Raw genomic sequence first — 57,183 nt, 5'->3', positions numbered from 1 at the left:
CGCCGTGGGGCCCCGGCGGCGCGGAGGTCGTGGTCGTCATCGGTTCCGTTCCGGACGTGGCCCGCGCCCCGTGGGGGCGGCGGCGCGGGCCCGGAGAACTGCGGGGTCCTCGAATTAGTAGTAGATGTAGGGGCGGGTCAGCCGGGCGCCGTCGATGATCCGCAGTTTGGCGGCGATGCGGTAGGCGGCTCTCTTCATCGGGCACTTCCTTCTACTCGTTTCCGGTTCCCCAACGGTTCCGGAGATCGCGGTGAACGCTACGCAACTCCTGGTCATGGGGGAAAGGGATGTCCGAGTGAGGTTTGCGTGGAGGGCCGGTAACCAAAGTCTGGCTCTGTGGGGATGGATTTCCATTACTGGTTTGTCCTCAGAACATCAAAGCCTGAACTTCAATGGGCGGCGGTAGGAACGCAGAACTCACCGGGAAGGTCCCAGAGGTCGGGAAGGACCACGGACCCCTCGACCAGGGCGACAGGCGGCGCCACGGACGCACCTGCGTTCCCCCGGCGCACGGGTGGAGAAGGTGGAAGGCGTGGCGCCTGATCGAACCGCCCCGTGGGGCGCGGTCCCGTCCTGCGCCGCGTCGAGGGCTGCCACCGGAGTCCTGTCCTCCGACGAACAGGTGCGGGTGCGGTCCGTCCTAGGAGGGTGGTCCGGAGCCCTCCGCGCGCTCCCGCGTCGACGGGACGCGGGCGGTGAGGAGAGTGACGGTGCCGCTGGGTGCCCCCGCGGACCGCACGTCCTCGAAACCGCACTCGGACAGTCTGCGTGAGAGCTCTCCAGGTCCCCACGGCGCTATACCCGCCCGGCTCATCCGCCAGCGGGCGACAGCGGTGTGCAGGTCCCTCTCCCCGGTGTCGGGTCCGGCTCCCTGATCGGAGGTCAACACCGTCGCGGCCACCAGCAGACCTCCGGGGCGAAGGGCGGCGCGCAGCCGCGGCAGCGCCGCCTCAGCGGTCTCGGGGCCCAGCACCGACAAAGGGAACCAGACCAGGTCGTAGGCGTCGGACTCCGATAGGTCAGCGACGTCCTGAAGACGTGTCTCGACCCGGTCGTGCAGTCCGAGGCCGGCCAGGTACTCCCCGGCCAGCCGCAGGGCTCGCGGGTCCACGTCCAGTCCCACCGCCCGAGCGCCCGGAGAGCGCTCCACGACCACGGCTGAGATCGCTCCGACACCCGTTCCGACGTCCAGGAACCGCGGGGATCCGTGCTCCAGCAACTCGGCGAAACCAGGTGTCCGGTCGGACAGCGCATCGAGGAAGAGCCGCATGTGCTGCCCCGACGAGTGGCCGTCGGCGAGGTAGGCGGCGTCATCGGACCGGTCTGGCGCGGTGACGCCCTCGGCGGCGTCCGCGGCCTGGCGCAGCAGTTCCGCGATCCGGCGCGGGAAGGCAGCCGGGTCCGTCTGTCCCGTGAGCACGGCGTCGTAGTCAGCGCGCAGCCGCCAGCCCTCGCCCTCGCGCTCGGCCAACCCGGAGGCAGCCAGGAGCTCCCCGTGCTCCTTCGGCAGCGGAGCCTTCCCCACTGCCGCCGCGAGCGCGGCCAGTACCCACACCCGGTCGAACATGTCGTCGACCCGGCCCATGAGATCTGATCGCGCGTTCGCCATGGCGAGAGTGTGCCAGCTGACGGAACTTCCCGCATCTTTGCAGGTGGGAAAGGACGATCGTCCTTAAACGTCAAGAAGGCCATTGATAGTGCGGCAGATATTGAGCAGTATGCCCAGTGGCAGAAACGGCAGTGCCGAGACAGCAATGCCGGGAACGGAGTGCCCTCCGTTGCTCGGATCAATGCGAAAGGAACCCATATGGCTTGCGCATCTCTCATGATGTCCTCTCCGATCGACCCCACTGAGGACATCACCCCCGCCGTCGAGGAACTCGACGAGGAAAGCGCGGAGTGACCATGACCCGACCCGCATGGGTCAGCTCGGAAGGGGAGCGGGGCGCCACGCGCCCGCTCCCCGGACCGGGTGTCCGATGGGCCGGGACGCTTGAGCGCGAACTGACCCTGGAGGAAGCCGAGAAGCAGATCAGGGCGGACATCGCAGCCCTGGGCTGGAGCTCGCGGTACAGGATCCTGGACGACGCCGACCCGACCGCGGTCCAGTGCGCTCTGTGGGACGAGACGGGCGACGAGGTTCCCTACGGACTGGGCGCCGGGAAAGGGCTGGGCCTGCCCGCCCGTGTGGGCGCGCAGTTCGAAGCGGTGGAGCACGCCTTCACCGGCCCCGAGGCCCTTGATGCGCTGCCGGTGCGCGCCGTCGACGCCTCGCAGCTGCGTAGGGGCGGGTTCGCTTCCGACCGGGCGGTCCGCGACATCGCCGCGCAGGACGGCGCCCGGGTGGCGTGCGTGCGCTACCAGGCGCTCGACGGCGGTCCGGACCTCGATGTCCCGGTCTACCTCTGGGCTCCTTGGTACGCGTCGCCGTCTCCGGAGGGCTCCGCGGTGCGCCGCGGACTGGGCGACACGTCCGACTACCGGTCGGCGCTGGCCTACAGCGTCAACTCCGGCTGCGCCATCGGCTCCACGGAGGACGAGGCGCTCCTGCACGCCCTCAACGAGTGGGTGGAGCGCGACGCGTTCTCCCTCTTCCTCCTGCGGTCGGTCTACGACCGCGGCCCCATGCCGCCGCAGGTGTCCCGAGCCGGCCTGCCCGATCATCTGCGCGCCCACTGGGACCGTGCCGAGGAGCTGGTGGGCGGGAAGGTGACGCTCCTGGACCTGACCAGCGACCTGTCGGTGCCCGTGGTGATGGCCTACGCGCACACCCGGCCCGGCTCGCGGCCGAGCGCGAAGCACCGCTACGGGCTCGGTGCCTCCCTGTGGGGCACGCTCGCCGCCGAACGCGCGCTCACGGAGTTCGTGCAGGACGAGTTGCTCTCCCGAGTGGTGGCGGAGCAGTCGGCGTCCGAGGAGCGGACCGGGCCGTTCGCGCAGCTCATCGCCGACCACGACATCGAAGCGGACGTGTACGCCCGGCTCCGTGGGCACCCGCGCCTCCTGTCCTGCGCGCTGCTGGACTTCACCGGGCGGATCGGCGAGTCGCCGCAGGGACCCTTGCCGGAGGAGACCCTCGCCGAGGGAGCTTCGGTGTCTGAGCAGCGCGCCACCGTCGTGGAGCGGATCGCGGCCGCCGGACACCGCGTCGTGGCCCATCCGCTGAAGGCGCTGGAGCACGGTACGACCGTCGTGCAGGTGCAGTGCCCGGGTCTTGAGCGGTTCCACCTCGTCACCGAGGGGCATCTCGCCCTGCCGGGTGATCGTGGCCGCCGGGAGCGGGGCCGCGCGCCCGCACGCCCGTGAACCTCTGCCGGATCCAGCAGTTCGCGGGAATCGGGATCACGTGCCCAACGCGCGCGCCAACAGGGTGCGGCGGCTGTGCACGCCGGTCTTCGCGAACACCGACTTCAGATGATCCTGCACGGTGTACTCGGACAGGAACATCCGGCCCGCTACCTCACGGGTGTCGGCTCCGGTCACCAGGTGCCCCAGTAGCTCGGCCTCACGGGCGCTGAGGCCGGAGGCTCGGGAGAACACCCCCACGCGCTCCCCGGGCGAGGATTCCTCGATCGTGACCGCGATGTCGCACATCGCGGGAGGCCGCGCGCTCCCGATCCGGGCCGCGCGCAGGGTCAGCCAGAGGCCGTCCGACAGGTGCACCCGAACGGAGGGCGGATGGGAGTCGATGCCGCCCTCGAAGGCCAGGAGCTGCGCGGCCACGTTGTAGGCGGTCGCCGGAATCGGCGCTCGCCCCTGGTCCGGTGGGACGAGCACCCGCAGGTAGTCGTGCGCCTCGGGGGTCTGACCGAGCACGCGCAGATCGCCGGAGAGCAGGAGCACCACGGGGCCCTGGCGACGAGGGCGCGGGTCACAGGCCTTGAAAGTGTCCGCCTGGCAGCGCCGCAGCGCACCCGTCACAGCATCGGCGATGCGTGCCAGATAGGCGGCTTCGGCCGGGCTGAACCGGGCTGTGGCGCCGGATCGCCACAGGTCCAGGAAACCCCAGCACCCCGACCGGTCCCGGAACACCGTCGAGGCCACGTCGCCGATCCGGTACTCCTTGAGCAGGTCCCGCCACAGGAGACTGCGCGAGGGATCGCCTCCGGTCGCCTCCTGGAGCAACGCGACGGGCGCCGACGCCTGCAGAGTCGTCCACCGGTTGAGTGTTGTGAGGTACTTCAGGCGGATCAGGCGGGGCAGCTCGCGCAGGCAGGGGACATCCGCGAGCGGGAGGGAGCCGACCGACGTCTCCGGGTCGGTCAGCAGGAAGGCGTGGGCATCGAATCCGACCACGCGGCGGATCTCCTCCAGCAGCCGCAGTCGTAGCTCCCGCGCATCGCCCGCAGACTCACAGAGGCGCTGGATCCGCCCCTGTGAGCGGACCCAGGCCGCGGTTTCGACCATGCTCCGAGGCTACTCCGCAACGGCCTCACCAGCCTTGGGAGCCGTGCCCCGCCGATCCGCCGTGCGACCCCAGACTCCTGGGATAGGAAACAGTCGTCGGCGGCCCCAGGATCGAGGTGACACACGATCCGGATGAGGAGGAGCCATGCCGACCCTGCACATCGAACACGCCATCACGGACTTCGCTCTCTGGAAGACGGCCTTCGACCGCTTCGCCGAGTTCCGGGAGCGGTCAGGGGTCCTCCGGCACCGGGTTCAGCGTCCGGTCGACGACCCGGAGTACGTCGTGATCGACCTGGACTTCTCCACCGCCGAAGAAGCGGAGGCCTTCCTGGGGTTCCTGCGGACCAGAGTCTGGTCCTCGAACGAGAACGCCCCGGCCCTCGTCGGGACCCCGGAGACCAGAATCCTCGACTCCGTCGAGAGCACCTGAGCGCGGCGGTGACCCGCCGGCACGAACGGCCTACTCGTGAGCACACCCCGGTGCACCCGGAACGCGAGAACGGCCCCTGGCGTGCGAAGGATCTTCGCAGGCCAGGGGCCGTCTTTCGAACGGATCGGATGACCGGAATCGAACCGCCCACTGTGAGTGGCGTGACCTGTGTAAACACGAGAACCCGCAGGCAGTGGCGCTGTCCACTACTTCGTTGCCCCTGGTTCCCTCACGTTCCCCTGCCCCCGTGCACCCTCCGGGCGCACGACCTTCGCTGATTTGGTGCACCCTCGCGGGTGCACCGTAGGTTGAATCATCCTGCTTGAGCGCCGCATAGCGAGGGGAAGCAGGCAACGTGAGTCCCACTCGGGTCATCAGCTTGGGAAGCCGAGAAGGCTCCGAGCGGCTGGCCTCGCGACTCTTCTAACTGCGCGCACGCCATTCAGCTCTCCGCTATTCCCCGTGATTCCCCAGTGTTGACCGACTCGTGTGGCACGTGTGTGGCACATCAGACGGAGAGAGCGAAGTTGTAAATCGGATCCTTATGACGATGCGTGGTCACTGCGCCAGAATGAGGGAAGCCACCAATAGAGCCTGAAGCGATCCTCTGGCCACGGGAGGCGGTCCTTTTCCTCCCAGTCTTCGAAGGAGTCGCGTGTGAGATCGACCGGGCGCCACGCCGGGTCAAGCGGCTCGTCTGCGGTCGGGGGCCTGTTGAACAGTCGACCGCGTTGGTCACATGCGCCGAAGCCCTGGTAGTTGCGTTGAGCTTCCCTCAGGGAGGGACTGTTCGCTCCGCCCTTCACGGTTGGCCAGCGGAGTTGGACGGCGTCGTCCTCCCAGAAGCACACAAGGCAGGCCTCATGGGAGCCTGGCAACTCGTCCAAGACCAGATGTCCGCAGCAAGGGCACGGGTAGCGTCGGCTCACCCGCACAGCGTAGTGAGGAGCCAGCCCACGTTCCATGGCTCTCGATGATCCGTTGAAGTCGTGCCTGTCCATGAGCGCTGTACTTGGACGTGATCGCGGATCCCAAGACCCCTGAGGAGTTTGTCGAGCTGATGCAGAACCTCAGAAGTTGTACGTGCTGCGGGTAACCGCTCCGATCAGTGGCCACGGCAACCACGGCAGACGGTCACCATGTTTTGGGCCGAGGTGGCTGGTAGCGCTGGCGCCGCTCACCCGAGACAGTCGTATTCCGCTACTGGGTGACTCGGGATTTGAGCACGTCATCAGCCGATTTCTCCCGAGGGGCAGCCGTTCGTCTCTGGGGCGCGTCATGATGCCAAGTGGTACGGCCATCGGCCGAGCTCGGGACTGGGCGTCAGTCCGTGGCCCGAGCAGTGGCCGGAGGCCGCTGCGACAGCGTTTGCGCTGCCGCCTTGATCCCATACAGCACAATTCGGAAATCTAGAGAAACTTAGGAGAATCCTTGTCTCTCAAAGTCAACAGGGAACCCGCTGCAAGAGAACTTCCTCTCCCGGGGTCCATATTCTACAAGGAAGATCTAAAGGAGATTTTCTCAACCTTGAAGCGAAGGAGTATTGATGGGGAGGTGGGAGTTGTTGTTTCGATCAATGGAGATGAATATGAGATAGATGAAATTGATGATTTTGACAATCCAGAGATCACTTCTCAAAAATTTCGATCGATCAGGTACAGGGCCTCGCATGAGGGGTCATCTGTAGTGGTTGACGTAAGTCGTGAAGCAGGAAAGGTGGTTGAGCTCAGAAAAGATGATGACATTGTAATGACGGGAGTGGCGGACAAGGTTCTTGAAATAGCTCAAAGAAGAGAGGACAATCTCAGGACGTTTACCTTGATCATACTCGGCTCCTGTACATTGATGCCCGTCTATCTGCTTTCCGTGCGGTTTCTTGTGGGGCCTACAATTTCCCTGTCCGAGCTCCTTGGAATTCCGCTAACGCGTGAGATTCTGGTGGAGGGTGAGCTCCTTGGGCTGATAGTCGCTTTTCTGTATATTCCAGTTCTAATATTCGCCTTGTCCAAGATGAGAATCAAAGGAAATGCCATCATTAATCATCCAAAAGGAAGGGCGAATCTGCTACGAGAAAAACTCTTCAAAAACTGGCAGGCGAGTGCGTTCTGGGCGGTGGTGAGCGCCACAATCGGGTTCCTGATGGGAAAATTTTTCTAAACCCCTCGAACAAGAATGAGCCTGACAGGGGTTTCAGTTCAGCATCCCGGAGCCGTTCCAAATTTTTTCGAAGCTCGAGGTGTATGCTTGACTCAATTCCGACAGTAACTCCCGGTCGATGTCCGTCCGAAGTGGATGACCCGTAAGGCTAGAAGTCAGCCATTGGCCAACGAGAAACGGGCCACGACCGTTCTTCTCGGCGAGTTCGGGCTCGCTGCACGTGGGGTATCAAAGTGCGTTCTGCCGTCATCAAGTGTGACGCGTGCGATCTCCGACGATCGTGTCGTGCTCTAGGGTGCCGTTGTGAGTAAGCAATGGACGATCCACGGCGAGACGCTGGTGGACGAGAACCGGCACATTCGGCTGTCTACAGTCGACATCACCCTCCCGGACGGGGTGTCCTTCACGCAGTACGTTGTGGCTATGCCCCTGGCCGCGATGACGCTGGTGGTCAACGATCAGCGCGAGGTTCTGCTGATGCGGCGGCACCGGTTCATTATCGACCGGTGGGTGTGGGAACTGCCGGGCGGATACGTGGACGGCGCGGAGGACATCGAGGCCGCAGCGGCGCGTGAGGTTGAGGAGGAGACCGGGTGGCGCCCTCGAGCTATGGAGCACATGGTGACCTTCCAGCCCGCGATCGGGTCAGTGGACCAGCCCCAAATCATCTACCTGGCACACGGCGCTGACCTGACGGATACTCCTCCAGACATCAACGAAGCCCAGGAGATTCGCTGGTGGCCTCTGGAAGAGGCCGTGAAGATGATCGAACGAGGTGAGATCGTCGGTGCGTCCACGGTGGTGGCGGTGTACCGGGCGCTCACTCTGGTGTGACAGCCTTCCTGGCACGCATGGTGAACTCCTCGACTACGGGCGAGGTTTCGTGGGTGCGGAGTCGGTGACCCAGGCGGCGTAGGTAGGACAGAGCTCGGCGGAACTGCAACCCTTCGACTAGATCCAGGGCTTGGCCGCCTATTCGGACGGCTTCTTCGGGTTCGTTGGGGACGTGGGCGGTGACGAGCATCAGCAGATTGAACGTGCGGCCGCGGACGTAGTCGGTGTTCATCTCCAGGGAGCGTTCCGCGTAGGCGGCGGTCCGGGTGTCGTCGTTGAGCGCGAGGAAGCAGTGAGCAACCTTGGCCGCTTAACGAGTTGATGCCTGATAGCGGGTGAGGCACCAATGAAGAGTCGTGGCATGCTCTGGTCGTGACGATCAAGGTCGATCGTGCGGTCCTGGCCCACCCCATAGGCGGTATCGCGCGAATCAGCGTTGCAGCGCTTGGCTCTCGTGCGGGTTCGCACCCGAGATCGCCATGGACATCGAAAGCCCGCCCCGATCGGTGATCAAGTGGATCTTCACCCCTACTTACTCCGAGCGACAGGACGGAGACCTGTCAGCTCCCCCTTGAGGGCACGCATGTCGACCGAGTCGACCGCGCACCGTGACTAGTCGAGTTCACCGCGGGAGCCGAGTTCGTCCAGGACCAGCCGGTGCAACTTCGCCCACACGCGGGCCCGACTCCACTCGGTGAAACGCCGGTGCGCGGTGGGTCCGGAGGGGTCGAAGACCGGTGGGAGCTGCACCCAGGTACAGCCAGTGGTGGACACGAAGACGATCGCGGCCAACACCTCGCGGTCTCCGTGTCTGCGCCGCCCACCACCTTGAGGCCGGGTGGGTGCCTTCGGGCGCCAGTCGCTGGAACAGCTTCCACAGCCTGTCCGGCACCGAACGCTCAACCATCGACACCGGGCCAGGTGATCGAGAATCCCAAGGAGATGAGCTCTTAATGCATTCAGCGCTCCTCCACACCCGGGCCGCCTTGGTGTTGTGCATCGCCCCTGGCAGCGGCGAGGAGGCCCACAACGGTTCACCGTCGGGTGTGGCCACCACCTGGACGTTCATCCCGTGTCTTTTGTGCTTGCCTGAGGAGAAAGGCCGATCGGCTTTGAGGCGGTCGCAGATTAGTGGTCCGTCGCACTTTTTGTACGTATCTCGGTGGCACTCTTGTCCCTGGGTGCACGGATCAGGAACCACATCAGCAGCGCGATGATGGCCAGCGTGAGAACGAAGAGCACGTCCCCCACCTTGTTCCCCGGAGGCACGGTGAACGCGAGCCAGAACCCGAACACGTGCAGGGGCACGAGCCAAATCAAGTACAGGATGATTCTCACGGGACCTCCAATGCTGCGGGGGAACACCATCCTAGGGCCTCCCACGAACATGTCCTCAGAGAAGGTGGTATCAGTCGACCACCGCTCTGCGGATGGATGCTGCGAGGAGGAGAATCAGTTTTGCAGCGGACCTTCTATGGTCGTGAACATGTACGTAGCGGAGACATGCAGCATGATCGATCTCCATGAGCAGACGAGTCGGGTTTACAACCCCGACGTGCGGCCCATGGTCGCGGAAGCCGTTCATGCCTACGGCACGGGGTAACCGCGAGCGAGCATCATCCTCACGTGGAGCACGGTCTGTGCCGACCTGATCTTCAAAATCGAACGCTTCGCTGATGACGGAGACGGTAAGAGCTCATCTCAAAAGCCATTGACTTGCTTGGTCAGGTGCTTGTAGCAGATGAGGATGCAGGCGATGCCGATTAGCGGGGTACGGGTTCCATGAGGTGGCCGTGGTGGGGACGGTGACGATCCCCCGGCTCGCTCGAAGGATCGCACAAGGGGACCGTGCACGCCGTGAGGGGACCACGCTCTACCTGGAGAACGGCGAGGTCGTCGCGTAACCGGCTAGCGGTGGTTGTGGAGGGTGGTCTCGACGAAAGCGTTCCACTCCGCACGGTTGAAGGACAGGTGGCCCAGTTCTCTGTTCTGGGTGTCCCGCACATCTGCTCCGGCCTGGTGCTCCCGGGCCTCGACACATTCGTTGTTGCCGCCGCTGTAGGACGACTTGTGCCAGTCAGCCATCGTTGATCCTCTTCATCTCGTCTCGGATGGCCCTCAGGGTCTCATCCGGTCCCCACGCCACTCCCTGGAGGGCCGCGAACCACATCCGGTAGCGCCCCACCTCGTTGGTCGCGGTGATGATCTGCCCCTGGTGAGCCGATTCCACGTAGACCACTTCGGGCTGATCGGCTGAGGTGATGACCCGGAAGGGACCGTTGTTGCCCGCGTGCCGGGGTTCGCCCACGGGCACCACCAGGAGGTTGACCCGTTCCTCCTCAACCAGGTCTGCCACGTACCGCAGCTGCTCCAGTTGGACGTCGGGGGATCCGTAGCGGCGCATGAGCAGGGACTGGTCCACCACGAGCCAGATAACGGGGGACAGGGCCTTGGCCATCTGCTGGGCCCGCCGAGCCCTCTGTTGAGCGCGTTCGGTGAGCTCGTTGGTTGACAACCATGGAGCACCGTAGCGGATCACGGCGCGTGAGTAGGCCTCGGTTTGGAGATAGACCGGGAAGACCAGGGCCTGGTACTCGTACAGGGCGTCGGCTCTGTGGGTGCGCTCGGCGATCTCGTGCAGCCAGGCGCGGCGGCCGGACCCGGTGAGTTCCTCCCAGAGGCGTTCCAGGCGGCCACCGCCTTGCAGGATCTCGTCGAGGGCTCGGCGCAGCCAGGGCCGCGGTACGGCCTTGCCCTTCTCGATGTCGGATACATGGGAGTTGCTGATCGCGGTGCCGCGCTGGCTGATCCGGCGCGCGACGGTCTCCTGGGTCAGTTCGGCCTCGGCCCGCAGCCTGCGTAGTTCACGCCCGAAAACCTTCAAGGTGCGTTCGTCGGGGGTCATGTCGACCATCGGAACACACCAGGCCGAAGTGTGTGGGAGTTTTCCAGTAAATTCCAGAGCCTCCTGGAAGATTCGTGAGCTCTCCGGGCAGCCTTCACACCCCATCGCCCCAGGCCACATCCTTTCTGTCGCGGGCCCGCAGCCATCAGTGCGACGACGAAAGGAACCGGTGGATTCCATGTCCTTCACCCGGCCATCCCTCGACTTGCCACGGCGGATCCGCTGCACGGATCCGGACCAGGGCTCTCTGGAGTGCGGGCACCAGCTCTGGCACCTCAAGGTCGCCCGCAGCTGGGCCACCCACGTGGCCCGCACCACCCCCGCCTCCACGGACCCGCTGCTGGTCTCGCTCTCGGAACTGCACACCAACGCCCTGACGCACACCGCTTCGGGATTGCCCGGAGGGCGGGTGCGTATCGAGATCGAGCGGCGACGACGGCTGTTCCTGCTCCGCGTCACCGACGACGGACCCCGTACGGGGCAGCAGGCGTCCGTGCCGGAGGCACGCCTGGTTCCCGGGCAGCGCGGGGCTGACGCGTTGCTCGCCGAGGGCGGGTACGGGTTGGCCCTGGTGGATGCGATGTCCCTGTACTGGGACTTCACCCGGGATCCGGGTGGCGGGCTGACCGTGCGCGCTGCCTTCGACCGTTCCGGGCGTACTCGGATGACCGCGTGAGAGCCCGCGCCGGCTTCGGGGCCGACAAGGGGTGAAGCACCTCGCTCACCCAGTCGAACATCGACCACCCTTTATGGGAACGGCATGTTCGGCGGGGGACCCGGGGCCGTATGCCCTGTGTGGCGTGGGTGGGAAGCGCAGTCCCGAGAAGCGTGCGGCTCGGGATCAGAGACACCCGCTCATGCCGCAGTACGAAGAAGAACCCAGAAGCGGAGGCGCCCCGACGCGGTGCTGCGAACACCGCGTCGGGGCTGAAATCCCCACCTGAAGCAAGCAGGAGAAGATCCGTGGAGAAGCCTACTGGTAGGCACCGCAAACCCGTGTGGGGCTGGGGACAGCGCGTGCGGTGGCTGTTCGGAGCGGTCCTGGCCGCTGTGCTGTGCAGCCCGATCGAAGTCCCAGCGCGCCGCAACACCGACCGCCCCAGGAACGAAGCCCGGCCAGCGCTGGAGCGTCGCGCGACCGCCAGGCCCGCATCCGCTGCCTCACCTGAGTTGCTGTGCAGGAGGCCAAAGGCCCTCGGTGGAAATGGACATGAGCCCAAGCCTGCGCCCGGGCCGATCCGGGTTCCGCGCCCACGACGCCCGCACCCCTCGGAGCAGCGGGGTTGGTGCTTGGACGACGACGGCGTGCGCGGGGTACGCCCCTATCTGTTCGCTGAGCCGGAACGATCCCGAGTCCAGGAGCCGCGGACCGTGCTCGGCGAGGAACCAGGAGAGTTCGATGATCTGGCCGCCGCGGTGCGCACCTGGTTGAGTCTGGCCACCTGAGCCGGCTCCGACCGCCTCATGCGCATCGTTGTCCCCGGACACGCAAAAGCCCCTGACCACTGCGATTTCGCTCTGGTCAGGGGCTATCGCTTCCGGGGTGGGCGACGGGAATCGAACCCGTGCTCCCTGCTCGGTGGCTTCCTCTGGGGCCAGACCCCGTGGCTGGTGGACGCTCGCCGATGGATCACGGAACGCCCACCACCCTCAAACGGGTCCGGGTTCAGTTGGCCCCGGTGAGCGGGGGAGTGCTGCGCCTCAGCACTACATGCCCGTGCCGCCGGACCACCCGGGGTCCCTCCTCCGAAGGATTCGAGGCCAGGTCCAAGGCAATACGACCGACCTCGCCCCAAGGAAGACGGACCGTGGTCAGCGCCGGTTCCACGTCGCGCAGCGCCGGCACGTCGTCGATCCCGGCCACCGCGAGGTCCTGCGGCAGGCTCAGCCCGGCCTCGCGGAACCTCGCCATCGCTCCCACCGCCACGGTGTCGCTGATCGCCAGGACCGCCTGGGCGGGGCTGTGCCGTCGCAAGTACTCTCCCGCGGCCGCGTAACCGCCGTCCCGGTCGAACACGCAGTGCAGCACCCGGTCCTCGCCGAGCTCGAGGCCCCGCCGCTCGAGCGCAGCGCGGAAGCCCAGGACCCGGTCGTGGGCCGTGCTGGCCTCGGGCGGGCCGGCCAGCACGGCGAACTCCCGGTACCCCAGGTCGGCCAGGGCGTCGACGAGGTCGACACCGGCCCGCTGGTTGTCCAGCGCCACCGTGTCGAAGGGCAGCCCTTCCTCGCTGATGGCCACCACCCGGCCGCCCTCGCACTCGTAGGCGCGCAACTCCTCCACCAGGCGTTCCTCCCAGGCGGTCGCGGTGACCGAACGGCCGCCGGCCAGGATGATCGCCCGGGGCCGCTGGGCGCGCAGCGAGGAGACCACCCGGACGGCCTGCTGGACGCTGTTGTTGCTGGAGACCATGGTGACCATGCGGTCGGCGGTCTCGGCGGCGCGCAGCACCCCGGAGGCGATCGGGGAGAAGTAGTCGTCGTGGATGCCGTTGACCAGCATCGCGATCTGGTCGCTGCGCCCTCCGGCCATCGCCTGGGCGGCCGGGTTGACGACGTACCCCAGGCGCTCGGCGGCGGCCAGCACCCGGCTGCGGTACTCGGGCCGGACGTTGCGGACACTGCCGTTGACGGCCCGTGAGGCCGTCGCGTGGGACACGCCCGCCTCTCGTGCGACGTCCGCCAGGGTGACGTGGCGCGAACCGCCCGCGGCCTTCACCGTTGTGTACCCACTTCCCGTGTAGGGCGGTCGGCGGGACCCGGACGGCCCCGCCGACCGAGCTCAGCCGACGTCGAAACCCTGCTGCTCGCCGTAGGATCGCAGTTCCTCGCCCCATTCTTCCAGCCCCTCGTGGACGTCCCCGGGGGCGTCGATACGCGGACCCACGCTGTCACCGAACACGGAGTTGGCGTAGACCTGGTAGGGCATGTAGTGCCATCCTTCGGCGACCAGGCCGGAGGCCTCGGCGAGCACCTGATTGGCCTGCTGGCCGTCGAAGTACTCGATCTCCTGGTCCAGGTACTCGGGGTCCTCCAGGGTGGCGGTCTGGGCGGGGAAGTTGCCGCCGGCCACCTGGGCCTCCAGCGAGGCCTCGTGCGTGGAGAACCACTCCAGGAAGCCCATGGCCAGCGCGGTGTTCTCGCCGCCGCTGACCACGGAGAACCCGGAGCCGCCGTTCTCGGCGTTCTCGGGCGCGTCCGCGTCCCAGACGGGCGCGGGGGCGACCCGGAAGTCGCCCTCGTTGTCGGTGAGGGTGCCGGAGATGTTGCCCAGGGCCCAGGCCCCGGTCACCCAGCTGGCCAGGGAGCCGTCGCCGAGCCCGCGCCACCACTCGTCGGTCCAGCCCGGCTGCGCCGAGACCAGGTCGTCGGCGAGCAGGTCGCTCCAGTACCCGCTGACGCGCTGGGTCGACTCGTCGGAGAAGTCGACGCCCACCGACTCCCCGTCCACCTGGTAGGGGCGTCCGCCGCCCTGCCAGATCAGGCTGTTGAGGCCGCCCGCGTCACCGGGGTCCATGGAGGTGATGTGCGCGCCGCTGTCCTCCTTGATCAGCTCGGCGGCCTCGGCGAACTCCTCCCAGGTGGCGGGGACCTCGGCGCCGGCCGACTCGAACACCTCCTGGTTGTAGATCAGGATCAGCGGGCCGGTGTTGTTGGGCAGGCCGTAGGTGGCGCCGTTGTAGCTCATCTGCTCCCAGGAGGAGGCGGTGAACTGGTCCTCCAGCGTGTCCAGGCCCCAGTCGTTCACGCTCTCCAACTGCTCGGACAGAGCCAGCTGGGGCAGCGCGAAGTACTCGATCATCGCCAGGTCGGGGATGTTCTCCCCGGCGCTGACGGCGTTCTGCAGCGCCGTGTACTGCTCGGCGGACTGGCCGGAGTTGACGAGCTCGACGTCGATGTTGGGGTGTTCGGCCTCGAAGGCCTCGATGGCCCCGTCGAACTTGGTGCTCCAGGTCCACAGGGTGAGCTCGCCGCCCTCGGCCATGGCGGCCTCGATCTCGGCGGAGCGGTCGACGGATTCGGCCGGAGTCTCGGCGGCGTCATTGCCGCCGCAGCCCGCGAGGAGCAGGCAGCAGCCCGCCGCCGCGGCGGTGAGTGTCTTTCGGGGGGATCTCATGGTGGACACCTCGTGGTTGTCGTGGGGACTCACTGCTTGACGCTTCCGGCGGCCAGACCCGACTGCCAGAACCTCTGGAGGAAGAGGAAGGAGATGATCAGCGGCACGATCGCCAGGAGGGAGCCGGTCAGTACCACGTTGTAGACCGGTTCGAGGTTGGCGCCCGTGGTGACCTGGTTGTTGAGCTGGTTCAGCCCGACGGTGAGCGGGTACAGCGTCGGGTCGCTGAGCATGATCAGCGGCAGGAAGTAGTTGTTCCAGGTGCTGACCAGGTTGAAGAGCAGGACCGTGGCGAACCCGGGTGCCAGGAGCCGGAACGCCACCTTCCAGAACGTGGTCCAGGCGCCCGCGCCGTCGATCTTGGCTGCTTCCAGGAGCGAGTCGGGGATGGCGTCGGCGGCGAAGACGGTCATGAGGTAGAGCCCGAACGGGCTCACCAGGGCGGGGATGATGATCGCCGAGCGGGTGTCGGTGATGCCGAGTTCGGCGAACAGCAGGAAGGTGGGCACGGCCAGCGCCGTGGTGGGGATGGTGATGGCGCCGAAGACCACCGCGCGGGCCAGGCGTTTGCCGGGGAAGTCGAACCTGGCCAGGGCGTAGCCGCCGAAGGTGCAGATCAGGGTGGCGCCCACGGCGCCCACCACCGAGTACAGGGCGGTGTTGAACAGCCAGGTGAGGTAGATGCCGTCCTGGTAGGTGACGGTGGTGACGATGTTGTCCCACAGGGCGAACTCCCCGGCGAACCACAGTCCGTTGGAGCGGAACAGGTCGCCGTTGGTCTTGGTGGAGTTGACCGTGAGCCAGTACAGCGGCAGCAGGGTGTAGAGCACCATCAGCGCCATGAGCAGCTGCAGGGTCACCTGCGTGCGGCGGCGCCGGCGGCCGGGGGAGGGCTGCGCGCGCCGGCGGGGCGGGCTCGGGGGTGCGGCGGCGGCCTGTGTCTCGCGGGGTCCGGTGGTCACGCTCATCGTCTCGCTCCCCGTCCGGTCATCCACTGGGCCAGGTAGGCGACGACGACGGTGACGACGCCGAGCAGGACGGCCACGGCCGCGGAGTAGGTCACCTGGTTGGCGTTGAAGGCCAGCTGGTAGGCGTACATGTTGGGGGTGTAGTAGGTGCTGATCGAGGCGGGGGCCAGGGAGCGCAGCACGTTGGGTTCGTTGAACAGCTGGAAGCTGCCGATGATGGAGAACAGGGTCGCCACCCACAGCGCCGGTTTGAGCGCGGGGACCTTGATGCTCCAGGCGATGCGCGCCTCGCCCGCGCCGTCGATGGCGGCGGCCTCGTAGAGCTCCTCGGGGATGGAGCGCAGGGCCGCATACAGGATCAGCATGTTGTAGCCGAGGAACTGCCAGGTCACCACGTTGCCGATGGCGAGCAGGACCCAGTTGGGGGCCAGCGGGCTCGCCAGGGCGGCGCCGGTGGCCTCGTTGAACTGCCCCACCAGGCCGAACTGGTCGCCGTAGATGAAGCCCCACATGAGCGCGGCCACGACCGAGGGCACGGCGTAGGGGACGAAGATGCTGAGCCGCATGAACTTCATGGCGCGGACCCGTCCGGAGTCCAGCGCCAGGGCGGCCAGCAGGGCCAGCCCGATCATGATCGGGACCTGGACCGCGAGGAAGAGCGCCACCCGCGAGACGCCTTCCAGGAAGCGGGGGTCGGTGAGGGCGTCGAGGTAGTTGCCCAGGCCGACGAAGGAGCGGCCGCCGATGAGCTGGTCCCGGAACAGGCTCAGTCCGGAGGCGTACAGCAGCGGCGCGACGACACCGACGGCGAACACCAGCAGGAAGGGGGTGAAGAAGGCCAGCCCGGTCCAGTCGCGTCGTCGTCTGCGGGGCCTTCCTCGCGCGGTGTCCAACGGGACCGCACTCATCGGCGTCCCCTTTCGCACGGAGGGTTGGATGGGTACTCTCAAGCAGAGCGGAATGCGCATTCCAAACTAGATGTGAGCCACGCCACGGTCAAGGCGGGTGTGGAAACTTCTCTGTAATCCGCGTTCCCCACCGTGGCGGGACCGGAGTGAGTGGAGGCGAAGTCATGGTTGAACGTGTCGACGGGAACGGGGCGGGGCCCCCGGGCCACAGACCCAGGACCCTGCTCGCCATGGGGGAGGACGTCTTCCGGCTCCAGTTCACGCCCCCGGTCATGGAACGGCTGAGACAGGCGGCCCACCTCGATGACCCCCTGGTGATCAGCGATTTCGACGCCCCAGAGGTGCGCGCCCGGCTGGCCGACTGCGAGGTGCTGCTCACCTCCTGGGGGTGCCCGCCGATCACCCGGGAGGTCCTGGACGCGGCGCCGCAGCTGCGCGCGATCATCCACGCCGCGGGGAGCGTGCGCGCCCAGGTCCCGCCCGAGGCGTTCGACCGGGGGCTGCTCGTGACCACGGCCGCGGCCGTCAACGCGGTCCCGGTGGCCGAGTACACCCTCGCCATGATCCTCGCTTGCGGAAAGCGCGTTCCGTTCCTGGCGCGCGACGCCAGGACCCACCGGTCGGACTGGTCGTACCTGGACGGGTACCGGCCGCTCACCAACCGCGGCCGCACGGTCTGCGTCCTGGGCTGGTCCAGGGTCGGCCGCCTGATCGGGCGTATGCTCGCCCCCTTCGAGATCGACCTGCTGGTGGTCGACCCGCACGCCGACCCCGCCGACGTCGCCGCCGCGGGCGGGCGCCTGACCAGCCGGGAGGAGGCCTTCCCCCGCTGTGACGTGCTCTCCCTGCACGCCCCCCTGCTGCCCACCACGCGGGGCATGATCGACGCCGCGGCCCTGGCCCTGCTGCCGGACGGCGCCACCCTGATCAACACCGCGCGCGGCGCCCTGGTCGACACCCCCGCCCTGGAACGGGAGTGCCGCACCGGCCGCCTCTACGCGGTCCTGGACGTCACCGAGCCCGAGCCCCTGCCCGACTCCTCCGTCCTGTACTCCCTCGACAACGTGGTCATCACCCCGCACGTGGCCGGGTCCCTCGACTCGGAGACCGAGAGGATGTCCATGGCCGCCCTCGACGAACTCGACCGCTACCGCACCGGCCGCCCGCCCCTGGACCCCATCACCGGCGCGACCTTCGGAGTCACCGCTTGAGCACCCCGATCCCCGGGCTTCCCCCCGAGAACCGCGACCTGTCCCCCCACACCGGCTGGACCCGCGAGCACTGGACGGCCGTGGCCGCCCACCTGCTGCTGTCGGTGCGCCCCCACACCTCACCCGGGCACGCCCGCGTCGAACTCCCCGGCCCCAACAGCTCCTACGGCCCCGACAGCGACGCCCTGGAGGGGTTCGCCCGCACCTTCGTGCTGGCCGCGATCCTCGTCGCGGGCGAGCGCGGGCACGACCCGCACGGCTTCCTGGACCGCTACCGCGTCGGCCTGGTCGCGGGCACCGACCCGAACGGGCCCGAGTACTGGCCCCGCCCCGACCGGGTCGCCCAGGCCAAGGTCGAGGCCGCCTCGATCGCCTTCGGCCTGATGCTCACCAGGCCCTGGCTGTGGGACCGGATGGCCCCCGAGGAGCAGGCGCGGGTGGTCGACTGGCTGGGCACGGTGGTCGGCGAGAGCTACCCGCCGATCAACTGGGTCTGGTTCCAGATCGTGGTGGAGGAGTTCCTGCGCTCGGTCGGCGGCCCCTGGGCGCCCGCCGACCTCGCCTTGGGGCTGGCCGTGCACGCCTCCCTGCGGCGCGAGGACGGCTGGCTCTCCGACGGCCAGGAACGCTCCTACGACCACTACTGCGGCTGGGCCCTGCACTTCTACCCGCTCGCCTGGGCCCACTTCGCCCAGGAGGGGCCAGAACCGGCGCTGGTCGACCGCTGGCGCTCGGACCTGCGCCGCTACCTGAACGATTACGTCCACCTCATCGGGGCCGACGGCGCACCCCTGTTCCAGGGGCGCAGCCTCACCTACCGGATGGCCGCGGCGGCACCGCTCTGGATGGGGGCCTGGTCCGGAGCCGGAGACCTCGACCCCGGCCTGACCCGCAGGGCCGCCTCGGGCATCCTGCGCCACTTCACCGACCACGGGGCCCCCGACGCGGACGGGCTGCTCACCCTGGGCTGGCACGCCGCCTGGCCGGGGATGCGGCAGTCCTACTCGGGCGCCGGCTCGCCCTACTGGGCGGCCAAGGGCTTCTTCGGGCTGCTGCTGCCCGCCGACCACCCCGTGTGGACCAGCCCCGAACGGCCGCTGCCGGTGGAGGAGGGCGACTTCCGCCGCACCGTGGTCTCGCCCGGCTGGACCGTCTCCGGAACCGCCGACGACGGGGTGGTGCGCGTGTTCAACCACGGCACCGACCACGGCACCGAGGGCGAGGCGGCCACCGACTCCCCGCTGTACGCGCGGCTGGGGTACTCCACCGCCACCGCTCCGCCGCTGGTGGGGGAGGGGTTGGACTCGCCGCTGGACAACAGCGTGGTGGTGCTCGACGACCGGGACCGGGCCACCCACCGCACCGGGTTCACAGCCCTGGGCGTGACCGACGACGGGGTCGCCGCCGTGGGGCGTTCGCGCTGGCGGGCGCACTGGATCGACCCCGAGGACCAGGACGGGCACGACCATGGCTCCGGGCGCCGGGGGACGGCGCGCCCCGGGCCGGTCCTCGAGGTGTGGTCGGCGGTACGCGGCGCCGACGAGGTGCGCGTGGTTCGCGTAGGCCACGGGCCGACCTCCGAGGAAGCCTCCTCCGGGACCGCTCCGGAATGGGACGTGCGGGTGGGCGGCTGGCCGACCGACCCGGACACCGGGCGGTCGTCGGTCGTGCGCGTGCTCTCCGGCCCGGAGACCGCGGAGACCGGGATCGAGCGCCTGACGGACGTCACCCCGCTCTCCGCCACCACCGAGGTGCCCTGGGCCCGCGCAAGGCTGGCGCCCGGCGGCGTACTCGTGTGCCTGGTGCGGCTCACCGGTGCGGACACCGGCCAGGCGAGCCCTTCCGTCCTGCTCACAGGCGCCGGGGCGGACATCACCTGGCCGGACGGTGCCGTCAGCGAGATCGACCTCTGAATCGGGAATCCCTCTGGTTCGGTACACCCTCTGATGCGGAACACCCCCGAACCTGGGCCCTCTGATTCGGGACTTCCCTGGTTCGGAACGCCCCCGGTTCGGAACTCCCTCCGAACCGGGGCGTCCGCGGGCCCGCCCCACAGCGCGGGCCCGCGGACCCGTCCCGGCCCCGCCTCCCGGGTAGGGCCGGGACCTTCTAGGGCGCGTCGCGGGTCGGGGCATCGCGGCCCGACCCCTTCCGTGTGCGGGTGCGCAGACCCAGCAGGATCGGCGCGGAACCGCTCACACGGCGCTTGTTGTAGATGTCGAAGGCCACCGCCAACAGCAGCACCAGGCCCTTGATGAACTGCTGCCAGTCCACGCCCAGGCCGATCAGCGACATGCCGTTGTTGAGCACGCCCATGAACAGCGCGCCGATGACGGCACCGATCACGCTGCCCACCCCGCCGGCGGCGGAGGCGCCGCCGATGAAGGCCGCCGCGATGGCGTCCAGTTCGAACATGGTGCCCGCGCCGGGGGTGGCGGCGTTGAGGCGGGCGGTGAAGACGAGCCCGGCCAGGGCCGACAGCACCCCCATGTTCACGAACACCCAGAACGTGGTCCGCTTGGTACGGATACCCGACAGCGCGGCGGCCCGCTCGCTGCCGCCCACGGCGTACACGCGCCGCCCCATCGTGGTGGAGCGCATCACGAACGCGTACCCGGCGATGAGCGCGATCAGCAGCACGCCCACCAGCGGCAGACCGTTGTGGTCGGCCAGCGCGTAGGTGAAGGCCATGATGGCGGCGACCACCACCACCGAACCCGCCGCGGTGGCCGCGGCCGAGGGCACCGGCAGGTCGCGGGCCAGGGAGCGGGCCCGGGTGCGCCACTGGATCCACACGATCGCCGCGGCCCCGGCCGCGCCCAGGGCCAGGGTGGGCAGGTGGAGGCCGTCGGTCTGCCCGGGCAGGAACCCGCTGGCGATCACCCGCAGCGACTGCGGCAGCGGGGCGATGGACTCCCCGCCCAGCACCGCCAGGGTGGCGCCGCGGAAGATCAGCATCCCGGCCAGGGTGACGATGAACGCGGGCACGCCCACGTAGGCGATCCAGAAGCCCTGCCAGGCGCCGATGAGCGCCCCCAGCAGCAGCGCCACCGGGACCACCACGAAGGTCGGCAGCCCCCACGCGGTGAGCATGATCGCCGACACCGCGCCGGTGAAGGCCACCACCGAACCCACCGACAGGTCGATGTGCCCGGTGATGATCACCAGCATCATCCCGATCGCCAGGATCAGGATGTAGGAGTTCTGCATGATCAGGTTGGTGATGTTGAGCGGGGTGAGCAGCAGTCCGCCGGTCAGCACCTGGAACAGGATGATGACGGCCACCAGGGCGATGGCCATGCCGTACTGGCGGGTGTTGCCCCGCAGCAGCCCTCTGAGGCGGGAGAGCGGGGAGGTTCGGGTCGGGTGGTTCACGTCGGGTCCCCGGTTCGGGTCATGAGTCTCATCAGGGTCTCCTGGTCGGCTTCGCCCCGGGGCACCTCGCCGGTGATCCGCCCCTCGCACATGGCGTAGACGCGGTCGCACATGCCGAGGATCTCGGGCAGCTCGGAGGAGATGAGCAGCACGCAGGCGCCCTCGGCGGCCAGGCGGCGCACGATCAGGTAGATCTCGTACTTGGCGCCCACGTCGATGCCGCGGGTGGGCTCGTCCAGGATCAGCAGTTCGGGCCGGGTGAACATCCACTTGCCCAGCACGACCTTCTGCTGGTTGCCGCCGCTGAGGGTGCGCACCGTCTGGTTCGCCCCGTGGCTGCGCACCCGCATGCGTTCGCTCATGCGCTGGGCCTCCACCGTCTCCAGGCCCGGGTCGATCACACCCCGGGTGGAGACGCGGCCCAGGGCGGCGAGCGTGGTGTTGTGGCGGATGTCGTCGTCCAGGATCAGCCCCAGGGACTTGCGGTCCTCGGGCACGTAGGCGACACCGGCGGCGATGGCGTCGGCGACGTCGCCCACGCGCAGCTCCTCGCCGTCGCGCAGCAGGGCGCCGCGGACGTAGCGGCCGTAGGAGCGGCCGAACAGGCTCATCGCGAACTCCGTGCGCCCGGCGCCCATGAGCCCGGCCATCCCCACGACCTCGCCGCTCCTGAGGGTGAGGCCGACGCCCTCCACCATGCGGCGGCCCGCCTGGGCGGGGTGGTCCACCGTCCAGTCGCGCACCTCGAAGCGGACCGGGCCGATGTCCCCCTCGCGGTCGGGGTAGCGCTGGTCCAGGTCCCGGCCGACCATCCCGCGGATGACGCGGTCCTCGTCGACCGAGGGGCGGCCGTGGTCGTCGCGCTCCACGGCCAGGGTCTCCACCGTGCGGCCGTCGCGCAGGATGGTGACCTCGTCGCTGACCCGCATCACCTCGCCGAGCTTGTGCGAGATGAGCACGCACGCCATCCCCTGCGCGCGCAGGTCCGACAGCAGCTCCAGGAGCCGGTCGCTCTCGGTCTCGTTGAGCGCCGAGGTCGGCTCGTCCAGGATGAGCAGCCGCACGTCCTTGGCCAGGGCCTTGGCGATCTCCACCAGCTGCTGGGCGCCGATGCTCAGCTCCGACACCGGGGTGGCGGGGTTCTCGTCCAGGCCGACCCGGCGCAGCAGCTCGCGCGCCCGGGCGTGGGTGGCGCCCCAGTCGATGACGCCGAAGCGCGCCTCCTCGTGGCCCAGGAGCACGTTCTCGCTGATGGACAGCTGCGGGATGAGGGCGAGCTCCTGGTGGATGATGGCGATCCCGGCCCGTTCGCTGGCGGCCACGTCGGCGAAGGCGCGGGGTTCGCCGGCCACCTCCACCGTCCCGGTGTAGGAACCGGCCGGGTGGACGCCGCTCAGCACCTTCATCAGCGTGGACTTGCCCGCGCCGTTCTCACCCATGAGGGCGTGGACGCTCCCGTGGGCCACGTCCAGGGAGACGCCGTCCAGGGCCCGCACCCCGGGGAACTCCTTGCGGATGTCGCGCATGCGCAGGAGCGGCCCCGGGGCGGCGGGCGCGGTGTTCGGGGTGCTCATTCGAGCTCGGACTCCTCGTAGTAGCCGCTCTCGACCAGGACCTCGTGGTAGTTGTCCAGGTCCACCGAGACCGGCTCCAGCAGGAACGAGGGCACGACCTTGACCCCGTTGTCGTAGGTCTCGGTGTCGTTGACCGGCACCTCCTCGTCCGACAGCAGCGCCTCGGTCATGTCCACGGTCTGGGTCGCCAGGACCCGGGTGTCCTTGAAGACGGTCTGGGTCTGCTCTCCGGCGATGATCGACCGGACCGAGGACAGGTCGGCGTCCTGGCCGGTGACGACCGGCAGCGGCTGGGCGTCGGTGCCGTAGCCCACCGCGCGCAGGGACTCGATCACCCCCAGGCTGATGCCGTCGAAGGGCGACAGGACCGCGTGCACCTCCTCGTCGGAGTAGTTGGCGCTGAGCAGGTTGTCCATGCGCGACTGCGCGACGGAGCCGTCCCACCGGGGGGTGGCGATCTGCTCCATGGAGGTCTGTCCGCTGAGCACCTCCAGCGTGCCGTCGTCGATGTGGGGCTGCAGCACCGACATGGCGCCGTCGTTGAAGAAGTAGGCGTTGTTGTCGTCGGGTGAGCCGCCGAACAGCTCGATGTTGAACGGGCCGTCCTCGTTCTCCAGGTCCAGCGAGTCGACGATGTACTGGCCCTGGATGACACCGACCTCGAAGTTGTCGAAGGTGGCGTAGTAGTCGACGTTCTCGCTGCCCATGATGAGCCGGTCGTAGGCGATCACCGGGATGTCGCTGTCGGCGGCCAGGTCGAGGACGTCGCCCAGGGCCTCACCGTCGATGGAGGCGATGACCAGGGCGTCCACGCCCCGGGTGATCATGTTCTCGATCTGTGAGAGCTGGTCCTGGACGACGTCCTCGGCGTACTGCAGGTCGGTGCCGTAGCCGCGCTCCTCGAACTCGGCGACCATGTTGGCGCCGTCGTTGATCCAGCGCTCGGAGGACTGGGTGGGCATCGCGATGCCGATGACGCCGTTCTCGCCGTCGGGGCGGGCGGCGTCGCCGACCCCGCCGCAGGCGGTCAGGAGCAGTGCGGCGCCGAGCAGTGCGGCGGTGGCGGGTAGATGTGGCGGGCGTGCCATCTGGAGGCCTTCTTCCGGGGCGGGTCCTGCTGTGGAGGGTCGGTTCAGTTGTCGGCGGGGGCCAGGGTGATGACGGACCAGGACACGGGCGGCAGCACCGCGGTGAGCCGGCCGCCCTCCAGCCGGACGTCCTTGGCGGGGCGGGGCACGACCCGGTCGGGGGCGTCCATGGTGTTGGCGGCGTAGGGGTCCTCGTCGGAGAGGGTCTGGGCGTCGGTGACCGCCCCGGGCGCCAGGCCGGTCAGGTCGGCGTCGAGGGTGAGGTGCTGGTCGGTGGAGCGGTTGACCACGAACAGCGACGTGCTCCCGTCCTGTTCGTCGTGGGTCACGACGGCGTCCAGCGCGGACACGGTGCCGTGGCGCTCGGTCGCGTACTCGGGTGCGCTCAGGTGGGAGCGCAGCACCTGGCCGCGGGCGGCGCGCGCGGTGAGCGCGAAGGGGTGGAAGATCGTCTGCCGCCAGGCGGGGCCGCCGGGCTCGGTCATGATCGGGGCGATGACGTTGGCCAGCTGCGCCTGGCTGGCGGCGGTGACCCGGTCGCTGTGGCGCAGCAGGCTGATGAGGAGGTTGCCGACCACGACCGCGTCGGCGACGTTGTACCGGTCCTCGATGACGCGCGGGGCGGTCTGCCAGTCGTCGGTGGGCTGTACGGCGGCCTCGGCCTGGTGCCGGCTGAGGTACCACACGTTCCACTCGTCGAAGGAGAGCTGGATGCGCTTGGGGTTGCGCAGCCGCGCCCCCACGGCGTCGGCGGTGGCGGTCACCGAGTCGATGAAGCCGTCCATGTCGGTGGCGCTGGCCAGGAAGGAGCCGAGGTCGCCGTCGTGCTCCTCGTAGTAGGCGTGCAGGGAGATGTACTCGACGCTGTCGTAGGTCTCCTCCAGGACGGTGGCCTCCCACTCGCCGAAGGTGGGCATGGACGACCCCGAGCTGCCGCACACCACCAGTTCCAGGTCGCGGTCGGCCGTCTTCATGGCGCGGGCCACCTGTGCGGCCTTGCGCCCGTAGGAGCGGGCGTCCAGGTTGCCGATCTGCCAGGGGCCGTCCATCTCGTTGCCCAGGCACCACATGCGGATGTCGTGGGGGGCGGGGTGGCCGTTGGCGACCCGCTGGTCGGACAACTGGGTGCCGTCGGGGTGGTTGCAGTACTCCAGCAGGTCGAGGGCCTCGGCCAGGCCGCGCGTGCCGAGGTTGACCGCCATCATCGGTTCGATGTCCAGGTCGCGGCACCACGTCATGAACTCGTCGAGGCCGAACTGGTTGGTCTCGATGCTGTGCCAGGCCAGGTCGCGGCGGACGGGGCGCTTCTCACGCGGACCGACCCCGTCCTCCCACTTGTATCCGGAGACGAAGTTGCCGCCCGGGTAGCGGACGGTGGTCACTCCCAGCTCCCGCACCAGTTCGGCGACGTCGCGCCGGAACCCCTGGGTGTCGGCGGTCCGGTGGCCGGGTTCGTAGATGCCGGTGTACACGCAGCGGCCCATGTGCTCGACGAAGGAACCGAAGGTGCGGCGGTGGACGGGTGCGACCGGGTCGGCGGCGTCGACTCTCAGGGAGGCGTTGATCATGTGTGCTCCTCAGTGGATGGGACTGTGCGTTGGTGCGGAAGCGGTCGGTCAGCGTGGGGCGGGCCGGGTGTGGCCGAGTGTGCCGGGCACCACGTGGGGCCAGCCGTCGGCGGACCAGTGGAGGCGGCGCAGGGCCATCCGGAAGTCGAAGTCCGGCCCCAGGTCGGTGTCGTAGTAGGTGTAGGCGAGCAGGCCGCCGGAGACGGACTGGCCGCCGGAGCCGGTGATGGTGCCCTCGTCGGCGACGATCACGGTGCCGCCGCCCTCCAGCATCGGGACGCCGTCGGCGTCGAGGTAGGGGCCGGTGGGCTCGGTGGCCCGCCCGACGGCGATCTTGTAGTCGCTGCCGACCTGGCAGCAGTGGTCGAAGGAGACGAACAGGTAGTAGTAGCCGTCGCGCTCGACGATGTACGGGGCCTCGATCGCGTTGGGCGGCTCCTGCCGGTCGGCCAGGTGCACGGTGTCCGCGCCGGGCAGGGCCAGGCCGGTCGAGGGGTCGAGCTCGACCATGTGGATACCGGACCAGAAGGACCCGAAGGCCATCCAGCGGCGGCCCTGGTCGTCCTCGACGATGCCGGGGTCGATGGCGTTGTAGGGGTCTCCCTCGAAGGACTCGAACACCTTGCCCTGGTCGGTCCAGGCGTAGTCGGGGTCCTCGGGGTCGAGCGTGGTGTTGGTGGCCAGGCCGATGAGCGAGCGGTTCGCGCCGAAGGTGGAGGCGGAGTAGTACAGGTAGTAGGTGTCGTCGGCGTGGAAGATCTCCGGTGCCCAGAGGGTCTCCACGCCGGGGATCTCCTCGGCGAGCCAGGCGGGCTTGGTGTCGAAGACGGTTCCGGTGAAGGTCCAGTGGCGGCCGTTGGGCGAGCTGCGGATCTGGACGGTGCCGTCGCCGATCTCGGGGTTGCCGGTGCCGAAGACGTACCAGTCCTCGCCGTCGCCGCCCCGGAGCAGGCCCGGGTCGTGGACCCGCAGGCCGCCGGCGAAGGGGTGGATGTCGTCGGGCTGCCAGCCCTGGAGCGGCAGGCCGGGGTTGTTGGGGGGTACGTCCCAGTCGTCCCGGGCTGCGGAGGCCGGGGCGGCGAGGGCGGCGGTCAGGGCCGCGGCGGCCAGGACCGCCGCGGCCGTGGTGAGCGTGCGTCTCATGGGAAGGGTCTCCTGGGGGTCGGGAGGTGGGTCAGCCCTTGATTCCGGCTCCGGCGACACCGGTGACGATGTGCTTCTGGAAGAGCAGGAAGACGACGAGCAGGGGGATGGCGCCCAGCACGGCCGAGGCCATGACCTGGGCGTACTGGATTCCGTACTGTCCCACAGCCGTGCCCAGCCCCACGGGCAGGGTCATCATCTCCGGGTCGTTGGTCACGATGAACGGCCACAGGAAGTTGTTCCAGGCGCCGATGAAGGTGAAGATGCCGACGGCGGTGAGGATGGGCCGGGACAGCGGGAGGATGACGCTCCACAGCACGCGCACCGGTCCGGCGCCGTCCAGGCGGGCGGCGTCCTCGTAGTCGCGCGGGATGGCGTCGAAGAACCGTTTGAGGATGAACACGAAGACCGGGGCGACCACCTGCGGCAGGGCGATGCCCCAGTAGGTGTCGACCAGGCCCAGCTGGGTCATGAGGACGAACTGCGGGACGATCAGGGTCTGCGGCGGGATGAGGATGCCGCCGATGACCAGGGCGAACAGCGCCGGTCGGCCCCGGAAGTCGAACCGGGAGAACCCGTAGGCGGCCAGGACGCAGATCACCAGGGTGAGCACGGTGACGATCACCGTGGTGATGAACGAGTTCATGGTCCAGCGAAGGACGTCCCCGCGGGCCAGGACCGAGGCGTAGGCCTCGAAGGTGGCGTTGGCCGACAACCACGAGGGCGGCATGACCGTGGTCTCGCCCTCGGGCTTGACGGAGGTGGCGAAGGCCCACAGCAGCGGGACGAGCCAGACGAGCGCGGCCAGGGTGGCGACGGTGTACAGCGCGACGGCGCCGGGGGACACCCGGCGGCGCCGCGGTGGCGTGCGCCCGGGGGGTGTCGCGGGTCCTTGGACGGTGCGCGGGGCGGAAGGCGTGGAGGTGGCCATCGTCAGCCCTCCTTCCTGGAGAAGAGGCGGAACTGGGCGACGGAGGCGATGATGATCAGGACCATGAAGACGTAGGCCATCGACGAGGCCAGCCCGATGCGCAGCCCGACGAAGCCGGAGTCGTAGATGTACTGGATGACGGTGCGGGTGGCGAAGTTGGGCCCGCCGTTGGTCATGAGGTAGATCTGCTCGAACACGCGCAGCGAGCCGATCAGCTGGAGCACGGCGATGAGCGCGGTGGTGCGGGTCAGCATCGGCAGGGTGATCCGGCCGATGCGCTGCCAGGCCCCGGCCCCGTCGATCGCGGCGGCCTCGTACACGTCCTTGGGGATGGACTGCATGGCGGCCAGGTAGAGCAGGTAGTTGAACCCGACCTGCCACCACGCCGTGGCGATCACCACGGAGAACATCGCGGTGTCCTCGGAGAAGAGCCACTCGGGGCCCTCGATCCCGAAGCGTCCGAGCGTGCCGTTGAACAGGCCCAGGCTGGGGTTGTACATCCAGCCCCAGATGAGCGTCATCACCGTCACCGGCAGGACGAAGGGGGCGAAGAACGACAGGCGCAGGAACCAGCCGAGGCGGCGCGCGTGGTCGGTGAGCAGGGCCATGCCGAGCGCCAGCAGCACCATGAGGGGCACGCTCAGGATCGTGAACCACAGCGTGTTCCACAGCGAGTCGTACATGGCCGCGTCGGTCAGGCTCTCGGACCAGTTGTCCAGTCCGATGAAGGAGATGTCACCGCCGGCCAGGCTGCGGTCGGTGAAGGTGTAGCCGAACCCGACGACGGCGGGCCACAGCAGGAAGAGGGCGTAGAAGGCCAGGAAGGGCAGGACGAACCAGAGGCCGGTCCAGGAGGACGGGCGGCGGCGGACGTCGACGAGACCGCGTGGTGCGGCCGTGGCGGATCCGGGCGCGGTGCGCGGCGCGGGAGCGTCGGTGTTCTGGGTCATGGTGGGGCTCCCTACACCGGTGACGGAACGGATATGAGGTCACGGATGGTGGCCTTGAGCTGGTCGAGCGACTGCTCCGGGGTCTGGGTGCCCTGGTGGAGGGTGGTCAGGGCACCGGCCGCCTCCTCCTGGAGCCGCCCGGCCGATCCGCTGAACCAGGCCTCGGGCTCGAACTGGACGTTCTCCGCGGCCTCGCGGTACTCGGACTGGGGGTGCAGCGCGTCGTACTCGGAGCTCTCCACGACCGGCTGGTAGGCGGGGATGTGGCCGCCGCCGGCCCAGGTCAGGCTGTTGTGCAGCATCCACGCGGCGTACTCCGTGGCGGCCCGGGTGCGTTCGGGGTCGCGGTCGCGCTGGTGCGGGAAGACGTAGCAGTGGGAGTCGCCGCGCGTGCGGTGGTTGCCGAACACGGCGGGGAACTGGGTGGCGGAGAACTCGATCCCGGTGGCCTCCAGGGTGGGGATCTCCCAGTTGCCGTGGATCATCAGCCCGGAGTGGCCGTTCGACAGGTTCGCGGCGGTGTCGGCGTCCCTGGAGTGGCGCGGGGCCAGACCCTCCTCGGAGAGGCGGTACATGACGTCCATGGCGGCCAGGGCCTTGTCGTCGTCCATCTCGAAGTCGTCCTCGCCGAAGACGATGTCGCCGTCCTGCTGGCGGTAGAGCGCCCAGAAGTTGGACCAGGGGTTCCAGGTGTCCATGGAGAGTCCGTACTCGCCGGTCACACCCTGGATCTCGCGGAGCAGGTCGAAGTAGTCGTCCACTCCGGAGACCTCGACGAGGCGGTCGTCGGCGTCGAGCACGCCCGCCTGCCGGCACACGTCGAGGTTGATGTACTGGATCAGCACGTGGGTGTCGATGGGGATGGCGTACAGCTCCCCGTCGAAGAAGCACTTCTCCCAGATGTTGGGCAGGACGACGGTGTCGTCGATGCCGAACTCCGCGAGCAGGGCGGGGTCGATCGGGTCCAGCAGCCGCCCGGGGGCCAGGCTCTCCAGGCGCGAGAGGTGCACGGTGGCGATGTCGGCGCCACGGCCGCCCGCGGCGCCCATGGCGACCTTGGTGTAGAAGGGCGCACCCCAGGTGAAGGTGGTGGCGCGGAAGTCGATCTCGGGATGCTCGGCCTGGTAGGCGTCGTGCATCTCGATCATCCGGTTGCCGTCACCGCCCGCGAACAGGTTCCACTGCCGCAGCCGGGTCCGGCCGCTGAGCAGGGTGTCCGGCGGTGTGCAACCGGTGGCGGCCAGCCCCGCGGCCAGGGCCCCGGCCATGAACGACCGGCGGCCCGGACCGGTGGGGGAGGACCGGGGGAGAGGGGACGGGGGGAAGGGGGATGGGTGGTGCGGAACGTCGCGCATGGTGTGCTCCTTGCGCTGGGGGGCGGGAGGGCCCTTGACGGGCCCTCCCTCTGAGGGGTGGGGGGTGCGCCTCGCGGCGCTCGTGCCGGTCGTTCAGACCGGGGCGTACTCGATACCGGCCAACTCGCACAGGACCTGCCAGTCCTGGGCGATGTGGCCGGCGTTCATCACCATGTGATGGGTGCCGCCCGCGCGCAGCCAGGCGTCCATGCAGCCCCGCACCCCGGAGGAGGGGCGGAACTGTCCGTAGGGCATCTCCAGCGCGGGCAGTTCGGGTGAGTCCAGGACCTCGCCCTCGGCCACCACCAGGCGGAACCGTTCGCCTCCCAGCGAGACCAGTGAGGCCAGGGTCGCCGGGCCCGGGCGGTAGCGGAACAGGATGGTGGGCGGGTCGGCCAGGCCGCCGATGCCCAGGGGGCGTTTGATCATCCGGGTCGGCTCGTCCTCGCGGGCCATCCGCCAGTTGCCCTCGCCCATGTGGCTCATCAGGATCGAGTCGCTGGGGAAGTCCATCGCGTACATCTCGGTGAAGTGGCCGTCCCCGGCGAGCCGGTGGCCCGCGTAGACGATCGACGCCGCCAGCACGTCGCCCTCACCGGCGAACCCGTACCCCTGTGCCATCAGGGTGGAGGCCGCGGCCATCGGCAGCCGGGCGAACCGGCCGTCCTCACCGATGGCGTCGAAGTGCGTGGAGTAGGCACCGCACCCGGACTCCTCCAGCAGCCGCTCGATGCCCAGCTGCATGCGGGCGTGGTCCTCGCGTTCCTCGTCGGACAGCCGCTCGTCCACGTCGAACACGTCGTCCTCCCAGGCGAGGAGGTCGCTCACCGCCTTCCCCGGCAGGTCGGCCATGGTGCGGTGCAGGGCGCCGGGGGCGATCACGTGCACCTCGGGGCCGAGCTTGCGCAGGAACGCGGTCTCGTCCACCCGGGCGTCGCCCATCCCGTTCATGGGGTAGCCGAACACCCCCACGCGCAGCCGTCGCAGCGCGCTGACGGTGTGCGCGGCGCGGGCCCAGCGGTCCACCCGTTCGGTGAACTCCGGGCTCTGCCAGTCGCCGGTGATGACGTCGAAGTCGACCCCGGCCCGGACCAGGGCGTTGGCGGTGTCCTGGGCCCCGTGGATGCCCTGGTTGTAGGTCATGTCGTCCATGTCCCAGGAAGCGCTTACCGCCGGGTCCGGCTGGGTGTTGGCCAGCGCCACGGGCAGCCGGGTCCCGGTCAGGGCCCGGGTGACGCGGATGGAGGGGCCGTAGGTGAGCATGACGACCAGGACCCCGTCCAGGTCCTCGCTCTCGAAGCCGCGGATCGCGCTCTCGGCGTCCTCCCGGCCCCGGACCGGTGGGGCGACGGTCCATTCGGCGACGTCGGCGAGCCCTTCGGCGAGCCGCTGGGCGTAGGCGGCCTGGTGCTCGGTGATGCCGGGGATCATGGCGTCGTAGAGCGGCTGCATGATGCCGAGCAGTCCGATCCGGGGGCGGCTGGCGCCCACCGCCGGGTTCTGGCTCGCGGGAGGTGTGGGTAGGGGCACGGCGCTTCCTTACTTTCTGAAGGCGTTACTGTCCGTAGGCGTTCTGGTAGCGGTGGTAGAGGGAGTCGACGTCATCCTGGGGCAGGCGTTCGACGGGGCCGCCCTGGCGGGCGATGTGGACGGTACGGGCCACGTCCTCGCACATCACCGCGGCCTTGACCGCGGCCTTGGCGGTGGCGCCGATGGTGAACACGCCGTGGCCGCGCATCAGGACGGCGGGGGAGCGGTGGTCCTCCAGGGTCGCGACGATCCCCTTGCCGATGGAGTCGTCGCCGATGAGCGCGAACGGGCCCACCGGGATGTCACCGCCGAACTCGTCGGCCATCGCGGTGATGGCGCAGGGGACGGCCTCGCCGCGGGCGGCCCAGGCGGTGGCGTAGGGGCTGTGCGTGTGCACGACCCCGCCGACGTCGGGACGGGCCCGGTACACGTAGGCGTGGGCGTCGGTGTCACTGGAGGGCTTGTGGTGCCCGTCGAGCAACCGTCCGCGCAGGTCGCACACGACGATGTCCTCAGAGCGGAGCTCGTCGTAGGAGACCCCGCTGGGCTTGATCAGCATCAGGTCGGTGCCGGGGACACGGGCCGAGATGTTGCCGCTGGTCCAGGTGACCAGGTTCCAGCGGGTCAGTTCGCCGTGCAGTTCACACACCGTCCGGCGCAGGCGTTCCACCTCGGCGCGGTGGAGCGACAGCTGCTGGAGGAGGTCCGTGCGGGGCTGCTCGGTCCGGGTCGGGTCCGTCGAGGTCATCGCTTCCCCTCGGTGGCGTGGGCGGGGGTCGGGTCGTCGGCGGTGTCGGCGGCGAACGCGGCGCCCCGCAGGGCGCGGAGCCGGCGAAGGCTGTCGCTGCCGCCCCGGCCGAAGTGGTCGTGGAGCTCGGTGTAGACCGCGAACAGGTCGTCGTAGGTGGCGGCTCTTCGCGGGTCGGGGTCGACGGTGTCCTCGCGCACCCGCCCCATCGCCTCGGAGGCGGCGTGGATGTCGGGGTGGGCCCCGGCGGCGACCGCGGCGTGGATCGCCGCACCCACCGCGCAGCTGTGCTCGGTGCCCACCACGCGCAGGGGGCGGTTCAGCACGTCGGCGTAGATCTGCAGGACGAACGGGTTGCGGACCATCCCGCCGCCGACGGTGAAGTCGTGGACCGGGATCCCCGCGCCGGTGAAGGCCTCGACGATGGTGCGGGTGCCGAAGGCGGTGGCCTCCACCAGTGCCCGGTAGACCTCCTCGGGGCGGGTGGCCAGGGTCATCCCCACCAGCACCCCGGACAGGGAGTGGTCGACCAGCACCGAGCGGTTGCCGCTGTGCCAGTCCAGGGCCACCAGACCGTGCTCGCCCACGGCGGCCTCGGCGGCCTTCGCGGAGAGCAGGTCGTGGACGGACAGCCCGCGTTCGGCGGCCTCCTCGTGGTAGGCGGGCGGCACGTGGGTGTCGACGAACCAGCCGAAGATGTCGCCCACGCCGCTCTGGCCCGCCTCGTAACCCCACATGCCCGGAGTGATGCCGCCCAGGGCCATCCCGCACATGCCCGGCACCTCGGCCAGGACCTCGGAGTTCATCACGTGGCAGGTGCTGGTGCCCATGATGGCGAGCATCCGCCCGGGGCCGGTGGTCCGCGCGGCGGCGGCGGTCACGTGCGCGTCGATGTTGCCGACCGCCACGGGGGTGCCCTCGGGGACCCCGGTCCACGCGGCGGCCTGCGCCGTGAGCCCGCCGGCGCGCTCACCCAGCTGGGAGAGGGGGTGGTCGAGCTTGTCCTTGGCGAAGTCGGCGAACCGGGGGTCCAACGCGGCCAGGAAGTCGGGGGTGGGCCAGGCGCCGTCCTGGTGGATGCCCTTGTAGCCGGCGGTGGCCACGTTGCGGGTCTCGTGCCCGCACAGCTGCCAGACGATCCAGTCCGCGCCCTCGATCCAGCGTTCGGTGCGCCCGTACACCTCGGGGTCGTCACGCAGGACCTGCAGGGCCTTGGCGAACTGCCACTCGGAGGAGATCTTCCCGCCGTAGCGGGGCAGCCAGGACTCGCCGCGTTCGGCGGCCAGGGCGTTGATCTCGTCGGCCTCGGGCTGGGCGGCGTGGTGGCGCCACAGCTTGGGCCAGGCGTGCGGACGTCCCGCCAGGTCGGGGAGTTCGCACAGGGGGGTGCCGTCGGTGGTCACCGGCAGGACGGTACAGGAGGTGAAGTCCGTGCCGATACCGATGACCTGCTGCGGGGAGACCCCGGCCTCGCGCAGTGCCGCGGGGACGGCCCGTCGCAGGACCTCGCGGTAGTCCCCGGGGTGCTGCAGGGCGGTGTCCGGTTCGAGGGGGTCGGTGCGGTCGGGCAGGTGGTCGGTGATGACTCCGTGCTCGTAGACGTGATCGGCCGAACCGAGTTCGGCACCGTCGGAGACCCGGACCACGACGGCACGGCCGGACAGGGTCCCGAAGTCGACCCCGAGCACCACCGGATCGGTTGCGCCAGCCTCCGAACCAGGATTGTGGGCGTTAACATTCGTGGCCAAAAAGAGTTCCCTTCGCGCCTGCGCGTACTGAATAGACCCCTTGGGGCTGTCGATCTACGAAGTCCAAAGGGGGTGATTGTGAGCTGGCCAACATTGTTGGCGTTAACAATCGATGAAGTCAACCCCCTGAACGCACACAAGGGGACACACACAGGAAAGCGCCCGCACCCCCAGGGGGTGCGGGCGCTGCGCGAACGGTCGGTCAGCCGCTGGTCACGGGTTCGCGGGCGGGCTCGGCCACGGCTTCGGTGCCGGTCCCGGACCCCCTGCGGTCGACCACGCCCGCCGTCACGGCGATGCCCAGGCCGACCAGGGCCAGGACCGAACCGATCACGGCCGGGGAGACGTAACCCAGGCCCATCCCGATCCCCAGGCCGCCCAGCCAGGCGCCGCCCGCGTTGGCCAGGTTGAACGCCGAGTGGTTGGAGGCCGAGGCGATGCTGGGCGCCGCGCCCGCCTTGCTCATCACCAGGACCTGGAGCGGGGCGGTCACACCGAAGCCGACCGCGCCCAGCACCACCACCGTGATCGCGGCGGTCCAGGGGTTGTGCACGGTGAGGGCGAACAGCGCCAGCACCGCGGCCAGCGAACCGAGCGAGACGTAGATGGTGGGGCGCAGCCACCGGTCGGCCAGCGGCCCGACCACCAGCGAGCCGATCGTCATGCCGACACCGAACAGCGCCAGCACGATCGGAACTCCGGCGCTGGGCATGCCCGCCAGCTCGGTCATCATCGGCGAGATGTAGCTGTAGACGGCGAAGACCCCCGCGAAGCCGAAGACCGCGGTGGTCAGACCCAGGACGACCTGGGGGTGGCGCAGCGCGGAGAGCTCACCGCGCAGACCGCCGGCCCTCGACGCGGGCGTGTGCGGCACGAACAGGGCCACACCCGCGATGGTCAGGGCGGCGAGGGCCACCACCACCAGGAAGGCGGCGCGCCAGCCGACCAGCTGCCCCAGCAGGGTGCCGGCGGGGACCCCGACGATGTTGGCCACGGTCAGGCCGAGCATCACCCGCGCCACGGCGGTCGCCCGACGGGCCGGACCGGCCATGTGCGCGGCCACCAGCGCGGCCATGCCCAGGTAGGCGCCGTGCGGAAGCCCCGCCAGCACCCGGGAGGCGAAGACCGCACCGTAGGAGCTGGTCACGACGGTGGCCAGGTTGCCGACCAGGAACACGCCCATGAACACCATGAGCAGGGTCTTGCGCGGCAGGCGGTTGCCCAGGGCGGTGAGCAGGGGAGCTCCGACCACCACCCCGAGGGCGTAGGCGGAGATCAGGTAACCGGCGTTGGAGATGGGAACGCCGAGGTCGGTGGCGACCTCGGGCAGCAGGCCCATGATCACGAACTCGGTCGTGCCGATGGCGAAGGCCCCGAGGGCCAGGGCGAGCAGGGCCAGAGGCATGGCTGTGCCCCCTTCCGAACGGTGGGTGGAGTCGGGCGGGCTGCGCGCCGCGGGCGTGGTTCGAGGGTGCTGCGGGTGAAGGCGCCGGGGAAGCGTGGACGTGTGCGGTGGCCGTGCCGCCCGCCGCACCTGTGCGAGCCCGGACACCGGGTTCGCGCAGGCCCGTGTGCTGTCCGGCGCCGCACGCGTGCGGCCCGGGGGCCTGCTCGTATCGATCTCGAACACGGACTTAGCACGTGCTAAGTCCAGGATGTCACTGATGCCCGCCGATCGCCAACGGTGCGGCACGTGATCTGCCTCGCGTCACGTGTGTGCCGCGTGGTTCGGATGTGACGCCAGGGTTTCAGGAGACCCACGTGGCACACGGGACATACGGGGCGGTACTTGCGAGGTGCGCGGGGCGTCAGTGGCCGAGGAGGCGCACATGATTCGTGGGGCACAGGAGGTGGCGTCTGCGAGGTACGCGGACTGTGAGGTGCGTGGGGGCGTGCGGGTTGCGCGGGGTGTCAGCGGCTGAGGAGTCGCGTGGGGCGCCCGGGGGTGCTGCCTGTGAGGTGGGCAGGGCGCGTGGGGCGGCAGTAGCTGAGGAGAAGCGTATGAGGGGCGGGGCGAACGAGGTGGCGTCTGCGGGACGGGCAGGGCGTGCGGGGTGCGCGAGCGTGTGGTTACAGGGCCGCGTGGGGTTCAGGGGCGTGGGGGAGCGGTGCTGTCGCGGACGGTGAGAGTGGTCGGCAGCACCACGTGGGTGCTCTCGGTACGGCCCTCTTCCAACCGCTCGGCCACCGCTCCGAGTGTGAGTTCGGCGATGCGGGTCACGTCCTGGCGTACCGAGGTCAGGCTCAGGAACGACAACCGCGCCGCCCGGCTGTCGTCGTAGCCCACCACGGACACGTCCCCGGGTACGGAACGGCCCGCCCGGAGCAGGGTCTCCATGAGCCCGCGCGCGGACTGGTCGTTGCAGCACACCACCGCCGTGGGCAGCTCGTCGCGGGCCAGCAGCGCCGCCGCGGCGCGGGCGCCCGCCTCCTCGGTGTAGGCGCCGGGGACCAGGTCCACGTACGCGTCCAGCCCGTGCGCGCGCATGCCCTCCAGGTAGCCGGTCCGGCGCTCGGGGGCGCTGGGCAGGTCGCCGCCGTACACGTGCGCGATCCGCCGGTGGCCCAGGGAGACCAGGTGGTCGACCGCCTGGCGCACCCCCGAGACGGCGTCGGTGCGGACGCTGTCGGTCCCGGCGGCGTTGGTGCGCTGCCCGATCTCCACCACGGGGACCCGCTCGGCGACCCTGGCCAGGTCCTCCGGGGCCTGCGCGGACATGCCGATCAGCACCAGGGCCTCACAGCGCAGCCCCACGAGCTCGTCGATCGCCTGGCGCTCGGTCCGGTTGGCCAGCATGGCGCTCAGGGCCACGCTGTAGTCGAGCCGGGCCGCCTCCGGGTACAGGGCCTCGACCAGGTCGGCGTCCATGGGGTGCTCCATGGTGAAGAGCACCCCCACCTGGCGGCTGCGGGCCCGGCGCAGCAGCTGGGCGGCGGTGTCGGCGCGGTAGCCGAGCTCCTCCGCGGCACGCAGCACGCGTTCGCGCGTGGCGGCGCTGGGACCGGGCCGGTCGCCCAGGACCATCGAGACCAGCTGCCGGGAGACCCCCAGGTGCGCCGCGATGTCAGCCATCGTCGGCCGCCCGCCGGGCGCTCCGCCACCACTGCTCCCACTCGCCACTTCGATCCCCTCTCGCGCAGGCGCATCGTACCGCCGTCACGGTTCGTACCGGTGATTCCCTCGGCGGCGAACCGCCTGCCGAACAGGCGCGTCAGACTGTCCGGACGGGGCTCTCCCGTCGCTTCCGCCGCACTTTCCCCTGAAGGGCAACGATGTCCATTCCCCCTGAAACCGTCTCGCCGCCGCCCGGGCTCTCACCGTTGGAGGCGGGTGATCCAGCCTCGATCGGCCCCTACCGGGTGGTGGGGCGGATCGGCGCGGGTGGTATGGGCGTGGTCTACGGAGCCCAGGACGTGTACGGGCTCTGCGTGGCGGTCAAGACCGTGCACGCCGACTTCGCCCGTGAGTCCCGGTTCCGGGAGACCTTCGCCCGGGAGGTCGAGATGCTGGCCCGCGCCAACGGCGTCAGTACCGCCCGGCTGCACGCCTCCGACACCGGGGCGGAGGTGCCGTGGCTGGCCTTCGACTACGTTCCCGGCCGCGACCTGCGTGCCCATGTGCGCGAGTTCGGTCCGCTCGAAGGGGGCATGCTCCATGCCTTCGCCCTGGGCATGGCTGAGGGCCTGGCCGCCCTGCACGCGGCGGGGATCGCCCACCGGGACATCAAGCCGGGCAACGTGATCCTGTCCCCGGACGGTCCGAAGATCGTGGACTTCGGCATCGCGGTGGAGATCGGCACCGAGCGTTCCGCGGATGCTTCGGCCTCCTACGGCACCCCTGGCTGGACGGCGCCCGAACGCTACTCCGGAGCGAGCGCCGATCCGTCAGCGGACGTGTTCGCCTGGGGCGGGCTGGTGGTGCTGGCCGCCACCGGCCGCCAGCCGTTCGGTTCGGGTGCGGCGGCGGAACTGGCGCGCCGGGTGCGCGAGGGCGAGTTCGACGCCACCGGGGTACCGGAGGACCTGCTGGGGCTGGTCGAGGCGGCGCTGTCGGTGGACCCGGAGCAACGCCCGAGCTCCGAGGAACTGGTCCGGGCTCTGCTGCCCGCACCGGAGGCAGGGCCGGAGGGACAGCCCGGCCGTCCGCAGACGACGGCCGACTCCCTGCGCCGCATGCTGCGCGACTACTGGCGCGGGGTGGACGACGCGGGACACGACCCGGCCCGTTGGGCCACCGCGGTGGGGGTCGTCTCCGCAGCCGGACTGGGCGCGAGCGCACTGGGTTCCGGCGTCATGGGTTCTGGTGCGGTGGGCTCTGTCGGCGCGGCTGGAACCGGTGCGGCAGCCGGAGCGGGTACGGGAGCCGGTACCACCGGTGCGGCGGCCCCGGCTGCTGCTGGTTCGGGGACGGCGACCGCTGGAGGGAGTGCGGCCGGCACCGCGAACGGTGGCCTGTTGAGCGGGATCGCCACGTCCAAGGCGGGCCTGACGGGCGCGGGCGTGCTGGCCGTGGCCGGTCTGACCGCCGGCGGTTTCGTGGTCTACAACCAGGTGAGCGAGAACCCGTCGGAGACGGTCGCGGCGGCGGCGGGCATTCTGGAGGAGAGCCAGGGCTTCACCGCCCGGGTGACCCGCTCGTTCTCCCCGGCGCACGCCGAAGAGGTCGCCGAACGCACCGGCACCCCCGTGGACCAGGTGGTGGAGGACAGCCTGGTCGAGGAGGAGTACCTGTACTCGGCGGCGGACCAGACCTTCCTGATCCGGGGCGCGGCGATGGGCCCGGACTCCACTGCGGTCGCCAACCACCGGGGCGAGCTGTACGTGTACGCGCAGGGCGAGGAGGACGCCTGGCCCCTGCCCGAGCGGACCGAACCCGACCCCAGCGTCAGCCCGGACTCCGTCGGCCTCACCCTGGTCACCGAGCCGCTGCGGCAGTTGGCCGCGTCGGGCGAGACGGAAGCGGGGGAGGGGCAGGAGGGGGTGTACACGGGTCCCACCGTGTTGGGACTCCTCGACGAGGGGGCCTTCGTCGAGACGGAGGCGCTCGCCCGGGTCGAACTCGACGAGGAGGGGGCCCCGCTGCGGGCCGAGTACACCACGGAGCAGCGGGAGGTGCGGATCGACTTCGAGGAGGGGGACACCGGGGTGCCGATGGAGGACCCCCAGTCGTGGGCGCTCGACAACGGCCTCTACTGGGACGTGGTGCACGCACCGATCTGCGGAAGCATCGTCTCGGGCTGGCCCGCTCAACAGGAGTGGGACGTTCAGGCCAGCAGCTGGGACATGGACTGCGACCGTGCGATGGACATCGCGGGGGTGGTGGAGGACTCATCAGGTCAGGAGGACCGGGTGGCGTTCCTCTTCGGTCGTTTCTCCAGGGGTACGACCCGGGCGATCGACGAAACGGTGGCCTGCGGCGACGGTTGGAACCTCGACGCGGGTGAGGAGCCCGATCCCGGCGAAAACGTCGCGCCCCTCTCGGACTGCAGGCCGATCACGAACTTCACCGAACCCACCGAGGCATCTCCCGAGTTCTATGACGCCGACATCCTCCCGGTCGTCCTGATCGACTTCCAGCCACGTGATTGATCCGGGCGTGCGGGCCCGGGCACACAAAAGCGGGGGGCGCGCCGTGTGGCGCGCCCCCCGAAGTTGGGCCAGGTTCCACGTCCCCCAACGTGAAACCGGCCACGCGGCCCGGGCACTAGGTGCGGTGGGGCCGCTGGGAGGCGAATACGGTGTTGGTTTCGTGTCGGAAACCCCCATTTACGACACGAGCACTCGTATTCGCTAGGTCTGGCCGGGTCCCACGTCCCCCAACGTGGGACCCGACCGCGCGGCCTACGCACTAGGTGCGGTCTGGCCGCTGGGAAGGCGGTTGTAGCGATGGTTTCGTGTCGGAAACCCCCATTGCCGACACGAACGCGTACAACCGCGCATGGTCTTGAGGTGATGTCGAAGCTTCGCACAGACGCTGGTGGGATTGTTGGGGTCGGGGACGGTCTGGGGTGCTTCACCTGTGAGAACGCTTCGTGCAAGTTAGGTGTTCCCGCCCTGACGGCAGTTTTTCATCTGCCCCGGTAAAAAGCGGGTGCGGACTCGGGCACGGTCACCCTAAGCTCCATCCCGACCCCGACCCGAGCAGGAGGCAGCCGTGCCCGAACCGATGACCCTGTGGCGCCCCACCGGGCCCGCGGAACTCGCTCTGGTCAGGGATTCCGGCTGGCGTGAGTGGCCGCCGCGCCTGCCGGATCAGCCGATCTTCTACCCGGTCCTGAACGAGGACTACGCCACCCGGATCGCCCGGGAGTGGAACCTGCCACGTGACGGGGAGGGGCACGTCACCCGCTTCCGGGTGGACGCGGAATTCGCCTCCCGATACCCGGTCCGGCAGGTGGGCGGCAGCACGATCCTCGAGCTGTGGGTGCCCGCGGAGGAATTGGCCGAGTTCAACGCGCACATCCGCGGGAAGATCGAGCTGGTCACGTCCTTCCTGCCCGAGGCGTAGGTCCCGGGCCGCGGCCGAGAGTCAGAACGCCGGAGGGCGGAACCGCGGGGCGGGGCCGGTGCGCGTGGCGCACCGGCCCCGCCCTTGTCGTGTGCCCTCCGGCGTGTCCCCCTGTCGTCCCCCGGCCGCGGATCGTCGTGGCGCTTGACGGACACGGGGGGTGCGCGTGGCCGAACCCGGGCTCAGGGTGGCGGGCCCTCGGCGCGGTGGAGGGAATACCTGTTTGGGCCCTACTGTTCGGGCATGATAGCTTCACAGGAAATTACTTCTTAGGAAACAATGTCGGGGAGTGCGCCATGCAGTTCGGAATCTTCTCGGTCAGCGACGTGACGACCGATCCCACGACGGGACGTACGCCGACCGAGGGCGAGCGGATCAAGGCGATGGTGCAGATCGCCCTCAAGGCCGAGGAGGTGGGCCTGGACGTCTTCGCCACCGGCGAGCACCACAACCCGCCGTTCGTGGCCTCCTCTCCCACCACCATGCTCGGTTACATCGCGGCCCAGACCGAGAAGATCATCCTGTCCACCTCCACCACGCTCATCACCACGAACGACCCGGTCAAGATCGCCGAGGACTACGCCATGCTCCAGCACCTGGCCGGGGGCCGGGTGGACCTGATGATGGGGCGCGGCAACACCGGCCCGGTCTACCCCTGGTTCGGGCAGGACATCCGCCAGGGCATTCCGCTGGCCCTGGAGAACTACAACCTCCTGCACCGCCTCTGGCGCGAGGACGTCGTCAACTGGGAGGGCAAGTTCCGCACCCCGCTGCAGGGCTTCACCTCCACCCCGCGCCCGCTGGACGACGTGCCCCCGTTCGTCTGGCACGGCTCCATCCGCAGCCCGGAGATCGCCGAGCAGGCCGCCTACTACGGTGACGGCTTCTTCCACAACAACATCTTCTGGCCCGCCACCCACACCAAGAAGCTCATCTCGCTGTACCGCCGGCGCTTCGAGCACTACGGCCACGGCAAGGCCGACCAGGCGATCGTGGGGCTCGGCGGCCAGGTGTTCATGCGCAAGAACTCCCAGGACGCGGTCAAGGAGTTCCGGCCCTACTTCGACAACGCGCCGGTCTACGGCGGCGGCCCCTCCCTGGAGGAGTTCACCCGCGAGACCCCGCTGACGGTCGGCAGCCCGCAGGAGGTCATCGACCGTACCCTGGGGTTCCGGGAGTCCTTCGGCGACTACCAGCGCCAGCTCTTCCTGATGGACCACGCGGGCCTGCCGCTCAAGACCGTCCTGGAGCAGCTGGACCTGCTCGGCGAGGAGGTCGTGCCGGTGCTGCGCCGGGAGTTCGCCGCGAAGAAGCCCGCGCACGTGCCCGACGCGCCCACCCACGACTCGCTCCTGGCCACGAAGGGGAGCGCCACCACCGACACGGAGGTCCAGTGATGACCCGCAAGCTCGTCACCGTCACGGCCGGGCTCAGCAACCCCTCCTCGACCCGCCTGCTCGCCGACCGGCTGACCGCCGCGGCCGAGGAGGCCCTGGCCGACCGCGGTGAGAAGGCCGAGGTCAGGGTCGTCGAACTGCGCGACGTGGCCCACGACGTCATGAACGCCATGACCACCAGGGTCCCCACCGGTGAACTGCCGGGGATCCTGGAGGACGTCGCCGGGGCGGACGGGATCATCGCGGTGACCCCGGTCTTCAACGCCTCCTACAGCGGCCTGTTCAAGTCGTTCTTCGACATCGTCGAACCCGGTGTCCTGGACGGCAAGCCGGTCCTGGTGGCCGCCACCGGGGGCAGCCCGCGCCACTCCCTGGTGCTGGAGCACGCCCTGCGCCCGATGTTCTCCTACACCCGTTCGGTGGTGGTGCCCACGGGCGTCTACGCCGCCTCCGAGGACTGGGGCGCGGGCGGGAACGGCGGACGCGAACTGTCCGAACGCGTCGCGCGCGCGGCCCGGCAGCTGGCCCTGCTGGCCACCGAGAACGCTCCCGCGGCGGCCGAGGACCCCTACGAGGAGCCCACCCCCTTCGCGGACCTGATGTCCGGCCTGGGAGCCTGACCGTTCGCCCCGCCGGGCGCCCCCGCCGGGCTCCCGGCGGGGGCGGGCCGTCCGCCTGTCCTGGCCCCGGCGCGGTCAGCCGCGCCGCTTCTCGCGGTGCTTCCGACCCTTCTTCTTGGGACGGTCGCGCATCTCCACGTAGGGCTCCTCGCCCTCGGGCTTTCCCGCCTCCTCGGCGCGTCCGCGCTCGATCTCGGCGTTGAACTCCTCGCCGAGCAGGATCGCGATGTTGCTGATCCAGAGCCACAACAGGAAGACCACCACACCGGCCATGCTTCCGTAGGTCCTGTCGTACGAGGCGAAGTTGGCGATGTAGAACGAGAACGCCAGTGAGGCGACCAGCCAGATCACCACCGCGAGCACGCTTCCCGGGCTGACCCAGCGGAATCCGCGCTTCGCGTTGGGTGAGGCCCAGTACAGCACGGCCAGCATGAAGACCACCATGAACAGGAGCACCGGCCACTTCGCGACGTCCAACACCGTCACGGCGGCGGACCCCAGGCCCAACAACTGCCCGGCCCTCTCCGCGACCCCGCCCGAGATCGCGACGCCGAGCACGGTCAGGGTCGTCAGGACGACCAGCAGCAGGGTGACGCCGACACGGATGGGGAGCGTCTTCCAGATGGGCCGTCCCTCCGGGACGTCGTAGACCACGTTGGACGCGCGCATGAAGGCGGCGATGTACCCCGAGGCCGACCACAGGGCGACAGCCAGGCTCGCGATACCGACAAGCCCGGCCGCGCCCTGGTTCTCCTGGAGGTTCTCGATGGAAGTGGTCACGAACCCGGCGACGTCGGAGGGCAGGACCGCGGAGGCGTTGTCGGTGAGCGTCCGTGTGGCGTCCGGTCCCGCGAGCCCGAGCAGCGACACCAGGACGAGCAGCGTCGGGAAGAGGGCCAGGATCGCGTAGTAGGTCAGTGCGGCGGCCAGGTCGGTCAGGTTGTCGGCGCCGAACTCACGCATCGCACCGCGTAGGGCACCCCACCACGAGGACTTGGACATCTGGGTCGGTGCGGCGGCCGCTCCTGCCGGAGGGCCCTCACCGCCACGGTTCCGGTTGCTCCACTGGGTCATCGCCCGTTTCCTTTCCCTTCGGTGGTGAAGACGCCCTCGGAGAAGGACGAGGCCGTGCCTTTCCGTCCCGTGGAGGGGAAGCGGAAGGGCACGGCCGCAGGAGTGGAACGCTCGACGCGGTCTCAGGAGTCGCGCATCCGCTCCGTGGCGCTCCTCGCCTCCTGCTGGGCGTGCTCGCCGGTGGAGCGGGCCCTCTCGGAGGCACTCTCCCTCAGGTGCTCCCCTGCGTCGCGAGCCGACTCGGAGGCCTGCTCCCTCACTCGGCCCACGGACTCCGAGACCGCCTGCCTGGCCGGCTCGATCACCTCGCCCGCACGGTCCTGGAGCCGCTGGGCCGCCCGCTGCTCCGACTGGCTCTCGGAGAGGAGCGAGGCGGTCAGCAGTCCGGCCCCGAAGGCGATCAGTCCTGCGGCGATCGGGTTGCCCTGTGTCTGCTGGACGGCCTGCTGCGGAGCCGACCTGACCGCCTCCGCCGCCTGATCGGCGTTCTGCCGGACCGCGCTTCCCGGAGAGCTTCCGGAGGAACCCGGCGAGGGCATCGACCCCATGACCCGGTCCTTCATCCCCCGGGCCCTGAGACGCATCCGGTGGGTGCGCCGGTCGATCACGCTCTTGGGGTTGGCACGGTCCACCAGGCGATCCGTGTCCTGGGTCAGCTCGGTCCGCGTCCGCTCGATGTCCCGCTTTATCTGGTCGGGTGTTTCACCCATTGCGCATCCTCCTTCAACGTCTCCACGGTGCGTTCGGGCTTGGGTGAGACCTGGCGCATCCTGTTGCGCCCCACGAAGAACATGACCGTCCCCGCGATCGCCCACAGCACTGCCACGGCCGCGGCGGCCCAGCCCAGGCCGATGAGTTCGGCCAGGCCGAAGACCGCCGCGAAACTGAGCAGCACCACCGTCATGTAGCCGGCGAAGCCGGCCCCGCTCAGCAGACCCGCCGCCTTGCCGGCCTTGGCCGCCTCCTCCCGGATCTCGGCTTTGGCCAGCGCCAGTTCCTGGCGGAACAACCGCTGGAGGTCGTCGGTCACCTCTCCGACGAGCTCGGCCAGGGACCTGTCCTCCGGGGCCCCGTCCCGTCGGCCCTGGACCCGGGCTTCCGGGGAGGGTTCGGGAACCGTCGCCATGTCAGCCTCCCTCGCTTCCCGGCGCCCGTCCGAGCCTCTCGGAAGCCACGGACGGAAGAATCGTCTCGCCCGCCGCAGGCGTGTTCGGCCCCGGCGTCGAAGCGTTCCGGTGGTCCGCTCGCGGTGTGCTCTCCTCGGGAGGACCGTCGACGGGGCCCGGCTGCCCGGATACCGAGGAGGATGCCTTCAGCACGCGGCCGAGTGCGAACCCGGCCACGGCACTGCCCAGGAGGAAAGCCACGGGCCTGCGCCGGGCGAAGTCCCGAGCCTCCTCCAGCAGGCCGTCGACGCCCCGGTGCTCGAGGAAGTCGGCGGCTCCGCGACCCCTCTCCGCCACCTGGCGCACGACCCCTCCCACGGGCGAATCGGTCTCGCCGTGCTCGGCCATGGAGGCCAGGTCCTGCGACCATTGACGCAGGTTCCCCGAGGCCCTCCTGGTCTGGTGCTCGGCCTCCTCCCGAAGACGGGCCTGCACGTCGTGCACGACGTGTTCCGTCTCCGAACGGGCCTCTCCGGCCAGCGACCGCACTTCCTCCTTCGCGCTGGACGCGACCTCGTCCGCCGCCGCGCGAGCCGTGTCGACCTTCCCGCCCCCGCCGTCGGGACCTGCGGATCCCTCCTGTGCATACATCACACAACCTCCTCACATCGGTCCGTTGTGCACTTAAGGGCGCGGCTACCCCTCCTCGCGGCCGGTACACATCGCATCATCAGGGGCCGGTGTTCCTTGACCCCCACGTGGTCTCCTTCCCGAGGCGGCGGTCGGAGAGAGGGCACTGCTCTGGGCCAGCGCGCCCCCTGCGGGCGTTCCCGGTCGATCCGACGGAGGGGCGTCACCGGAGAGAGCCGGAGGAAACCCCCACACGGCGAAAAGCGCAGGTCGATTCAGTGGTGAAGGTCCGAGTGCGGCGCCACGGAGGAGGCGGTGCGGTCGGGCTCATCCGGAGCCAGCGAGCTGAGCACGCCCCGGGCGCGGGCTGAAAGGAGGGGGCGCGTGGGGCATTCGCAAATAGGGGCAAAAGCGTACATAGCGGGGCGATCGCCTCCCTGTAAGTCGATGTGGGCTTCGTAGAGTTTTCTTCTCGTCACCCGTTGCGGTGGGTTTTCAATGGTGTTAACTTTCCGGAAAGCGCTGCATGGGAGCGCTCCCGAAACTGGGTGGAGCCCCCTCGCGCCGTCTGGACCGCGCCACGACCGACAGGTGTACGCCTCGGACCGGGAAGCTCCTTCCCCCGTCCCCGGCACCACCCCGCGCCGCCCTCCCGGCCCTGCCGGGACCCGTGCGGCGCCCCCGCAGGCTCACCCTCCTGGCACCCCCCTACGCGAGGAAACGAAGATGAGCAGACCCCCCTCCGCCACGAACCGACGAACTCTGCCGCGCCGTGCGGTCGCCACGGCCTCAGCCCTCCTCCTGGGCGTCACCACCGCCCTCACCGCCTCCGCACCGGCCACCGCCGCCACCGGTTGTTCGGTCGACTACCAGCTCAACGACTGGGGATCGGGCTTCACCGCCGACGTCCAGATCACCAACCTCGGAGACGCGGTCGACGGCTGGGCCCTGGACTGGACCTTCGACGGCGACCAGCAGATCAGCAACGCCTGGGGAGGAACCCACAGCCAGTCCGGCCAGAGCGTCTCGGTCACCGACGGCGGACACAACGCCACGATCTCCCAGGACGCGACCGTCTCCTTCGGGTTCCAGGCCTCCTACTCCGGGAGCAACGCCGTTCCCGCGGACTTCAGCCTCAACGGCGTCCTCTGCGAAGGCAGCGTGGACCCGGGGCCCGACCCGGATCCGGACCCCGACCCCGACCCCGATCCCGACCCGGACCCCACCCCGGGTGAGCGCGTCGACAACCCCTACGTGGGCGCCGACGTCTACGTGAACCCGATCTGGTCCGCCAACGCCGCCGCCGAGCCGGGCGGAGAGGCCGTGGCCGACGAGCCCACCGGTGTCTGGATGGACCAGATCAGCGCCATCGAAGGCAACAACAGCCCCACCACCGGATCGATGGGGCTGCGCGACCACCTCGACGAGGCGGTGGAGCAGGCCGACGGGGAACCGCTGGTCTTCCAGCTGGTCATCTACAACCTCCCCGGACGCGACTGCGCGGCGCTGGCCTCCAACGGTGAACTCGGACCCGAGGAGATCGACCGCTACGAGGCGGAGTACATCGACCCGATCACCGACATCCTGCGCGACTACGAGGACACCTCCCTGCGCGTGGTCACCACGATCGAGATCGACTCCCTGCCCAACCTGGTCACGAACGTCTCACCGCGCGACACCGCCACGCCCGAGTGCGACGTCATGCTCGCCAACGGCAACTACGTCAACGGTGTCGGCTACGCGCTGGGCCAGCTCGGCGCGATCGACAACGTCTACAACTACGTGGACGCCGGCCACCACGGCTGGATCGGCTGGGACGACAACTTCGCTCCCTCCGCGGCACTGTTCCACGAGGCCGCCAACGCCAACGGGGCCAGCCCCGACGACGTGCACGGCTTCATCGCCAACACCGCCAACTACTCCGCCCTGAAGGAGGAGCACTTCGCGATCGGTGAGACCGTCAACGGCTCCCCGGTGCGCGAGTCCGACTGGGTGGACTGGAACCAGTACGTCGACGAGCTCTCCTTCGCCCAGGCGCTGCGGGTGGAACTGGTCTCCCAGGGCTTCGACTCGGGGATCGGGATGCTCATCGACACCTCCCGCAACGGCTGGGGCGGCCCCGACCGGCCCACCGAAGCGGGCCCGACCACCGACGTCAACGCCTACGTGGACGGCGGCCGCTTCGACCGCCGCATCCAGTCCGGGAACTGGTGCAACCAGTCCGGCGCCGGACTGGGCGAGCGTCCCACCGCCGCTCCCGAGACCGGGATCGACGCCTACGTGTGGATGAAGCCCCCGGGTGAGTCGGACGGCTCCAGCGAGGAGATCCCCAACGACGAGGGCAAGGGCTTCGACCGGATGTGCGACCCCACCTACGAGGGCAACCCGCGCAACGGGGACAACATGAGCGGCGCGCTGCCCGACGCGCCGGTCGCCGGCCACTGGTTCTCCGAGCAGTTCCAGGAGCTGCTGGCCAACGCCCACCCGCCCGTCCAGTAGTCGGGCGGTCCGGCCGGCCGGACCGAGCTGAACACGGTGTGCGGGGTGCCCGCTCGAACCACGGGCACCCCGTCACCCCGGCCCCTCCGACACCAATGGTGTTAACTTTCGTGGAACGTCACTGAGAGTGCCCTCGTTATAACCGAGGTCGCCCTCTCCCTGCCAACGGACCGCACCGCGACCGATGACGAGTACGGCCCGCCCCGGGCCCCGGGCCGACAGGCGCCCCCGCCGACGGCCAGCCCCCGTACCCATCACCCCGCCCGGTTCCCGCCTCCGTGCCCCCGGCCGCACGCCCCGCCCCGTCCGACGCACCGTTCGGGGCGCGGCGGCGGTCCGCTCCGGCGCCGGCCGGAACCGCGTCGGGCCCCTCCCAGGAGGACGACGTGCAAACCCCCCGCTCGGACCGGGCCGCCCGACGGCCCTGGTTCCTCCCCGCGACCATGAGCGCCGCCCTGCTGGCGGCCACACTCACGGCCGTGTCCGCACAGGCGGACCCCGTGGTCTCCGACAGCTACGAGTACACGCCCGTCGCGGACACGATCCGCGCCCAGAACCCCGAACTCACCCGGTACGAGTCCCAGTTCCTCGACCTCTACGACACGATCAAGGACCCGGACAGCGGCTACTTCCGCGAGTTCGACGGGCTCCTGGTGCCCTACCACTCGGTCGAGAAGCTCATCGTGGAGGCACCCGACACCGGGCACGCCACCACCTCCGAGGCGTTCAGCTACTACCTGTGGCTGGAAGCGGCCTACGGGCGCCTCTCCGAGGACTGGGAACCCTTCAACGCCGCATGGGAGTCGATGGAGGCCTTCATCATCCCGGGCACGGCGGACCAGCCCACCAACGGCGCCTACGACCCCTCCGACCCCGCCACCTACATCCCCGAATCGCTCGAACCGGGCGACTACCCCATGCCGCTCCAGGAAGGCGTCCCCGTCGGTGAGGACCCCCTCGCCGGCGAGCTGAGCAGCACCTACGGCACCGACGAGATCTACGGCATGCACTGGCTGCTCGACGTGGACAACGTCTACGGCTACGGGTTCTGCGGCGACGGAAGCGACGACGCGCCCAGCTACATCAACACCTTCCAGCGCGGCTCCAACGAGTCCGTCTGGGAGACCGTGCCGCACCCCTCCTGCGAGACCTTCGCGCACGGCGGCGAGAACGGGTTCATCGACCTGTTCGTCGACGACTCCGAGCCCGCCGAGCAGTGGCGCTACACCAACGCGCCCGACGCCGACGCCCGCGCCGTCCAGGTCGCCTACCTCGCGCACGAGTGGGCAGCCGGGCAGGGCAACGAGTCCGCCATCGCCGACAGCGTCTCCAACGCGGCCAAGATGGGCGACTACCTGCGCTACTCCATGTTCGACAAGTACTTCAAGGAGACCGGTGACTGCGTCGGCGCCGAGACCTGCCCGCCCGGAACGGGCAAGGACTCCGCGCACTACCTGCTCGCCTGGTACTACTCCTGGGGCGGCGCCCTGGAGAGCGCCCAGTACCCCTGGGCCTGGCGCATCGGCGGCTCCTCCGCCCACCAGGGCTACCAGAACGTGATGGCCGCCTACGCGCTCTCCGAGTCCGCGGCGCTTCGGCCCGAGTCGCCCAGCGGCGCCGACGACTGGGGCACCAGCCTCGACCGCCAGCTGGAGTTCCTCCAGTGGCTCCAGTCCTCCGACGGCGGCATCGCGGGCGGGGCGACCAACAGCTGGGAGGGCACCTACGCGGAGCCCCCGGCCGGTACCCCCACCTTCCACGGCCTCTACTACGACGAGAAGCCGGTGTGGCACGACCCGCCCTCGAACCAGTGGTTCGGCTTCCAGGTCTGGGACGTCGAGCGGGTGGCCGAGTACTACCGGATCAGCGGTGACGAGCGCGCCGGGGACATCCTGGACAGCTGGATCCCGTGGGCGATCGAGAACACCACCGTCGGCACCGGCGGAGACTTCGCCATCCCCGCCGACATGGAGTGGAGCGGACAGCCCGACGACTGGGACGGCACGCCCACCGGCAACCCCGGCCTGAGCGTGGAGGTCGTCTCGCACAACCAGGACGTCGGCATCGCCGCCGGCCTGGCCAAGACCCTCATGCACTACGCCGCCGCCACCGGCGACGACGCGGCACTGGAGACCGCCGAGGGGCTGCTCGACGCCCTGATGGCCCATGAGGACGAGCTCGGTGTGGCCGTGCCCGAGATCCGCGCGGACTACTCCCGGTTCGACGACCCCTACGGTGCCGAGAACGGCGGACTGTACGTCCCCGACGGCTTCTCCGGGACCATGCCCAACGGTGACGCGGTCGACTCCGAGTCCACCTTCCAGTCCATCCGCTCCTTCTACTTCGACGACCCGGCCTACGCCGAGGTCGAGGAGTACCTGAACGGCGGGGACGCGCCCGAGTTCACCTACCACCGGTTCTGGGCCCAGGTCGACGTGGCCACCGCCCTGGCCACCCACGGCGAACTGTTCGGCGGCGGAGACGCCGAGTAGCCGCCCCAGCAGTCGGGCAACCGGAAACGGAGGGGGCGGGGAGCCGCTGCCCGCCCCCTCACCCCCGGGCGTCGTCCGGTCCCGCCCTGCCCCGCCCCGCTCCTTCCACCCCTCAGGAGAAGCCATGGCCAAGAAACGCCTGCCGATCGCCTTGACGGCGGTCCTCGCCCTGACCGCCGCCCTGCTCGGCCACACCCTGCCCGCCAACGCCGAGCCCGCCGACGCCGCGCCCGCCGACGCCGACACCGGGTTCAGTGTCAGCGACGGACGCCTCGTCGACGCGGAGGGCAACGACTTCGTGATGCGCGGGGTCAGCCACCCCCACTCCTGGTACACGCAGGAGACCGGTGCCTTCGCCGACATCAAGTCGCTGGGCGCCAACACCGTGCGCGTCGTCCTCAGCAGCGGCGACCGCTGGGACGAGAACGGCCCCTCCGACGTGGCCGACGTGGTCTCCCGCTGCAAGGCCGCCCGGCTGATCTGCATGCTCGAGGTCCACGACACCACGGGCTACGGCGAGGAGGCCGAGGCCGCCACCCTGGACCAGGCCGTCGACTACTGGCTGCGGATCCAGAGCGTGCTCGAGGGCGAGGAGGACCACGTCCTCGTCAACATCGGCAACGAACCCTACGGCAACGACGACGCGGCCAACCAGGGCTGGGCCGAGGACACCTCCGCCGCCGTGCAGCGCCTCCGCGCGGCCGGGTTCGACCACACCCTGGTCGTGGACGCCCCCAACTGGGGCCAGGACTGGCAGGGGATCATGCGCGAGGGCGCCCAGGGCGTCTTCGACGCCGACCCGCACGCCAACACCGTGTTCTCGATCCACATGTACGGCGTCTACGAGCAGGAGTCGGCCGTCGCCGACTACCTGGAGTCCTTCACCGACGCCGGACTGCCGCTGCTGGTGGGCGAGTTCGGCCACCTGCACAGCGACGGCGACCCCGACGAGGACGCCGTCATGGCCCACGCCGAACGCCTGGGCCTGGGCTACATCGGCTGGTCGTGGAGCGGCAACAGCAGCGAGGTGGACTACCTCGACATGGTGAACGGCTTCGACGTCACCGACCTCACCCCCTGGGGCGAGCGCATCTTCCACGGCCCGAACGGCATCGCCGAGACCGCGGTCGAGGCCCCCGTCTACGGCGGGGACGGCGGCCCCACCGACCCGCCCCCGACGTCGGACTGCGAGGCGGTCTACAAGGTCCTCGGCCAGTGGAACGGCGGATTCCAGGCCGAGGTCACCGTCACCGCGCTGACCGACATCAGCGGCTGGAACACCACCTGGACCCACACCGGCGGCGCGAGCGTGAGCAGTTCCTGGAACGCCTCGGTCACCGAGGACGGGCCGCTCGTCCAGGCCGCCAGCACCGCCTACAACGGCACACTCGCCGAAGGGGAGTCGACCTCCTTCGGTTTCACCGGCAACCGCACCGGCACCGTCACGGTGCCCGACGTACAGTGCGCCGCGGCGTCCTGACCGCGCTCGCACGACAGCCCCCGGCCGCACACCGCGTGCGGCCGGGTTCCCCCTCGAGAACGGGAGACGTCCCCCCATGCGTGCACGTAACTCCATCGGTCTGACCCTGGCGTTGGGCGGTCTCGCGGTCGGCACCGCGGTCTTCGCCCTGCCCGACTCCGCGGAGGCCCACGGCGCCTTCACCTACCCGGCCAGCCGCACCTACGCCTGCTTCGACGACGCCACCGGCGGCACCGGCGGCGGCGCCCTCGCCCCCACCAACGCGGCCTGTGCCGACGCGTTGGCCGAGGGCGGGGACTACGCGTTCTGGAACTGGTACGGCAACCTCGTCCCCGACTCCGACGGCCGGCACCGGGAGTACGTGCCCGACGGCGAGCTGTGCGGAGCCCACCCGGACTTCGCCGCGTTCAACGAGCCGCGCGAGGACTGGCCGACCACCGCTCTGACGGCCGGGGAGACCGTGGAGTTCCGGCACAACGCCTGGGCGCCCCACCCGGGCACCTTCTTCACCTACGTCACCACGGACGGGTACGACACCGACACGCCCCTGAACTGGGACGACCTGGAGCTCATCGACGAGGTCACCGACCCGCCGCTGCGCAGCGGCGGCGACGCCGGAGCCGAGTACTACTGGGACGTCGACCTGCCGGACCGGGAGGGGCGCCACATCGTCTACGTGGTCTGGGAGCGGTCGGACAGCCCCGAGGCCTTCTACAACTGCTCCGACGTCGTCTTCGGGGAGGAGCCGGGCGGCACCGACCCCGACCCCGACCCGTCCCCGGACCCCGACCCCACGCCCAGCCCCGACCCGTCCCCGGACCCGACGGACCCGCCCGAGGGCGAGTACTGCACGGCCGAGTACACCGTCGTCAGCCAGTGGAACGACGGCTTCCAGGCGGAGGTCGAGGTCACCGCCGGAGAGGACGGGGTCTCCGGGTGGATGGTGGACTGGGTCTTCGCCAACCGCCAGGAGATCACCAGCATCTGGAACGCCTCGGTCGTGAACCACGGGGCGCACTTCGAGGCCTCCAGCACGGCCCACAACGGCACGCTCGCCGCGGGTGAGTCCACCTCCTTCGGCTTCACCGCCACCTTCGAGGGGGCCAACATCGAGCCCAGGGTGGCCTGCCAGGAGGACTGACCCCCAGGCCGAACCGCCCACGGGCCCCTGAACCGGTCCGGTCCCGGGCAGCCGTGCCCCGGGACCGGACCACCAGCACCCGCGTGCCCTGCACTGCGCACCCCGCGTTGTGCAGGGCACGGCTTCTCCGTCTCTCGGCCGAGCCGGGCGGGCGGCCCACCGCTCCCTAACAGTGTTAGTTAAGCTGGGGCGATGGACTCCGCGCGCATCTACCAGAACTGCCAGAACCGACTGCTGCAGCTGGCCGCGACCTTGGACGCCGACCAGCTCGGCACCGTCGTGCCCGCCTGCCCTGCCTGGACCGTCGAGCAGGTGTACGCCCACCTCGCCGGGCTCGCCGCGGACGTCGTCAGCGGTGACGTCACCCCTCCGGCCGGCGACGATGTCACCGCACGCCAGGTCGCCGACCGCGCCGGTCTGGACTTCGACACGGTCACCGCACAGTGGCGCGACAGCGCCCCGGCCCTGCTGGATCTCCTGGCCACCCAGCAGCGCAGGCGCTACTCCCTGCCCGCCCTGGACGTGTGGCACCACGAGAACGACATCCGCGGCGCCCTGGGGCTGGACGTCCAGACCGAGGACGCCGACCAGCTCGCGGACTTCCCACTGGGCGGCCTGGCCAAGGGCTGGCCCGCCGAAGCGCCCTCGGTGCGCGTGCTCGCCACCGACACCGGCCAGGAGTGGAACCTCGGCACGGGAGCCGACCTCACCCTGAGCGGCACCGCCCACGAACTGGCCCGCGCGGTGACCGGCCGCCGCAGCCTCAAGCAGATCCTGGCCATGGACTGGGCCGGCGGCGACCCCGCACCGGTGGCCCCGTTCCTGCCCACGCTGCCCGCACCCGAGGCCGACCTGGCCGTGTGACCGGCGGTCGGCTCCCGGGCGCGGGCCCGCGCCCGGGCGGTCAGGGCCGGTAGGGGATCCGGTCGATTCCCCGGACCTCGCCCAGGGCCGACCACTCGTTGCGGCCCAGCCGGGCCATCGGCCGCAGCAGGGTGACGTCGGGAAGGCCGTCGTCCTTCAGCACGTTCTCGTCCACGGCCACGTTCAGCACCCGCCCGAACACCACCGTGGAGTCGCCCAGCCTCAGGGTCGAGTGCAGCGCGCACTCCACCGCCACCGGTGAGTCGGCCACCCGGGGCGGGCGCACGGTCGTGCTCGCCTCCCGCCCGATGTCCAGCGCGTCGAACTCGCTCACGTGCGAGGGGTAGTCGGTCGCGCTCGCGTTCACCTGGTCCTGGAGGGACTCGGAGGCCAGGTTGACGACGAACTCGCCGGTCGCCTCGGCGTTGCGCAGGGAGTCCTTGCGCCCCACCGAGGTGAACTGCACGATCGGCGGTTCGGTGCACGAGATCGTGAAGAAGGAGTGCGGGGCCAGGTTGTCCACACCGGACTCGGAGGTGGTGGAGACCCACGCGATCGGGCGCGGGACCACCACCGACGTCATCAGCTTGTAGAAGGCCCGGCCGGGCAGGTCGTCAGGGGTCTGTTCGGTACGCATCGGGACCCATTGTCCCGTGTGCGCGAGGCGGTCGCGGGCATACTCGCCGGATGGAACTGGTCACCGCAGACGACGTCCGGGCCGCCGCCACCCGAGTCCAGGGCCACGTGGTGCGCACACCGCTCACCGCCGGGCCCGACGGGACGGACCTCCTCCTCAAACCGGAGAGCCTCCAGCCCACCGGAGCCTTCAAGCTGCGCGGCGCCACCAACGCCGTGGCCCTGCTCAACCCGGTCCAGCGCCGGCACGGGGTGGTCACCCACTCCTCGGGCAACCACGGCCTCGCGCTCGCCTGCGCCGCGGCCCGCCAGGGGGTCGCCTGCACTGTCGTGGTGCCCGAGGGCGCGCCCGCGGTCAAGGTGGACCGGATCCGCTCCTACGGCGCGCGCGTGGTGACCGTCCCGCCTGCGGAGCGCCTCGCCGCCGCCACCGAGCTCAGGGACCGCGAACTCCTGGCCCTGGTGCCGCCCTTCGACGACGCCCGGGTGGTCGCCGGCCAGGGCACCGTGGGACTGGAGATCCTGGAACAGTCGCCCGAGGTCACCACCATCGTGGTGCCGGTCGGCGGGGGAGGGCTCGCCTCGGGGGTGGCCACGGCGGCCTGGACGGTGCAGCCGCGCCGGGTCCGCGTGGTGGGAGTGGAGCCGGAGCTGGCCGCCGACGCCGCCGAGAGCCTGAGTGAGGGGCACCTGGTCACCTGGGCGCCGGAGCGCACCTACCGGACCATGGCCGACGGGGTGCGCACCTGCCTGTCCGAGCGCACCTTCGCGCACCTGGCCGCGCGCCTGGACGAGATCGTGACCGTCACCGAGGACGAGATCGGCCGGGCGGTGGCCGCGCTCGCGCACGGGGCCCGGCTGGTCGCCGAACCCAGCGGGGCGCTGTCCGCCGCCGCGGTACTGGCCGGGAAGGTCGACACGGTGCCGGGGCGCCCCGAGGCGACGGTCGCGGTGGTCTCGGGCGGCAACGTCGACCCGGAGCTGTTCGCCGAGCTGCTCTCCGCCGGCTGAGGGCGGGTCGGAGGAGAAGGCGCCCGCCGTCCCGCCCGAAGGACAGGGGCCGCCGCTCGCTCGGGCGGTGCGCTCACACGTCCCGCACACCGCCCTCACCGGTGATGACCGCCCGTAGCACCTCGTGTTCGTACGTTCGGCCCGGGGCCGGGGCCGGGGCCCGTGGAAATCATGGGCCCCATGATGTTTCGGGGCAGCGGGGGCGGTTAGGGCGTCGTACGAGGACGACGATCGTGAGAGGGCACGGCACACGGTGGTCAGCCGCGCCGAAGCGAGGGCCCCGGGCGTACGTACCGCTACCTCGGACACGTCCTCGCGAGAGGCCACCGCGGGCCGCCTGCCCGTCGTCGAGGAGGCAGTGGCAGGGGTCGTGATGACGGGCGGTCCTGCCCGGGCGTGGAAGAGGGATCCGCGCCGGCCGATGTGAGCGCCTCCGACCCCGGCCTCTGACAGAGACCATTCAGGAAAAGGGAGGAGAGCCCCGCCCGTTCTGGGGGGTGCGGGCGGGGCTCCGCCGCTCGGGATCCCGTGCGTCCAGAGGATCCCTGCAGGCAGCGTCGTGGAACGGCACGCGTGAGGTCAGGACCGGGACGGTTCCCGAGGCCGGCTTCGAAGGGACCCCCTGACGCCGTCCTCCGGGTGGCCGTCCCGGGGCCGTGTGGTTCTGAGCTCCGCCTGCGTGAAGTGCTCGGGCCGTTCGTGAACGTCGGGGACATCCTCGACCATGAATCGCTGGGTGCGGTCACGGGGTCGTGTCGCTCAGGAGGCGGGAGGAATCACCACTCGGGCGAACATCCGGTCTTCATGGAAAAAGGGAACCATTTGAATAAATGAAATATATGTGTCTTGTGATGAAGAAATAGATGCCATGTTCCGGTCGAAGACGCGTGTCCCGCGCGGCGTGTTCGTTTGGGATTCTTCGCTTGCTGTATAAAGGTTCCCAGAATTGCTAGTCTGGTGGACCGGGTCGGGCTCGATCATGATCCCCGCCGCAATGTGCGCTCCCTGCGCCCCAGGTGCTCGGTGCCAAAGCATGGCGGCGGACTTTTTCGTGCGAGTTTTCCGGTTCAGAGAGCGAGGGTTCCACCTCCTTTTTCGGGTGACTCTCACTCCGCCTCTTGAAGAGCCCCGCCCCGAGCTCCCTTGCGAACGACCTGAGAAGGAACTGTATGTCGGTTGAGACGGATACGCGGTCCTCTGCACCGGAGGAAGCCGGGGGTAAGGGTTCGATCGCTGTCAGGTGGTTGTCCTCCACCGACCACAAGGTCATCGGGTACATGTACCTGATCACCTCCTTCGCCTTCTTCCTCTTCGGCGGCGTGCTGGCGCTCCTGATGCGTCTCGAACTGTTCTCGCCGGGCATGCAGTTCCTGTCCAACGAGCAGTTCAACCAGATGTTCACGATGCACGGCACGATCATGCTGCTGATGTTCGCGACCCCGCTGTTCGTCGGGTTCTCGAACATCCTCATGCCGCTGCAGATCGGCGCCCCCGATGTGGCCTTCCCCAGGATCAACCTGCTCGGCTACTACCTGTTCCTGTTCGGCAGCCTGATCGCCATCAGCGGGTTCCTGACCCCGGGCGGCGCCGCCAGCTTCGGCTGGTTCGCCTACAACCCGCTGTCCGACGCGGTCCGCTCGCCGGGCCTGGGCGGCGACCTCTGGATCCTGGGCCTGCTCGTCTCCGGTCTGGGCACGATCCTGGGCGCGGTCAACTTCATCACCACCGGCCTGTGCATGCGCGCGCCCGGTATGACGATGTTCCGCATGCCGATCTTC

At 69.7% G+C, this 57,183-nt stretch carries 50 protein-coding genes and 2 pseudogenes (1 of these 52 only partly in view); 19 read left to right on the top strand and 33 right to left on the bottom strand.

The window, feature by feature from the left end:
• The 3 genes from D458_RS0127165 to D458_RS34995 form a co-directional block, all read right to left on the bottom strand.
• Window positions 1-40, bottom strand: partial view of a cytochrome P450 gene (locus D458_RS0127165; protein ID WP_017589869.1) — the beginning only. 1,199 nt of this gene lie to the left of the window's left edge; the window shows 40 of its 1,239 coding nt (coding positions 1-40); it begins with the start codon at window positions 38-40; its stop codon lies beyond the left edge, outside the window.
• Between the two features lie 74 nt (window positions 41-114).
• The gene (locus D458_RS36825; protein ID WP_160168071.1) at window positions 115-276 is read right to left on the bottom strand and encodes a cittilin family RiPP precursor; all 162 of its coding nucleotides are present in this window, start codon (window positions 274-276) and stop codon (window positions 115-117) included.
• 364 nt (window positions 277-640) lie between these two features.
• Window positions 641-1,609, bottom strand: coding sequence for an SAM-dependent methyltransferase (locus D458_RS34995; RefSeq protein WP_051049799.1), 969 nt, complete (start codon window positions 1,607-1,609; stop codon window positions 641-643).
• 296 nt (window positions 1,610-1,905) lie between these two features.
• Here D458_RS34995 and D458_RS0127145 point away from each other — a divergent pair, with 296 nt between their 5' ends.
• Window positions 1,906-3,306 carry a YcaO-like family protein gene (locus D458_RS0127145; RefSeq protein WP_040702847.1) on the top strand — a complete coding sequence of 467 codons (1,401 nt, stop codon included), beginning with the start codon at window positions 1,906-1,908 and terminating at the stop codon, window positions 3,304-3,306.
• 36 nt (window positions 3,307-3,342) lie between these two features.
• Here the strand turns inward: D458_RS0127145 and D458_RS0127140 are convergent, their stop codons facing one another.
• Window positions 3,343-4,407 carry a helix-turn-helix transcriptional regulator gene (locus tag D458_RS0127140; RefSeq protein WP_017589865.1) on the bottom strand — a complete coding sequence of 355 codons (1,065 nt, stop codon included), beginning with the start codon at window positions 4,405-4,407 and terminating at the stop codon, window positions 3,343-3,345.
• A gap of 145 nt (window positions 4,408-4,552) precedes the next feature.
• On the opposite strand from D458_RS0127140, the gene D458_RS0127135 reads away from it, so the two are divergent.
• A complete protein-coding gene (locus D458_RS0127135; protein ID WP_017589864.1) occupies window positions 4,553-4,840 on the top strand; it encodes a hypothetical protein in 288 nt (95 codons plus the stop codon).
• 542 nt (window positions 4,841-5,382) lie between these two features.
• Here the strand turns inward: D458_RS0127135 and D458_RS38215 are convergent.
• Complete coding sequence (locus tag D458_RS38215) at window positions 5,383-5,805, bottom strand: CPCC family cysteine-rich protein (protein WP_394296602.1); 423 nt, start codon at window positions 5,803-5,805, stop codon at window positions 5,383-5,385.
• A 466-nt stretch (window positions 5,806-6,271) separates the two neighbouring features.
• Here D458_RS38215 and D458_RS36570 point away from each other — a divergent pair, with 466 nt between their 5' ends.
• Both D458_RS36570 and D458_RS0127130 read left to right on the top strand, forming a co-directional pair.
• Window positions 6,272-6,997, top strand: a complete 726-nt coding sequence (locus D458_RS36570; protein ID WP_152521260.1) for a hypothetical protein — start codon at window positions 6,272-6,274, stop codon at window positions 6,995-6,997.
• Window positions 6,998-7,300: 303 nt separating this feature from the next.
• Complete coding sequence (locus D458_RS0127130) at window positions 7,301-7,831, top strand: NUDIX hydrolase (protein ID WP_017589863.1); 531 nt, start codon at window positions 7,301-7,303, stop codon at window positions 7,829-7,831.
• Here the strand turns inward: D458_RS0127130 and D458_RS0127125 are convergent.
• The 6 genes and pseudogenes from D458_RS0127125 to D458_RS0127100 form a co-directional block, all read right to left on the bottom strand.
• Window positions 7,818-8,063 (bottom strand): hypothetical protein, encoded by a 246-nt coding sequence (locus D458_RS0127125; protein WP_017589862.1) that lies wholly within the window; start codon window positions 8,061-8,063, stop codon window positions 7,818-7,820. The two genes, D458_RS0127130 and D458_RS0127125, sit on opposite strands and share 14 nt — an antisense overlap.
• Before the next feature lie 157 nt (window positions 8,064-8,220).
• Window positions 8,221-8,744: pseudogene (locus D458_RS36565) on the bottom strand (IS5 family transposase); the annotation flags it as partial.
• Window positions 8,745-8,804: 60 nt separating this feature from the next.
• Window positions 8,805-8,972 (bottom strand): annotated as a pseudogene (locus D458_RS35840) (transposase family protein); the annotation flags it as partial.
• Window positions 8,960-9,169: a hypothetical protein gene (locus D458_RS36150; RefSeq protein ID WP_017589859.1), complete on the bottom strand. Its 210-nt coding sequence runs from the start codon at window positions 9,167-9,169 to the stop codon at window positions 8,960-8,962. The pseudogene D458_RS35840 and the gene D458_RS36150, both read right to left, overlap by 13 nt.
• A gap of 570 nt (window positions 9,170-9,739) precedes the next feature.
• Window positions 9,740-9,916, bottom strand: coding sequence for a DUF397 domain-containing protein (locus D458_RS35135; RefSeq protein WP_017589856.1), 177 nt, complete (start codon window positions 9,914-9,916; stop codon window positions 9,740-9,742).
• Window positions 9,909-10,736 carry a helix-turn-helix domain-containing protein gene (locus D458_RS0127100; RefSeq protein WP_026119721.1) on the bottom strand — a complete coding sequence of 276 codons (828 nt, stop codon included), beginning with the start codon at window positions 10,734-10,736 and terminating at the stop codon, window positions 9,909-9,911. The genes D458_RS35135 and D458_RS0127100 overlap by 8 nt, the downstream gene beginning before the upstream one ends.
• Before the next feature lie 178 nt (window positions 10,737-10,914).
• Here D458_RS0127100 and D458_RS0127095 point away from each other — a divergent pair, with 178 nt between their 5' ends.
• Both D458_RS0127095 and D458_RS37095 read left to right on the top strand, forming a co-directional pair.
• Window positions 10,915-11,412 (top strand): ATP-binding protein, encoded by a 498-nt coding sequence (locus tag D458_RS0127095; protein WP_017589854.1) that lies wholly within the window; start codon window positions 10,915-10,917, stop codon window positions 11,410-11,412.
• Window positions 11,413-12,026: 614 nt separating this feature from the next.
• Complete coding sequence (locus D458_RS37095) at window positions 12,027-12,182, top strand: hypothetical protein (protein ID WP_017589853.1); 156 nt, start codon at window positions 12,027-12,029, stop codon at window positions 12,180-12,182.
• Between the two features lie 220 nt (window positions 12,183-12,402).
• Here D458_RS37095 and D458_RS0127085 read toward each other — a convergent pair whose 3' ends face one another.
• The 4 genes from D458_RS0127085 to D458_RS0127070 form a co-directional block, all read right to left on the bottom strand.
• Entirely contained in the window at window positions 12,403-13,452 is a 1,050-nt protein-coding gene (locus D458_RS0127085; RefSeq protein ID WP_017589852.1) for a LacI family DNA-binding transcriptional regulator, read from the bottom strand.
• A gap of 63 nt (window positions 13,453-13,515) precedes the next feature.
• Entirely contained in the window at window positions 13,516-14,850 is a 1,335-nt protein-coding gene (locus tag D458_RS0127080) for an ABC transporter substrate-binding protein (protein ID WP_239648079.1), read from the bottom strand.
• 29 nt (window positions 14,851-14,879) lie between these two features.
• Complete coding sequence (locus D458_RS0127075; RefSeq protein WP_017589850.1) at window positions 14,880-15,818, bottom strand: carbohydrate ABC transporter permease; 939 nt, start codon at window positions 15,816-15,818, stop codon at window positions 14,880-14,882.
• Window positions 15,815-16,726: a carbohydrate ABC transporter permease gene (locus tag D458_RS0127070; protein WP_026119720.1), complete on the bottom strand. Its 912-nt coding sequence runs from the start codon at window positions 16,724-16,726 to the stop codon at window positions 15,815-15,817. Before D458_RS0127070 ends, D458_RS0127075 begins: the two co-directional genes overlap by 4 nt.
• 164 nt (window positions 16,727-16,890) lie before the next feature.
• Between D458_RS0127070 and D458_RS0127065 the strand changes: the two genes are divergently transcribed.
• A complete protein-coding gene (locus D458_RS0127065) occupies window positions 16,891-17,937 on the top strand; it encodes a hydroxyacid dehydrogenase (protein ID WP_026119719.1) in 1,047 nt (348 codons plus the stop codon).
• A complete protein-coding gene (locus D458_RS0127060; protein ID WP_017589847.1) occupies window positions 17,934-19,850 on the top strand; it encodes a DUF2264 domain-containing protein in 1,917 nt (638 codons plus the stop codon). Before D458_RS0127065 ends, D458_RS0127060 begins: the two co-directional genes overlap by 4 nt.
• Window positions 19,851-20,046: 196 nt before the next feature.
• Here the strand turns inward: D458_RS0127060 and mmsB are convergent, their stop codons facing one another.
• From mmsB to D458_RS0126995, 13 genes are all read right to left on the bottom strand, one after another.
• Entirely contained in the window at window positions 20,047-21,312 is a 1,266-nt protein-coding gene (gene mmsB / locus D458_RS0127055; protein ID WP_017589846.1) for a multiple monosaccharide ABC transporter permease, read from the bottom strand.
• The gene (locus D458_RS0127050) at window positions 21,309-22,886 is read right to left on the bottom strand and encodes a sugar ABC transporter ATP-binding protein (protein WP_017589845.1); all 1,578 of its coding nucleotides are present in this window, start codon (window positions 22,884-22,886) and stop codon (window positions 21,309-21,311) included. The genes mmsB and D458_RS0127050 overlap by 4 nt, the downstream gene beginning before the upstream one ends.
• The gene (chvE, locus tag D458_RS0127045; RefSeq protein WP_017589844.1) at window positions 22,883-23,974 is read right to left on the bottom strand and encodes a multiple monosaccharide ABC transporter substrate-binding protein; all 1,092 of its coding nucleotides are present in this window, start codon (window positions 23,972-23,974) and stop codon (window positions 22,883-22,885) included. Before chvE ends, D458_RS0127050 begins: the two co-directional genes overlap by 4 nt.
• A gap of 44 nt (window positions 23,975-24,018) precedes the next feature.
• Entirely contained in the window at window positions 24,019-25,542 is a 1,524-nt protein-coding gene (arfA, locus tag D458_RS0127040; protein WP_017589843.1) for an arabinosylfuranosidase ArfA, read from the bottom strand.
• Window positions 25,543-25,590: 48 nt separating this feature from the next.
• Window positions 25,591-26,685 carry an arabinan endo-1,5-alpha-L-arabinosidase gene (locus D458_RS0127035; RefSeq protein WP_017589842.1) on the bottom strand — a complete coding sequence of 365 codons (1,095 nt, stop codon included), beginning with the start codon at window positions 26,683-26,685 and terminating at the stop codon, window positions 25,591-25,593.
• 31 nt (window positions 26,686-26,716) lie between these two features.
• Window positions 26,717-27,616, bottom strand: coding sequence for a carbohydrate ABC transporter permease (locus tag D458_RS0127030; protein WP_026119717.1), 900 nt, complete (start codon window positions 27,614-27,616; stop codon window positions 26,717-26,719).
• Window positions 27,617-27,618: 2 nt separating this feature from the next.
• Entirely contained in the window at window positions 27,619-28,566 is a 948-nt protein-coding gene (locus D458_RS0127025; RefSeq protein ID WP_017589840.1) for a carbohydrate ABC transporter permease, read from the bottom strand.
• Window positions 28,567-28,577: 11 nt separating this feature from the next.
• On the bottom strand, window positions 28,578-29,921 hold the full coding sequence (locus D458_RS0127020) for an extracellular solute-binding protein (protein ID WP_017589839.1): 1,344 nt from the start codon (window positions 29,919-29,921) through the stop codon (window positions 28,578-28,580).
• 93 nt (window positions 29,922-30,014) lie between these two features.
• Window positions 30,015-31,451 carry an L-fucose/L-arabinose isomerase family protein gene (locus D458_RS0127015; protein ID WP_017589838.1) on the bottom strand — a complete coding sequence of 479 codons (1,437 nt, stop codon included), beginning with the start codon at window positions 31,449-31,451 and terminating at the stop codon, window positions 30,015-30,017.
• Window positions 31,452-31,476: 25 nt separating this feature from the next.
• Entirely contained in the window at window positions 31,477-32,199 is a 723-nt protein-coding gene (locus tag D458_RS0127010) for an L-ribulose-5-phosphate 4-epimerase (protein WP_017589837.1), read from the bottom strand.
• Entirely contained in the window at window positions 32,196-33,890 is a 1,695-nt protein-coding gene (gene araB, locus D458_RS34345) for a ribulokinase (RefSeq protein ID WP_017589836.1), read from the bottom strand. The genes D458_RS0127010 and araB overlap by 4 nt, the downstream gene beginning before the upstream one ends.
• Before the next feature lie 259 nt (window positions 33,891-34,149).
• Window positions 34,150-35,352, bottom strand: coding sequence for an MFS transporter (locus D458_RS0127000; RefSeq protein ID WP_017589835.1), 1,203 nt, complete (start codon window positions 35,350-35,352; stop codon window positions 34,150-34,152).
• A gap of 684 nt (window positions 35,353-36,036) precedes the next feature.
• The gene (locus D458_RS0126995; protein ID WP_017589834.1) at window positions 36,037-37,020 is read right to left on the bottom strand and encodes a LacI family DNA-binding transcriptional regulator; all 984 of its coding nucleotides are present in this window, start codon (window positions 37,018-37,020) and stop codon (window positions 36,037-36,039) included.
• Between the two features lie 200 nt (window positions 37,021-37,220).
• On the opposite strand from D458_RS0126995, the gene D458_RS0126990 reads away from it, so the two are divergent.
• From D458_RS0126990 to D458_RS0126975, 4 genes are all read left to right on the top strand, one after another.
• A complete protein-coding gene (locus D458_RS0126990) occupies window positions 37,221-39,536 on the top strand; it encodes a serine/threonine protein kinase (protein ID WP_040702840.1) in 2,316 nt (771 codons plus the stop codon).
• A gap of 565 nt (window positions 39,537-40,101) precedes the next feature.
• On the top strand, window positions 40,102-40,455 hold the full coding sequence (locus D458_RS0126985) for a hypothetical protein (RefSeq protein WP_017589832.1): 354 nt from the start codon (window positions 40,102-40,104) through the stop codon (window positions 40,453-40,455).
• 296 nt (window positions 40,456-40,751) lie between these two features.
• Window positions 40,752-41,852 (top strand): LLM class flavin-dependent oxidoreductase, encoded by a 1,101-nt coding sequence (locus D458_RS0126980; RefSeq protein ID WP_017589831.1) that lies wholly within the window; start codon window positions 40,752-40,754, stop codon window positions 41,850-41,852.
• The gene (locus tag D458_RS0126975; protein ID WP_017589830.1) at window positions 41,852-42,472 is read left to right on the top strand and encodes an FMN reductase; all 621 of its coding nucleotides are present in this window, start codon (window positions 41,852-41,854) and stop codon (window positions 42,470-42,472) included. Before D458_RS0126980 ends, D458_RS0126975 begins: the two co-directional genes overlap by 1 nt.
• Window positions 42,473-42,547: 75 nt before the next feature.
• Here the strand turns inward: D458_RS0126975 and D458_RS0126970 are convergent, their stop codons facing one another.
• The 4 genes from D458_RS0126970 to D458_RS0126955 form a co-directional block, all read right to left on the bottom strand.
• Window positions 42,548-43,546, bottom strand: a complete 999-nt coding sequence (locus D458_RS0126970; protein WP_017589829.1) for a YihY/virulence factor BrkB family protein — start codon at window positions 43,544-43,546, stop codon at window positions 42,548-42,550.
• Window positions 43,547-43,668: 122 nt separating this feature from the next.
• Entirely contained in the window at window positions 43,669-44,256 is a 588-nt protein-coding gene (locus D458_RS0126965; RefSeq protein ID WP_017589828.1) for a DUF3618 domain-containing protein, read from the bottom strand.
• Entirely contained in the window at window positions 44,232-44,672 is a 441-nt protein-coding gene (locus D458_RS0126960; protein WP_017589827.1) for a phage holin family protein, read from the bottom strand. Before D458_RS0126960 ends, D458_RS0126965 begins: the two co-directional genes overlap by 25 nt.
• Window position 44,673: 1 nt before the next feature.
• Entirely contained in the window at window positions 44,674-45,303 is a 630-nt protein-coding gene (locus D458_RS0126955) for a hypothetical protein (protein WP_017589826.1), read from the bottom strand.
• Window positions 45,304-46,008: 705 nt separating this feature from the next.
• On the opposite strand from D458_RS0126955, the gene D458_RS0126950 reads away from it, so the two are divergent.
• The 5 genes from D458_RS0126950 to D458_RS0126930 all read left to right on the top strand — a co-directional run bounded on the left by D458_RS0126950 (window position 46,009) and on the right by D458_RS0126930 (window position 53,758).
• Entirely contained in the window at window positions 46,009-47,781 is a 1,773-nt protein-coding gene (locus D458_RS0126950) for a glycoside hydrolase family 6 protein (protein WP_017589825.1), read from the top strand.
• Window positions 47,782-48,167: 386 nt separating this feature from the next.
• On the top strand, window positions 48,168-50,273 hold the full coding sequence (locus tag D458_RS0126945) for a glycoside hydrolase family 48 protein (RefSeq protein ID WP_017589824.1): 2,106 nt from the start codon (window positions 48,168-48,170) through the stop codon (window positions 50,271-50,273).
• A 124-nt stretch (window positions 50,274-50,397) separates the two neighbouring features.
• Window positions 50,398-51,753: a cellulase family glycosylhydrolase gene (locus D458_RS0126940; protein WP_017589823.1), complete on the top strand. Its 1,356-nt coding sequence runs from the start codon at window positions 50,398-50,400 to the stop codon at window positions 51,751-51,753.
• A 76-nt stretch (window positions 51,754-51,829) separates the two neighbouring features.
• Window positions 51,830-52,894, top strand: coding sequence for a lytic polysaccharide monooxygenase (locus D458_RS0126935; protein ID WP_017589822.1), 1,065 nt, complete (start codon window positions 51,830-51,832; stop codon window positions 52,892-52,894).
• A gap of 192 nt (window positions 52,895-53,086) precedes the next feature.
• Window positions 53,087-53,758, top strand: coding sequence for a maleylpyruvate isomerase family mycothiol-dependent enzyme (locus D458_RS0126930; RefSeq protein ID WP_017589821.1), 672 nt, complete (start codon window positions 53,087-53,089; stop codon window positions 53,756-53,758).
• A 40-nt stretch (window positions 53,759-53,798) separates the two neighbouring features.
• Here D458_RS0126930 and D458_RS0126925 read toward each other — a convergent pair whose 3' ends face one another.
• Window positions 53,799-54,395 (bottom strand): flavin reductase family protein, encoded by a 597-nt coding sequence (locus D458_RS0126925; RefSeq protein ID WP_017589820.1) that lies wholly within the window; start codon window positions 54,393-54,395, stop codon window positions 53,799-53,801.
• 50 nt (window positions 54,396-54,445) lie between these two features.
• Here D458_RS0126925 and D458_RS0126920 point away from each other — a divergent pair, with 50 nt between their 5' ends.
• Together D458_RS0126920 and D458_RS0126915 are read left to right on the top strand one after the other, a co-directional pair.
• A complete protein-coding gene (locus D458_RS0126920; protein WP_017589819.1) occupies window positions 54,446-55,405 on the top strand; it encodes a threonine ammonia-lyase in 960 nt (319 codons plus the stop codon).
• Window positions 55,406-56,574: 1,169 nt separating this feature from the next.
• The coding region (locus tag D458_RS0126915; protein ID WP_040702851.1) for a cytochrome c oxidase subunit I at window positions 56,575-57,183 on the top strand (609 nt) is incomplete at its 3' end.

Source organism: Nocardiopsis ganjiahuensis DSM 45031, from assembly GCF_000341085.1.
Taxonomy (GTDB): Bacteria; Actinomycetota; Actinomycetes; order Streptosporangiales; family Streptosporangiaceae; genus Nocardiopsis; species Nocardiopsis ganjiahuensis.
Note: the sequence above shows the minus strand (reverse complement) of the source record. Positions and strands in the feature narration are given on the sequence as shown.

Excerpts from the sequence above, each read along its gene's own strand:
- D458_RS36825 (WP_160168071.1), bottom strand. The coding sequence starts at position 276 with ATGACCAGGAGTTGCGTAGCGTTCACCGCGATCTCCGGAACCGTTGGG.
- D458_RS34995 (WP_051049799.1), bottom strand. The coding sequence starts at position 1,609 with ATGGCGAACGCGCGATCAGATCTCATGGGCCGGGTCGACGACATGTTC.
- D458_RS0127145 (WP_040702847.1), top strand. The coding sequence starts at position 1,906 with ATGACCCGACCCGCATGGGTCAGCTCGGAAGGGGAGCGGGGCGCCACG.
- D458_RS0127140 (WP_017589865.1), bottom strand. The coding sequence starts at position 4,407 with ATGGTCGAAACCGCGGCCTGGGTCCGCTCACAGGGGCGGATCCAGCGC.
- D458_RS0127135 (WP_017589864.1), top strand. The coding sequence starts at position 4,553 with ATGCCGACCCTGCACATCGAACACGCCATCACGGACTTCGCTCTCTGG.
- D458_RS38215 (WP_394296602.1), bottom strand. The coding sequence starts at position 5,805 with ATGGAACGTGGGCTGGCTCCTCACTACGCTGTGCGGGTGAGCCGACGC.
- D458_RS0127125 (WP_017589862.1), bottom strand. The coding sequence starts at position 8,063 with ATGAACACCGACTACGTCCGCGGCCGCACGTTCAATCTGCTGATGCTC.
- D458_RS35135 (WP_017589856.1), bottom strand. The coding sequence starts at position 9,916 with ATGGCTGACTGGCACAAGTCGTCCTACAGCGGCGGCAACAACGAATGT.
- D458_RS0127100 (WP_026119721.1), bottom strand. The coding sequence starts at position 10,736 with ATGACCCCCGACGAACGCACCTTGAAGGTTTTCGGGCGTGAACTACGC.
- D458_RS0127095 (WP_017589854.1), top strand. The coding sequence starts at position 10,915 with ATGTCCTTCACCCGGCCATCCCTCGACTTGCCACGGCGGATCCGCTGC.
- D458_RS0127080 (WP_239648079.1), bottom strand. The coding sequence starts at position 14,850 with ATGAGATCCCCCCGAAAGACACTCACCGCCGCGGCGGCGGGCTGCTGC.
- D458_RS0127075 (WP_017589850.1), bottom strand. The coding sequence starts at position 15,818 with ATGAGCGTGACCACCGGACCCCGCGAGACACAGGCCGCCGCCGCACCC.
- D458_RS0127070 (WP_026119720.1), bottom strand. The coding sequence starts at position 16,726 with ATGAGTGCGGTCCCGTTGGACACCGCGCGAGGAAGGCCCCGCAGACGA.
- D458_RS0127065 (WP_026119719.1), top strand. The coding sequence starts at position 16,891 with ATGGTTGAACGTGTCGACGGGAACGGGGCGGGGCCCCCGGGCCACAGA.
- D458_RS0127050 (WP_017589845.1), bottom strand. The coding sequence starts at position 22,886 with ATGAGCACCCCGAACACCGCGCCCGCCGCCCCGGGGCCGCTCCTGCGC.
- chvE (WP_017589844.1), bottom strand. The coding sequence starts at position 23,974 with ATGGCACGCCCGCCACATCTACCCGCCACCGCCGCACTGCTCGGCGCC.
- arfA (WP_017589843.1), bottom strand. The coding sequence starts at position 25,542 with ATGATCAACGCCTCCCTGAGAGTCGACGCCGCCGACCCGGTCGCACCC.
- D458_RS0127035 (WP_017589842.1), bottom strand. The coding sequence starts at position 26,685 with ATGAGACGCACGCTCACCACGGCCGCGGCGGTCCTGGCCGCCGCGGCC.
- D458_RS0127030 (WP_026119717.1), bottom strand. The coding sequence starts at position 27,616 with ATGGCCACCTCCACGCCTTCCGCCCCGCGCACCGTCCAAGGACCCGCG.
- D458_RS0127025 (WP_017589840.1), bottom strand. The coding sequence starts at position 28,566 with ATGACCCAGAACACCGACGCTCCCGCGCCGCGCACCGCGCCCGGATCC.
- D458_RS0127020 (WP_017589839.1), bottom strand. The coding sequence starts at position 29,921 with ATGCGCGACGTTCCGCACCACCCATCCCCCTTCCCCCCGTCCCCTCTC.
- D458_RS0127010 (WP_017589837.1), bottom strand. The coding sequence starts at position 32,199 with ATGACCTCGACGGACCCGACCCGGACCGAGCAGCCCCGCACGGACCTC.
- D458_RS0127000 (WP_017589835.1), bottom strand. The coding sequence starts at position 35,352 with ATGCCTCTGGCCCTGCTCGCCCTGGCCCTCGGGGCCTTCGCCATCGGC.
- D458_RS0126995 (WP_017589834.1), bottom strand. The coding sequence starts at position 37,020 with ATGGCTGACATCGCGGCGCACCTGGGGGTCTCCCGGCAGCTGGTCTCG.
- D458_RS0126990 (WP_040702840.1), top strand. The coding sequence starts at position 37,221 with ATGTCCATTCCCCCTGAAACCGTCTCGCCGCCGCCCGGGCTCTCACCG.
- D458_RS0126980 (WP_017589831.1), top strand. The coding sequence starts at position 40,752 with ATGCAGTTCGGAATCTTCTCGGTCAGCGACGTGACGACCGATCCCACG.
- D458_RS0126975 (WP_017589830.1), top strand. The coding sequence starts at position 41,852 with ATGACCCGCAAGCTCGTCACCGTCACGGCCGGGCTCAGCAACCCCTCC.
- D458_RS0126970 (WP_017589829.1), bottom strand. The coding sequence starts at position 43,546 with ATGACCCAGTGGAGCAACCGGAACCGTGGCGGTGAGGGCCCTCCGGCA.
- D458_RS0126965 (WP_017589828.1), bottom strand. The coding sequence starts at position 44,256 with ATGGGTGAAACACCCGACCAGATAAAGCGGGACATCGAGCGGACGCGG.
- D458_RS0126960 (WP_017589827.1), bottom strand. The coding sequence starts at position 44,672 with ATGGCGACGGTTCCCGAACCCTCCCCGGAAGCCCGGGTCCAGGGCCGA.
- D458_RS0126955 (WP_017589826.1), bottom strand. The coding sequence starts at position 45,303 with ATGTATGCACAGGAGGGATCCGCAGGTCCCGACGGCGGGGGCGGGAAG.
- D458_RS0126950 (WP_017589825.1), top strand. The coding sequence starts at position 46,009 with ATGAGCAGACCCCCCTCCGCCACGAACCGACGAACTCTGCCGCGCCGT.
- D458_RS0126940 (WP_017589823.1), top strand. The coding sequence starts at position 50,398 with ATGGCCAAGAAACGCCTGCCGATCGCCTTGACGGCGGTCCTCGCCCTG.
- D458_RS0126935 (WP_017589822.1), top strand. The coding sequence starts at position 51,830 with ATGCGTGCACGTAACTCCATCGGTCTGACCCTGGCGTTGGGCGGTCTC.
- D458_RS0126930 (WP_017589821.1), top strand. The coding sequence starts at position 53,087 with ATGGACTCCGCGCGCATCTACCAGAACTGCCAGAACCGACTGCTGCAG.
- D458_RS0126925 (WP_017589820.1), bottom strand. The coding sequence starts at position 54,395 with ATGCGTACCGAACAGACCCCTGACGACCTGCCCGGCCGGGCCTTCTAC.
- D458_RS0126920 (WP_017589819.1), top strand. The coding sequence starts at position 54,446 with ATGGAACTGGTCACCGCAGACGACGTCCGGGCCGCCGCCACCCGAGTC.